Source organism: Pseudoalteromonas sp. SWYJZ19, from assembly GCF_015864375.1.
In the GTDB taxonomy this organism is placed as follows: domain Bacteria; phylum Pseudomonadota; class Gammaproteobacteria; order Enterobacterales; family Alteromonadaceae; genus Pseudoalteromonas; species Pseudoalteromonas arctica.
This window is the reverse complement of record NZ_JADYXI010000007.1, coordinates 57,672-115,342: the sequence shown is the minus strand read 5'-3', so window position 1 is coordinate 115,342 and position 57,671 is coordinate 57,672. Positions and strand designations below refer to the sequence as shown.

The 57,671-nt window shown below is 39.0% G+C and carries 58 protein-coding genes and 1 tRNA gene (2 of these 59 cut by a window edge); 22 read left to right on the top strand and 37 right to left on the bottom strand.

Going from position 1 to position 57,671, the window contains the following annotated elements; genetic code table 11:
* The 4 genes from purD to I6F45_RS09300 form a co-directional block, all read left to right on the top strand.
* Positions 1-351 carry the 3' end of a phosphoribosylamine--glycine ligase gene (gene purD, locus I6F45_RS09315; RefSeq protein WP_197111581.1) on the top strand. 933 nt of this gene lie to the left of the window's left edge, so 351 of the gene's 1,284 nt are visible here — the last part of the coding sequence; the start codon falls outside the window, past its left edge; it ends in the stop codon at positions 349-351.
* A gap of 112 nt (positions 352-463) precedes the next feature.
* Positions 464-3,004 carry an EAL domain-containing protein gene (locus I6F45_RS09310; protein ID WP_197160305.1) on the top strand — a complete coding sequence of 847 codons (2,541 nt, stop codon included), beginning with the start codon at positions 464-466 and terminating at the stop codon, positions 3,002-3,004.
* A 22-nt stretch (positions 3,005-3,026) separates the two neighbouring features.
* Complete coding sequence (locus tag I6F45_RS09305) at positions 3,027-3,836, top strand: DUF2797 domain-containing protein (protein ID WP_197160301.1); 810 nt, start codon at positions 3,027-3,029, stop codon at positions 3,834-3,836.
* A gap of 7 nt (positions 3,837-3,843) precedes the next feature.
* A complete protein-coding gene (locus I6F45_RS09300; protein WP_197160300.1) occupies positions 3,844-4,137 on the top strand; it encodes a DUF4144 family protein in 294 nt (97 codons plus the stop codon).
* Positions 4,138-4,145: 8 nt separating this feature from the next.
* Here I6F45_RS09300 and I6F45_RS09295 read toward each other — a convergent pair whose 3' ends face one another.
* The 6 genes from I6F45_RS09295 to I6F45_RS09270 all read right to left on the bottom strand — a co-directional run bounded on the left by I6F45_RS09295 (position 4,146) and on the right by I6F45_RS09270 (position 9,214).
* A complete protein-coding gene (locus I6F45_RS09295; protein ID WP_197160299.1) occupies positions 4,146-5,063 on the bottom strand; it encodes a histone deacetylase family protein in 918 nt (305 codons plus the stop codon).
* 122 nt (positions 5,064-5,185) lie between these two features.
* Complete coding sequence (locus I6F45_RS09290; RefSeq protein ID WP_197160298.1) at positions 5,186-6,727, bottom strand: serine hydrolase; 1,542 nt, start codon at positions 6,725-6,727, stop codon at positions 5,186-5,188.
* Positions 6,728-6,742: 15 nt separating this feature from the next.
* A complete protein-coding gene (locus I6F45_RS09285; protein ID WP_197160296.1) occupies positions 6,743-7,237 on the bottom strand; it encodes a gamma-glutamylcyclotransferase family protein in 495 nt (164 codons plus the stop codon).
* Positions 7,238-7,269: 32 nt separating this feature from the next.
* Positions 7,270-7,896 (bottom strand): LysE family translocator, encoded by a 627-nt coding sequence (locus I6F45_RS09280; protein ID WP_197160294.1) that lies wholly within the window; start codon positions 7,894-7,896, stop codon positions 7,270-7,272.
* An 11-nt stretch (positions 7,897-7,907) separates the two neighbouring features.
* Positions 7,908-8,681, bottom strand: a complete 774-nt coding sequence (locus I6F45_RS09275) for a hypothetical protein (RefSeq protein ID WP_197160291.1) — start codon at positions 8,679-8,681, stop codon at positions 7,908-7,910.
* 47 nt (positions 8,682-8,728) lie between these two features.
* Entirely contained in the window at positions 8,729-9,214 is a 486-nt protein-coding gene (locus I6F45_RS09270; RefSeq protein ID WP_197160289.1) for a CreA family protein, read from the bottom strand.
* A gap of 209 nt (positions 9,215-9,423) precedes the next feature.
* Between I6F45_RS09270 and I6F45_RS09265 the strand changes: the two genes are divergently transcribed.
* Entirely contained in the window at positions 9,424-9,753 is a 330-nt protein-coding gene (locus tag I6F45_RS09265; protein WP_197160287.1) for a 5-carboxymethyl-2-hydroxymuconate Delta-isomerase, read from the top strand.
* A 319-nt stretch (positions 9,754-10,072) separates the two neighbouring features.
* On the opposite strand, the gene I6F45_RS09260 is transcribed toward I6F45_RS09265, so the two are convergent.
* The 4 genes from I6F45_RS09260 to I6F45_RS09245 all read right to left on the bottom strand — a co-directional run bounded on the left by I6F45_RS09260 (position 10,073) and on the right by I6F45_RS09245 (position 12,074).
* Positions 10,073-10,149: transfer RNA gene (locus tag I6F45_RS09260), tRNA-Ile, on the bottom strand.
* Between the two features lie 246 nt (positions 10,150-10,395).
* Positions 10,396-10,902, bottom strand: coding sequence for a hypothetical protein (locus I6F45_RS09255; protein ID WP_010553379.1), 507 nt, complete (start codon positions 10,900-10,902; stop codon positions 10,396-10,398).
* A gap of 374 nt (positions 10,903-11,276) precedes the next feature.
* A complete protein-coding gene (locus I6F45_RS09250; protein WP_002957822.1) occupies positions 11,277-11,435 on the bottom strand; it encodes a YqaE/Pmp3 family membrane protein in 159 nt (52 codons plus the stop codon).
* Positions 11,436-11,507: 72 nt separating this feature from the next.
* On the bottom strand, positions 11,508-12,074 hold the full coding sequence (locus I6F45_RS09245) for a BON domain-containing protein (RefSeq protein WP_197160286.1): 567 nt from the start codon (positions 12,072-12,074) through the stop codon (positions 11,508-11,510).
* A 328-nt stretch (positions 12,075-12,402) separates the two neighbouring features.
* On the opposite strand from I6F45_RS09245, the gene I6F45_RS09240 reads away from it, so the two are divergent.
* Positions 12,403-13,071, top strand: a complete 669-nt coding sequence (locus I6F45_RS09240; RefSeq protein ID WP_007586484.1) for a LiaF domain-containing protein — start codon at positions 12,403-12,405, stop codon at positions 13,069-13,071.
* A 38-nt stretch (positions 13,072-13,109) separates the two neighbouring features.
* Here I6F45_RS09240 and I6F45_RS09235 read toward each other — a convergent pair whose 3' ends face one another.
* Complete coding sequence (locus I6F45_RS09235) at positions 13,110-13,526, bottom strand: VOC family protein (protein WP_165741552.1); 417 nt, start codon at positions 13,524-13,526, stop codon at positions 13,110-13,112.
* Positions 13,527-13,802: 276 nt separating this feature from the next.
* Between I6F45_RS09235 and suhB the strand changes: the two genes are divergently transcribed.
* On the top strand, positions 13,803-14,606 hold the full coding sequence (gene suhB, locus I6F45_RS09230; protein WP_002957826.1) for an inositol-1-monophosphatase: 804 nt from the start codon (positions 13,803-13,805) through the stop codon (positions 14,604-14,606).
* 53 nt (positions 14,607-14,659) lie between these two features.
* On the opposite strand, the gene I6F45_RS09225 is transcribed toward suhB, so the two are convergent.
* From I6F45_RS09225 to queA, 6 genes are all read right to left on the bottom strand, one after another.
* Entirely contained in the window at positions 14,660-15,469 is an 810-nt protein-coding gene (locus I6F45_RS09225; protein WP_166376400.1) for a substrate-binding periplasmic protein, read from the bottom strand.
* Positions 15,470-15,791: 322 nt separating this feature from the next.
* Entirely contained in the window at positions 15,792-16,739 is a 948-nt protein-coding gene (gene secF / locus I6F45_RS09220; protein ID WP_007586474.1) for a protein translocase subunit SecF, read from the bottom strand.
* 9 nt (positions 16,740-16,748) lie between these two features.
* Positions 16,749-18,608 carry a protein translocase subunit SecD gene (secD, locus tag I6F45_RS09215; RefSeq protein ID WP_010554381.1) on the bottom strand — a complete coding sequence of 620 codons (1,860 nt, stop codon included), beginning with the start codon at positions 18,606-18,608 and terminating at the stop codon, positions 16,749-16,751.
* A gap of 19 nt (positions 18,609-18,627) precedes the next feature.
* Positions 18,628-18,963: a preprotein translocase subunit YajC gene (gene yajC / locus I6F45_RS09210; protein WP_007586472.1), complete on the bottom strand. Its 336-nt coding sequence runs from the start codon at positions 18,961-18,963 to the stop codon at positions 18,628-18,630.
* Between the two features lie 25 nt (positions 18,964-18,988).
* A complete protein-coding gene (tgt, locus tag I6F45_RS09205) occupies positions 18,989-20,116 on the bottom strand; it encodes a tRNA guanosine(34) transglycosylase Tgt (protein ID WP_007586471.1) in 1,128 nt (375 codons plus the stop codon).
* Positions 20,117-20,299: 183 nt separating this feature from the next.
* Complete coding sequence (queA, locus tag I6F45_RS09200) at positions 20,300-21,331, bottom strand: tRNA preQ1(34) S-adenosylmethionine ribosyltransferase-isomerase QueA (protein ID WP_010554380.1); 1,032 nt, start codon at positions 21,329-21,331, stop codon at positions 20,300-20,302.
* Between the two features lie 187 nt (positions 21,332-21,518).
* On the opposite strand from queA, the gene I6F45_RS09195 reads away from it, so the two are divergent.
* Both I6F45_RS09195 and I6F45_RS09190 read left to right on the top strand, forming a co-directional pair.
* On the top strand, positions 21,519-24,050 hold the full coding sequence (locus I6F45_RS09195) for a two-component system response regulator (RefSeq protein WP_165727120.1): 2,532 nt from the start codon (positions 21,519-21,521) through the stop codon (positions 24,048-24,050).
* Positions 24,051-24,230: 180 nt separating this feature from the next.
* Entirely contained in the window at positions 24,231-24,443 is a 213-nt protein-coding gene (locus I6F45_RS09190) for a hypothetical protein (RefSeq protein ID WP_002957835.1), read from the top strand.
* Between the two features lie 24 nt (positions 24,444-24,467).
* Here the strand turns inward: I6F45_RS09190 and I6F45_RS09185 are convergent, their stop codons facing one another.
* From I6F45_RS09185 to I6F45_RS09155, 7 genes are all read right to left on the bottom strand, one after another.
* The gene (locus I6F45_RS09185) at positions 24,468-25,388 is read right to left on the bottom strand and encodes a hydrogen peroxide-inducible genes activator (protein WP_165727119.1); all 921 of its coding nucleotides are present in this window, start codon (positions 25,386-25,388) and stop codon (positions 24,468-24,470) included.
* Positions 25,389-25,470: 82 nt separating this feature from the next.
* Complete coding sequence (locus I6F45_RS09180; protein ID WP_007586466.1) at positions 25,471-26,739, bottom strand: inorganic phosphate transporter; 1,269 nt, start codon at positions 26,737-26,739, stop codon at positions 25,471-25,473.
* A 39-nt stretch (positions 26,740-26,778) separates the two neighbouring features.
* Entirely contained in the window at positions 26,779-27,456 is a 678-nt protein-coding gene (locus tag I6F45_RS09175; protein ID WP_002957838.1) for a TIGR00153 family protein, read from the bottom strand.
* A gap of 150 nt (positions 27,457-27,606) precedes the next feature.
* Positions 27,607-28,308, bottom strand: coding sequence for a phosphate signaling complex protein PhoU (phoU, locus tag I6F45_RS09170; protein ID WP_007586465.1), 702 nt, complete (start codon positions 28,306-28,308; stop codon positions 27,607-27,609).
* A gap of 46 nt (positions 28,309-28,354) precedes the next feature.
* Entirely contained in the window at positions 28,355-29,182 is an 828-nt protein-coding gene (pstB, locus tag I6F45_RS09165; protein WP_007586464.1) for a phosphate ABC transporter ATP-binding protein PstB, read from the bottom strand.
* Between the two features lie 27 nt (positions 29,183-29,209).
* Positions 29,210-30,859 carry a phosphate ABC transporter permease PstA gene (pstA, locus tag I6F45_RS09160; RefSeq protein WP_007586463.1) on the bottom strand — a complete coding sequence of 550 codons (1,650 nt, stop codon included), beginning with the start codon at positions 30,857-30,859 and terminating at the stop codon, positions 29,210-29,212.
* Positions 30,860-30,874: 15 nt separating this feature from the next.
* Entirely contained in the window at positions 30,875-33,109 is a 2,235-nt protein-coding gene (locus I6F45_RS09155; protein WP_165727118.1) for an ABC transporter permease subunit, read from the bottom strand.
* A gap of 380 nt (positions 33,110-33,489) precedes the next feature.
* Here I6F45_RS09155 and I6F45_RS09150 point away from each other — a divergent pair, with 380 nt between their 5' ends.
* Positions 33,490-33,996 (top strand): glycine cleavage system protein R, encoded by a 507-nt coding sequence (locus tag I6F45_RS09150; RefSeq protein ID WP_007586460.1) that lies wholly within the window; start codon positions 33,490-33,492, stop codon positions 33,994-33,996.
* A 176-nt stretch (positions 33,997-34,172) separates the two neighbouring features.
* Here the strand turns inward: I6F45_RS09150 and I6F45_RS09145 are convergent, their stop codons facing one another.
* From I6F45_RS09145 to I6F45_RS09115, 7 genes are all read right to left on the bottom strand, one after another.
* On the bottom strand, positions 34,173-34,628 hold the full coding sequence (locus I6F45_RS09145; RefSeq protein ID WP_007586459.1) for a hypothetical protein: 456 nt from the start codon (positions 34,626-34,628) through the stop codon (positions 34,173-34,175).
* A gap of 200 nt (positions 34,629-34,828) precedes the next feature.
* Positions 34,829-37,948, bottom strand: coding sequence for an efflux RND transporter permease subunit (locus tag I6F45_RS09140; protein ID WP_197140932.1), 3,120 nt, complete (start codon positions 37,946-37,948; stop codon positions 34,829-34,831).
* An 8-nt stretch (positions 37,949-37,956) separates the two neighbouring features.
* Positions 37,957-39,519: an efflux RND transporter periplasmic adaptor subunit gene (locus I6F45_RS09135; protein WP_197160283.1), complete on the bottom strand. Its 1,563-nt coding sequence runs from the start codon at positions 39,517-39,519 to the stop codon at positions 37,957-37,959.
* On the bottom strand, positions 39,509-40,885 hold the full coding sequence (locus tag I6F45_RS09130) for a TolC family protein (RefSeq protein ID WP_197160355.1): 1,377 nt from the start codon (positions 40,883-40,885) through the stop codon (positions 39,509-39,511). The genes I6F45_RS09135 and I6F45_RS09130 overlap by 11 nt, the downstream gene beginning before the upstream one ends.
* Before the next feature lie 258 nt (positions 40,886-41,143).
* Positions 41,144-41,506: a hypothetical protein gene (locus I6F45_RS09125; protein WP_306344997.1), complete on the bottom strand. Its 363-nt coding sequence runs from the start codon at positions 41,504-41,506 to the stop codon at positions 41,144-41,146.
* A gap of 94 nt (positions 41,507-41,600) precedes the next feature.
* Positions 41,601-42,215, bottom strand: a complete 615-nt coding sequence (locus tag I6F45_RS09120; protein WP_165739591.1) for a paraquat-inducible protein A — start codon at positions 42,213-42,215, stop codon at positions 41,601-41,603.
* A 2-nt stretch (positions 42,216-42,217) separates the two neighbouring features.
* A complete protein-coding gene (locus tag I6F45_RS09115; RefSeq protein WP_197160281.1) occupies positions 42,218-43,483 on the bottom strand; it encodes an EAL and HDOD domain-containing protein in 1,266 nt (421 codons plus the stop codon).
* A 150-nt stretch (positions 43,484-43,633) separates the two neighbouring features.
* On the opposite strand from I6F45_RS09115, the gene I6F45_RS09110 reads away from it, so the two are divergent.
* The 3 genes from I6F45_RS09110 (at position 43,634) to I6F45_RS09100 (ending at position 45,968) form a co-directional block, all read left to right on the top strand.
* Positions 43,634-44,383 (top strand): substrate-binding periplasmic protein, encoded by a 750-nt coding sequence (locus I6F45_RS09110; RefSeq protein ID WP_197160279.1) that lies wholly within the window; start codon positions 43,634-43,636, stop codon positions 44,381-44,383.
* 78 nt (positions 44,384-44,461) lie between these two features.
* Positions 44,462-45,028, top strand: coding sequence for a PhnA domain-containing protein (locus I6F45_RS09105; RefSeq protein WP_007586451.1), 567 nt, complete (start codon positions 44,462-44,464; stop codon positions 45,026-45,028).
* 121 nt (positions 45,029-45,149) lie between these two features.
* The gene (locus tag I6F45_RS09100) at positions 45,150-45,968 is read left to right on the top strand and encodes an META domain-containing protein (RefSeq protein WP_101164326.1); all 819 of its coding nucleotides are present in this window, start codon (positions 45,150-45,152) and stop codon (positions 45,966-45,968) included.
* A 107-nt stretch (positions 45,969-46,075) separates the two neighbouring features.
* On the opposite strand, the gene I6F45_RS09095 is transcribed toward I6F45_RS09100, so the two are convergent.
* Complete coding sequence (locus tag I6F45_RS09095; RefSeq protein ID WP_121953748.1) at positions 46,076-46,915, bottom strand: 23S rRNA (adenine(2030)-N(6))-methyltransferase RlmJ; 840 nt, start codon at positions 46,913-46,915, stop codon at positions 46,076-46,078.
* Between the two features lie 238 nt (positions 46,916-47,153).
* Here I6F45_RS09095 and I6F45_RS09090 point away from each other — a divergent pair, with 238 nt between their 5' ends.
* From I6F45_RS09090 to I6F45_RS09055, 8 genes are all read left to right on the top strand, one after another.
* The gene (locus I6F45_RS09090) at positions 47,154-47,384 is read left to right on the top strand and encodes a hypothetical protein (RefSeq protein WP_007586448.1); all 231 of its coding nucleotides are present in this window, start codon (positions 47,154-47,156) and stop codon (positions 47,382-47,384) included.
* A complete protein-coding gene (locus I6F45_RS09085; protein ID WP_007586447.1) occupies positions 47,384-47,689 on the top strand; it encodes a cell division protein ZapA in 306 nt (101 codons plus the stop codon). Before I6F45_RS09090 ends, I6F45_RS09085 begins: the two co-directional genes overlap by 1 nt.
* Positions 47,690-47,752: 63 nt before the next feature.
* Positions 47,753-48,775 carry an MBL fold metallo-hydrolase gene (locus tag I6F45_RS09080; RefSeq protein WP_197160276.1) on the top strand — a complete coding sequence of 341 codons (1,023 nt, stop codon included), beginning with the start codon at positions 47,753-47,755 and terminating at the stop codon, positions 48,773-48,775.
* Positions 48,776-48,830: 55 nt separating this feature from the next.
* Positions 48,831-50,300, top strand: a complete 1,470-nt coding sequence (locus I6F45_RS09075) for a LysM peptidoglycan-binding domain-containing protein (protein ID WP_197160274.1) — start codon at positions 48,831-48,833, stop codon at positions 50,298-50,300.
* Positions 50,301-50,366: 66 nt separating this feature from the next.
* Positions 50,367-50,855, top strand: coding sequence for an FKBP-type peptidyl-prolyl cis-trans isomerase (locus I6F45_RS09070; protein ID WP_007586440.1), 489 nt, complete (start codon positions 50,367-50,369; stop codon positions 50,853-50,855).
* 21 nt (positions 50,856-50,876) lie between these two features.
* Positions 50,877-51,605, top strand: coding sequence for an SDR family NAD(P)-dependent oxidoreductase (locus tag I6F45_RS09065; protein ID WP_197140966.1), 729 nt, complete (start codon positions 50,877-50,879; stop codon positions 51,603-51,605).
* Between the two features lie 10 nt (positions 51,606-51,615).
* Positions 51,616-52,455, top strand: a complete 840-nt coding sequence (locus tag I6F45_RS09060) for an amidohydrolase family protein (RefSeq protein WP_197140968.1) — start codon at positions 51,616-51,618, stop codon at positions 52,453-52,455.
* A 49-nt stretch (positions 52,456-52,504) separates the two neighbouring features.
* Complete coding sequence (locus I6F45_RS09055) at positions 52,505-52,876, top strand: hypothetical protein (RefSeq protein ID WP_197140970.1); 372 nt, start codon at positions 52,505-52,507, stop codon at positions 52,874-52,876.
* 95 nt (positions 52,877-52,971) lie between these two features.
* Here I6F45_RS09055 and I6F45_RS09050 read toward each other — a convergent pair whose 3' ends face one another.
* The 4 genes from I6F45_RS09050 to I6F45_RS09035 all read right to left on the bottom strand — a co-directional run bounded on the left by I6F45_RS09050 (position 52,972) and on the right by I6F45_RS09035 (position 56,153).
* The gene (locus tag I6F45_RS09050) at positions 52,972-54,147 is read right to left on the bottom strand and encodes a mandelate racemase/muconate lactonizing enzyme family protein (RefSeq protein WP_007375956.1); all 1,176 of its coding nucleotides are present in this window, start codon (positions 54,145-54,147) and stop codon (positions 52,972-52,974) included.
* Between the two features lie 26 nt (positions 54,148-54,173).
* Positions 54,174-54,941, bottom strand: a complete 768-nt coding sequence (locus I6F45_RS09045) for a class II aldolase/adducin family protein (RefSeq protein ID WP_197140972.1) — start codon at positions 54,939-54,941, stop codon at positions 54,174-54,176.
* Positions 54,942-55,106: 165 nt separating this feature from the next.
* Positions 55,107-55,430: a c-type cytochrome gene (locus tag I6F45_RS09040; protein ID WP_002957866.1), complete on the bottom strand. Its 324-nt coding sequence runs from the start codon at positions 55,428-55,430 to the stop codon at positions 55,107-55,109.
* Positions 55,431-55,613: 183 nt separating this feature from the next.
* Positions 55,614-56,153, bottom strand: a complete 540-nt coding sequence (locus I6F45_RS09035) for a DUF2058 domain-containing protein (RefSeq protein WP_002957867.1) — start codon at positions 56,151-56,153, stop codon at positions 55,614-55,616.
* Positions 56,154-56,351: 198 nt separating this feature from the next.
* Here I6F45_RS09035 and I6F45_RS09030 point away from each other — a divergent pair, with 198 nt between their 5' ends.
* Positions 56,352-57,500 (top strand): MFS transporter, encoded by a 1,149-nt coding sequence (locus I6F45_RS09030; protein WP_165727106.1) that lies wholly within the window; start codon positions 56,352-56,354, stop codon positions 57,498-57,500.
* On the opposite strand, the gene I6F45_RS09025 is transcribed toward I6F45_RS09030, so the two are convergent.
* Positions 57,467-57,671, bottom strand: partial view of a prolyl-tRNA synthetase associated domain-containing protein gene (locus I6F45_RS09025; RefSeq protein ID WP_165741164.1) — the end only. The gene runs 296 nt beyond the window's last position; the window shows 205 of its 501 coding nt (coding positions 297-501); the start codon falls outside the window, past its right edge — the gene reads right to left on this strand; it ends in the stop codon at positions 57,467-57,469. The genes I6F45_RS09030 and I6F45_RS09025 overlap by 34 nt on opposite strands.

Here is a 57,671-nt window from a genome sequence, read left to right as displayed (position 1 = left end):
GAAGCTGCTAACCGTGTAGAACTTGATAAAACAACGATTAAGTTTGACCCACGCGCAGCCGTTGGTGTTGTACTTGCAGCTAAAGGTTACCCTGGTGATTACCCTAAAGGTGATGCAATTTCGGGGCTAAAAGTTGATTACCCTGCGGGTGAAAAAGTGTTTCATGCGGGTACTAAGCAAAGTGGCAATGACGTTGTAACCGCAGGCGGTCGCGTATTATGCGCAACAGCACTTGGTAACACTGTTACAGAAGCGCAGCAGCGCGCCTATGAGCTTGTTAAACAAATTAGCTGGGATGGTATGGAATATCGTACTGATATAGCTTACCGTGCTATTGCACGCGAGCAATAGCCTGTAATACCTATTCATTGGTATAACCAGTTAATTTAACTACAAAAGCGCAGTTTATCTGCGCTTTTTTAGTGCTACACTAATTAAAAGGTTTTTTAAAAGTAAATTAACGTTGGAACTAAGAACTTTACGTTACCATGCAATTGCTGTTGCCATACTGATATTTATATTTTTTATAATCAGTACATTGGCATCAAACCTTGTCGTGCCTACACGATATACAATTGATAAAACGGCTCCAATGTACCTCGATTACGCCTACTATATTGACGAAACCAAAACTAAAACATTCGATACCATCATTAACCAACCTGAATTACTTACTCATCAACCATTTTCAGATGTTCCATGGAGTTTTAGCCAGCAAAACTATTGGTTGTTTCTTGATTTAGAAAATAAAAGCCTTAACAAGCAAAATGTTGTGGCACATTTTGACAACCCTATGGTCGATCACCTTACGGTTTATCGCCTCGATAAAAACAACAAACTAATTGAAACATATAAACTCGGCGATAAAGAAGAAGCCCTCTCTTTGTTTGAATACAGCGTACCGCATATTCGTTTTTTAGTAGAAAGAAAATCGTCACAGCGCCTAGTAATGAAAATAGACACAGTCGGCATAAGTAAAACACCTGTAAACTTATATCGTGATAAAGAGTTTATTGACTTAGTGCGCTCTCAAACTGGGATCTGGGGTATTTTTGTAGGCGTGCTATTGATGGCTGCGCTTTATAACTTGGTGCTTTATTTTGGCATAAAAGACCGTGTTTATTTAATTTATATTGGCTATATCATTAGTGCGTTAACCTTATTGGGTGCAGTGCTTGGTTTTGGATTTTATTTATGGCCAGTGCAATGGCAGTTATATATTCACGAAAAAGTCATATTTTTTAACTACGCAATATCATTTTTCACTCTCGCCTTTTGTACTATGTTTTTACGCTATCACAAGGACAATTGCTGGCGATACAAAATGAGCGTAAAACTGCTTTTGTTTATGTCAGTAATGGCTATAGCTAGTCTATTTATTCCTGAGTACATTGCAGCCCCGTTGTTTTTTTGTGTAATGGCACTTTTATACGTTGTTTGTATTATTTTAATTTATAACAAGCTACGTAGCGGCTTTAGGTGGGCTAAGTTTTATGTACTTTCGTGGATACCGCTGATATTTGGTGCGGTAATACAGCCTATGGAGCTCACTGGCTTTTTGGCTTATAGCTTTACCTCGCGCCATGCCTTTTTAATGGCTATTTTGTGCGAAGTTATTTTAATGGCAATGGCGTTAGCTGACCGAGTAAGGTATCAGCGCGAACGTGCGCTTTACCATGCCACGCACACACAACAAACAAAGTTACTTAATAGCTCCAAGCTAAAACAAGCATTTATGGCGCTACAAAGCCAAAACCGCTCAACAACTTTATGTTTAATAAAAATACGTCACTTTAATTCGCTCAATACAATTATTACCTCATCTCAGGGCTACACACTTATAAAGCATGTGGCCAAAGAACTTGAATTAGAACTGAGCCATGAACGCGAATTTACAAACCTCGAAACAGATTTAAACACCAGTCCACGCTTAGCCGATTTGAGCAGTGGTGTATTTGCTTGTATTTCTACTAAAAAACAAAACCAAGAAATACTAGAAACACTACTGACTAAAATAATTAGTAGCCTACCAAAACAATATGAAATTAAAGGGCTGAACCTACAGCTTGGCTACAGCATAGGTATTAGTAATGCAGGTAAGAGTAACGATTTCGAATATTGGTTAAAACGTGGTTATTTAGCCCTTAAAAAAGCAAAAGGTAGCGTTAACCAAGTTGGGTCATCGTCAAACGGTAATAACCTGATGATGGACGTTGCTTTAGCCGCTAAGTTGCAACAAGCCATCAAAACAAATCAACTAGCGCTTTACTATCAACCTCAAATAGATTTATTGAGTAACAACGTCAGTGGTGCTGAGGCTTTATTACGTTGGCCAGACCCAACTTACAGTAACTTATCAATAGAGGAATTGATAACACTTGCTGAGCACACTGGCATTATTAACGAGCTAACACTATGGGTAATAGAGCAAGCCTGTAAAGACATAGTGGAGCTTATAAAAAATGGCTATAACGAGCATACAATTAGTGTAAATTTGAGTGCTAAAAATCTAACTATAAATAACTTAGCCGAAAAAGTAGAAAACATTTTAATTAAATACCAAGTGCCAGCTTACTTACTTAAATTTGAGCTAACCGAATCTGCCTTCGTAGACAGCCAAGATGCACTTATAAAATTAGTCGATGAGTTAACAGCATTAGGTATTAAAGTGGTATTGGATGACTTTGGGACCGGCTATGCGTCACTTAGCTACTTAGTTAACTATCACTTTAGTGAGCTTAAAATAGATAAGTCGTTTGTTTTTGATTTACCTAATAACCCAACTCATCAAGTTATTGTACAAACAGCGATTGATATGGCGCATAACCTTAATTTATCAATAACAATTGAAGGAGTAGAAACACAAGAGATTCATCACTTACTCAAAGATATGAACGCTGATAACGCCCAAGGTTATTTATACGCAAAAGCACTGCCTTACACCGACTATTTACTCTTCTTAAAAAGCCAATATAGCTTAAAAATGTTAGACTCCTCTTTTTAACATCTTTAGGGGCCAAGTAAAGATGCAAGGCACACTGCGTAAACTAAAATCGAGCTTAACCGAGCCAGTACAATATCACTTACCTGTAGGTGAACACCTAGTAGACTTAAATGCATTTATAGGTAGAGAACTTACACTTACCTTTAGCGGCACTATTTTATGCTCTAACTGCGGTAAAAAAACTAAAAAAAGCTATTCTCAAGGTCACTGTTTTGTATGTATGCGCAAGCTCGCTAGTTGCGATATGTGTATTATGAAACCAGAAACTTGTCACTACGACCAAGGCACCTGTAGAGAGCCACAGTGGGGCGAAGCAAACTGCATGATCCCACACTATGTATATCTCGCTAATACCTCAGGGTTAAAAGTGGGCATTACTCGCCATACGCAAATACCGACTCGTTGGGTTGATCAGGGTGCTACTCAAGCATTGCCTATTTTTAAAGTACAAACTCGCCTGCAATCAGGTTTAGTGGAAGTTGCATTGGCTGAGTTTATTGCCGACAAAACTAACTGGCGCAATATGCTAAAAGGTCAAAACGAAGCAATTGACTTAAAAGCAGCTGCAGCCGAACTGATCCCACAAATTAGTGAAAAGCTAAACGAGTTAAGTGAGTTATTTGGCGCAACAGCAATAGAACAACTTGATGAAGATGTAGTTGATTTAAACTTTCCGGTAACCGAGTATCCAACAAAAATCAGCTCATTTAACTTTGATAAAGACCCTGTTGTAAGTGGTGTTTTACAAGGTATTAAAGGTCAGTACTTAATCTTTGAAAAAGGCGTTATTAATATTCGTAAATTTACGTCTTACGAAGTAACCGTAGGCTAACTGGGCTATGTTAAACAGCTACCCACAGTTATTGGTTATTTATAATGAGCTTGAAATAGCCCATAACCAACAAGAGCAACAAGAGTGCTTACACAGCGTTATGCAAAGTGAGCTAGGCAATGTGCGAGTACTTAATAAGCAAGGTGACTTCCTTAATTTACAAGGCACTGTTTGCCCTGAATTGAATGGCGAGCAGCTAGCACAGCTTGTTACAGCTTACTTATTAAATGAAGGACAATGTTGCCTTGGTAAAATTAAAACCCTAAGCACAACCCAGGCGTTTGATTTACTAGGGTTATAAAACCCTCTTTAAAGCTCAGTAAGCACTTTTATATGCGCTACAGCACTTCGACCCAACGCTGATAGCGCATAGCCACCTTCTAAATACGAAATAACACCTTTGCAACCGCCCTCTTTAACAACACCACAAAGTTGTTCGGTAAGCCAAATATAATCATCTTCAACAAACTTTAAGCTTGCCATGTCGTCCTCTAGGTGGGCATCAAACCCTGCACTTATAAACAATAACTCAGGCTTAAACGCTTTTAATTTTGGTAACCATTGCTGAGTAAACACCTCTTTTAAATCATCGCCATTGCTGGCAATTGGCAAAGGAGAATTAACTATATGGCTATTATTTTTAACCGCTGTATTTGGGTAAAACGGATACTGAAATAACGAACAAAGCAGTACATTTTCGTCATCAATAAAAATGTCTTGTGTGCCATTCCCATGGTGTACATCAAAGTCAGCAATCGCAATGCGCTTAACCCCTTTGCTTTGAGCGTACTTAACGGCAATAGCTAAGTTATTAAACACACAAAACCCAGATGATGAATCTTTATTAGCGTGATGCCCTGGCGGGCGTACTGAGCAAAAAGCAGCATCGAGTTTGTCGGCAAGTATTTCATCAACCGCTAATAACCCAGCACCTACTGCACGCTCAATCGCTTTAAACGAGTCGGGGCACAACCACGTATCGCCGTCTAAATTAGCGAGTCCTTCGGTTGGTAGCGTGTTTTCTACGTGTTTAATGAGCGCTTCATCATGGGCTAATAAATAGTGTTCACGTTCAGCCTTAGGCGCTTGTAGGTGTGTTAAGCCAACATCTACACCACTTGCAAGTAATCGGTCGGTAATTGCATCTAGGCGCTCTGGGCACTCGGGATGGTCATCTATCATTTTATGTTTACGGCAATGAGGGTGTGAAATAACTGCAGTACGCATAAAATGCTCCTAGCCAAAGTAAATTGAGTGTTTAATATAACAAAGCCACCGACGGGTGGCTTTGCGACTTTGGTTTATATCGATATTTAAAGTATCTATACTTTAAATATCGATAATATTAGCTATTTTGCTTTTAAATGTAGGTTTCTAAAGTCAAAGCTAAAGTCGGTAACTTGCGTTGATACTGCACGCATTTTAGCGCTATTTACACGGTTTTGTGAGCTCATTTCAAAACGAATAAACGCATCTGCTTCAAGTAGCTTTTCATCCCACTTAACTATAAATGTATTACCGGTGTAATGTTCAAGCGTGCCTTTTAAGCGCTTGGTATGCGTAAAATCAATATGCAATTTACTATCAAGCTGCTCTATTATTACATCGCCGTACCAATCATCGTGCAATGTACCGGTGTAATTAATGTTTGGTAATTGTGGTTGGTAGTCAGCCGGTGCTTCTGGTTTTGCATTAGCGTACGCGTGTTGTTTGCCTTCAAAATGACTTTTAGCTAAATCCTCTACCCAGTCTTTATCTTCAAGCTCAAGTGCATCTTCAAGTACCTCATGGGTTACTGCCGAAAGCGCACCAAAAGCTTGTTGATTAGATAAAATAACAATACCGAGCTTTTTCTCTGGCAATAAAGTAACTTGCGATACCATTCCTAAAATACCACCACCGTGACCTAACTTTTTAAAGCCGTGGTAGTCTTCAATACTCCAACCTAATCCATAACCTCTAAACTGCTGATGATACGACTCAAACGCACTTTTAGACGCCATAGACGTAATATGTGGGTGCCACATTTGCGCTTGTTGCTTTTCGCTAAAGAGTTGCTCACCACTTGGCATTTTTCCGCCCGCTAACTGCGTACGAAGCCATTGGCTCATATCACTTACACTTGAAGCAATTGCACCTGCGCCTCTAAAATCTTCTAAGTAATTAACAAAAAATGGATGAAGCTTGCCATCCATAGGGATGTGACCTGTAGCCCAGTTTTTATTACTTTTTGGAATACGTGAAAATCCCGCGCGTGAGTTATCCATGTGCAGCGGCTGTAATATGTTTTTTTCGATATAATCGTTCCAGCTCATACCCGATACGCGCGCAACCACCTCACCAGCGGTAACAAACATCAAGTTGTTATAAGCATACTTACTACGAAAACTGCTCGCTGGTTTTAAATACTGTAATCCCGCTAAAATTTCATCAACTGATTTATCGGTACTTGGCCAAATCATTAAATCGCCTTGCCCAAGCCCAAGCCCACTGCGGTGACTTAATAAATCACGAATACGCATTTCGCGTGTTACGTATGAGTCGTATAATCTAAACTCTGGCAAATGATCAATTACGCGGTCATCCCAGCTTAATTTACCTTCATCAACCAACTTGGCTAGCGCTGCTGTTGTAAACGCCTTGGTGTTTGACGCAATACCAAACAAGGTGTCTTTGTTTACTTTTTTGTTGGTATCGAGATTAGTTACACCAAAACCTTTAGCAAATATCACTTTATCGTTTTCAACAATGGCGACTGCCATACCGGGTACGTCAAAACGTGCCATTGACGCTTTAATAACGTCGTCAATTTTGTTGGTATCGACTTGTGCCCAGCTACTAAACGTAGTGCTAGCTAATAATGCAATTGCGGCAAGTTTGGTTAATTTCATATCAATCCTATTTTATTATTTTTGATGAACTGCAAACTCAATGGCTGCGCGTTCTTGATTGGTATCGCTTTTTTGTGCGCGATTTAATATGGCATCACTGTATTCTTTTGGTACGCCCGCTTCAAGTGATCCGCGATGAACGTGTTTTATGTACCAATCGTATGGGAGTACATCGCTATCGTGGGTATTAGCTATATAACAATGTGCGGTTAGAGTCTCACCGCTTAAAAGCGTTGGGGTTATATCTACGCAATCGTAACCCACGCCCTCAATGCCATCTAAAATAGCTTTTTCATCTTCATTGAGCTCATAAATAACGCCGTAAACCAGCGCGCCTTCTTTATCGCTTGGGCAAATACTGCATTTACCTGAGCCATCTTTAAATAGCATATCAAAAGTAAGCTCATAACCTTTAAGTACCGCCGTTCCTACACGCTTTACATTGGGTAAGCGCGCTAGCAAACGATTAGATGACATATTAGATCCAAACGAAAAATTATATAACGGCATGTTATCTCCTACTTTCTAATTAAAAATATAACTTAAATAACAACGCGAATAGCCAAAGCAATTAAAATTACACCTATACCTCTATCAAACCAGTAACCACTTTTTTGAAAAAAGCCGCGCACACTCGGTTTACAAAGCACTAACGATAACATTGAAAACCACGCCCACGTAGCCAATGCCATATAAACACCATAAGCAACCTGAATACTCGTAGGTGTTGTTGGGCTAATCACGAGTGTAAATAACGACATAAAAAACAGCGTGGCTTTGGGATTAAGCGCATTGGTTAAAAAGCCGCGTCTAAAGGCCAACCAAACAGGCTCTTCGGCTACCGTTTTTGTTTCTATATTGTCTTGATTACTTGTTGGTGGTTTTGCCGCTCTAAGCGCTTGCACACCTAAATAAGCTAAATACGCACCAGCAACATATTTAAGCGCCATAAATAAACTAGGTGACTGCGTTAAAATAAGCGCAACACCTAAAACACAATAGGCAACGTGCAGTAAAATAGCAGCGCCAACACCGGCGCTTGTCCACAGAGCATTGCGTCTACCTTGTTGCACACTTTGCTTAAGTACTACGGCAAAGTCAGGGCCTGGGCTTGCTACTGCAAAAAAATGAGCAATAACAATCAGTAAAAATTCGTCTAAGTATTCCACGCAGATCCTTGCTAGTTTGGCGAATAAGCTAATAACAGCGGGTTAGCCGAGTTATTTACCAATGCTTTAATTTCTTTTTGCGCTTTTTTAAACTGACCGCGCAAATGCGGCTTTAGGTGCTTTTTAGAGTCTTTATCATTTTTAAAGTAACTAATAAGAGCATGCATAAATACCGTATGTGTTTCACTTAACTTAGCTTCGCGATTCGCATATGGGTTATAACAAGAGCCACAACCGCCTTTAAACTGATACACCGTGTTGCTCATCATTACACCAAACCCTAAAAAGCAGGCAAGCGCATCGGCAGCTTGTGGTAAATAATCTTTACCTCCAGGTGGTAATACACCAACATGATGAATAAGTATGGTTGCCAGTGTACCTGCATAACTTGCTACTAAATCTTGTGGTTGATTAATCTGATTTGGATTAAAAGAAATATTAATCGTATGGCTTGGCGGCACAATTAAATGACTACCTTCGCCACGTATTTTTTCACTAAATTCAAAATGCGGAAAAACCTGCGGTTGTAATTGCTGAGGTGCAACTAACTGAATAGGCCATGCGTTCATACCCGCGTAATTAGTAACGCGGGTAAAAACATTACTCGCCATTTCCTCAATGCTCGACACTGAATCAGGAAAAAACGTGGCTGTTGGCAGTATTATTTGGGTGTGCTTAGTAAAAAATTCAGCCTCAAAATTTTCTACAGCCCAAATAAATGTATCAATAAGCCATTGCTGTTCTTGATCTTCCAATAAAGGTGCCGATTTAAATAAAGCTAACATAGTGTGCTCTTTTAGGTTTCAGTTTAAGTGTTACTTTAGGTGCTAGTTTAGTCTTTTTGTGCAAGTGCCCAGTCCCACGCTTGAGTATTGTACAGCGGCACCGTTGATAGCGCGTGATGATGACTACCACTAGATTCTTTAGTTGAATACGATAAATACAATAAGGTACGGTTTTCAGCATCGTAAATACGTCGCACTTTTAGTGACTTAAATAATATACTTTTAGATGATTTAAATATCACTTCACCTGATTTACTGCGGTCTATTTTTTGTAGCTGCTGCGCTGTAATAGGCCCCGTTTGACGACATGCTATAGACATATCAGAGGGATCTGAAAAGTCCAAATTAGCCTCTATATGACTAATATGACAAGTAACGCCTTCGAGGATTGGATCTTGCTGCGAATTAACCACAACATCTTTTGTTGTAAATAACCCAAGGCTTACCGACGCAACATCATCAGAGCAAGCACTTAACGTAACAACTGCACCTGCAAGTAACGCTAAACGTTTAAATTTTTGTGGTAATTTCATACTTATCCTTAATCAATATATAGGTAACTTAGTAGCTAAGTTACTAAGCGAAGGTTCACCTCTTTGTTTTTATACTAACATCAAAAATAAATACGACTAAATTAGTTTAAAGTAAACATTTTAATGCCGTGAGGGGTTAGCGAGTATCGACGTATTTGGTACAATAAGGCTCTCGTCGCAAGTAGTAACTCATAATAGGAAACGCTGTAATGCCGCATATTATTATTGAACACTCAGAAGATCTCCCTGTATTACCACAAGTTCTCGTAGAAAAAATTCACAACACCGCCTTTGAAAGCGATTTGTTTGAGTTAGAAACCATAAAAACGCGCGCAATTGCTTATCAGCAATATCAACTAGGCGCAGGAAAATCAGGGTTTATACATATTGCGGTACATATATTGGCTGGGCGCTCAATTGAGCAAAAGCAAATGCTAAGCGAACTACTACTTTCGTGCTTAAAAACATATTGCCGTGATTCAGATAGCTTAAGTGTAAATATTTACGATATTGAGCATGAGATATACCGTAAAAATTAGTTAACTCTTGTAGTTTTGAGCAATAAAAGTAAACACTAATAACATAAAGCCCCGATTGGGGCTTTTTTGTATTCTTAAATTAGATGCTGCTCACTGTCATTTATAGCGCGGAGCATACATAGCATCTGATCTAACGCTGAAATTTAATAATGTATTTGCACTCTTTCTAATTTAAGAAAGCTTAGCTTAATCTATGGATTAACTTTATTTAGATTACTTTTTATTATTAGGGGTAACTAAAGAATAATAAATAACACGATATTAAGTTCATGTAGCTTTGAATAATTTGATTAGGTATTACTTGGGAAGTTTGTAAAAGTGGTGGCCCCTCCCAGACTCGAACTGGGGACCTAACGATTATGAGTCGTGTGCTCTAACCAACTGAGCTAAGGGGCCAACTTTATATAACTGCTAGGCAGCTAATTTTTGAAGCGTTCAGTCACAGAGCGACTAAAGCGGGTTGCAGTATAAAAACTTTTTAGGTGCTTGTCACTACCAAACACCTTTATTTTAACAATCAGTAAGCTAACTGCTTAAATAGTAATCTTTTATGCGGATATAAACATAAAATGTAAGATATTTCCCATGATATTCACTGCATTAAATTATAAAAACCTTCCTCCTACATGTAGTCTTTTGTATTTAACGCTCTACTTTTTTAAGTAAAGCTAACATATATGTGTAGGCATACAAGGCTGTAAAAAATATGCTTGGGGCTACTGTAAGTGCCAAATTAGGTGTCTGATTAATTACATTCACCATAATCACTAAGCTCGATTGAACAGTAATCGGAATAATAGGCGCAAAAAGTACACCTGCTATTTTTTTGTTACCTAAATACGAGGCGCTAGAGTTAATTGCATTATTGAAGCTTTGTCGTATTGCTACGTTTTGTGGTGTTTTAGAATGAAACATACAAATAATTGGAGTTACGAACGCAAGCGTTACATAACTAGACTTATACTTGTTGACGACCTTTTCTAAAATAAAAGTAAAAAACAGCGTTACAAATCCACTATACAAACCTTGTACTAATGCAGCTTGAAGCGTGACCGATTTAGCAATATCTGCCGAACTGTTCGCCCAGTAGGCCCAGCTAAAATAAAAAACGAATGACACAACGCCTGACAGTATAAGTCGAATATTCAATTAGCTACCTCAATATGCGTAAAAGTTTGGTGTAATGATAACACTAGAAGTGATGGTAATATTGTCACTAAATAATAGAGTAATTAATCGCGTATTGTAGATATATAAACAAACTAATGTTAAAGATTTCCTAACTGGCATCAATACAGAATCAGAACACTGCGGTTAGTTAGAAAGCTTAATTGAAGTAAACAATGGTTTGGCTGAGGGAATTTTGGGAGCGAGTTACAAGAAATAAATCACTTAGTTTGAGTAAATTAAAAATTAGATTTTGATAAAAAATATTTACTTTAAAAACTAATATTGTGAGCCGATCGGTACTGAAGTATTTAGCTAAACCTCAGTAGTCGGCTTACACAATATATAATCTGTCATTATTTTTTCGCAATAATGTAGATTGCATGTATTAACCCTGGGAAATAACCTAGCAGTGTTAATAAAATATTTAACCAAAAGTGCATACCTAAGCCAACTTGCAAAAATACACCTAGCGGCGGTAGTAAAACCGAAAGTATTATACGAATAATATCCATGACTAAACTCCATTTAAATTAAGCATTAAAAAGACTTAAAGCCCAGCATTACTGGGCCTTAACTATACTGTATTATTCAGCGACAATAGTTAAGTTATCAACTACGTCACGAACATCTTCAGCATTTTTGGCAATTTTAACTGCTAACTGTTTTTCAGCTTCAGACCCTACAGTCCCGTTCAAAGTTACTATACCTTTGTCGGTATCAACATCAATGTCTGTACCACCTACTTCTGAGTCAAACAGGAAGCGAGTTGTAATTACAGTGGTGATTTTAGCATCCGTTAGGTCGTTATCATCATCGTCCATCATGTCTTTGCTTTTATCTTTGGTATCCATGCTTTTAACAACAGTAAGGCTGTTTTCAACATCAGATACGCCATCTAGGCTAAGTACAAGTTCTTCTGCTAGCTCTTTATCAAGCTCGCTATTAACTTTACCTGTAAGTACTACCTTGCCATTTTTTACATCAGTGTTAATGTCAAAGTTGTTTAGGTTAGTGTTCATAAGAAGAACTGTTTCTGCCTTACCATCAATCCAAGCATCTTTACTTTCGTTTTCCCAGCTGTTTGCTTGGGCACCCATAGCCGTAGTACCAAGAACTAAAGCTGCGATAATAGATTTGTTAAATGTTTTCATAATCTTTCTCCTTTTGATTAAAGACACTTTAACTTATGCGATCTTTAGGCCAAGTTTATTTATACTTAAATTTCAATAGGTTGAGTTTACTTTGGAGTGAGGCATTATCTATAGTTGTGTAACTATTTACAGGCTACTCGGTAAAAATTTCTCAAATAGTGAAAATAGCTAGATAATTGCATTTTTGGTTAATCTATCGTTAATATAACAAAATAAAAAACATCATTATAAATTAACCTACTGATAATTAGGGTGATTATATTTGGTGCGTGCTTTGCATACAAACATCAAGAGCAGTATCAATAGTAAATACAATAAGGAATGCCCCATGTCTGTAAAAGTTGAAGACCGCCCAATAGAGCAAGTACGCGAACAAGTAATTGACCAATTAATTTATAATTACAGTCATGGGGTTATTTCTGTTGATGCATTTGAGAGACGACTCGATAGCGCGATGGATGCACCTAATAACGACGCTCTTTTAGCCTTAGTAGAAGACTTAACACTTAATACCGATCAGCAATATAAAGCAGAAAAACAATCGCAATTTAAACCACATTATAGTGCACAGCAAAACAGTGATGATGATTTTACATTACGCAGTATTTTAGGCTCTAACGAACGAAGCGGTCAGTGGGTTGTCCCAAAAAATATATATTTAAGTAACTTTATGGGATCGGTGGTACTTGATTTTACTGATGCCATTTTTGCGCATCAAAATGTAACTATTCACGTTAACTGTATTTTTGGTAGCGATGAGATTTACGTACCAGAGCATGTAAATGTAGTGTCTAAAATGTTTTGTATTTTAAGTAGCCTTGAAAATAAATCGGTATCACTTAACAAACGCCAAGGTCCTACTATTCATATTGAAGGAAAGGCAGTTATGGGATCGGTTGAAGTAAAAATAAAGCGCACAATTAAAGAAAAATTTATGAGCTTTGCAAATGAGCTAAAAACCCAGTTTGGCACGGGTAATAATAACCGCTCACTATAATTGAGTAGCAGCACTTTAGCGTGCTGCTTAGTATTTTATTATAAATCGTTATTTCGCTCGCTTGGTATATCACTTAAATACTCTACAAACTCAACTTCAAACCCTGCAGGATCAATAAAGTAGACATTCTTTCTGAAAGGATTCTCGCTACCTTGCTTGCTTACTGTAAAACCCACTTTATTTAAGCGCATTACTACTGCGCTTAAATTATTAGTTACATAAGCAAAGTGTGCAAAACCAATTTGATGGCCCGATAAGTTTCTGTTTTCACCCTCACCATGACTGCTTATCGCAATGTAATGCGTGTCATCTCCAAAGTGTACCCAGCGTCTTGGTTTTCCATGCCAATCGCCTCTGCCCTCACTTCTGACTGACCAATGCGGAAATACAGCTTGGTAAAATTTAAGCATACTATTTATATCACTCGCGACTAAGTTTACGTGCTCTAAATACATAATGTTGTCCTATCAATTAAGTTAGGGGCACGATAAAACCTCAAGCTAACTTTAGGTAAAGCGTTATTTAAAATTAATTCAATTTAATTAACACACAAAGGAACATAGTGACTTATTAATTGCTCATTATTATTTTTTAAAAATATAGACACTTTTCAATCTTGTATAAAAAACAAACATAAGTATTTGGGGTTTATTGTTTACTTTATGTCAAAAGTCGCTAAAATACGCCGGCTAAAATATATAAACGTTCTTTTACAACCCAAAGGTAATACCATGCATCCAATGTTAAACATTGCGGTTCGCGCTGCGCGCAACGCAGGCAAAATTTTACTTCGCGCAAGTGAAGATTTATCAAAAGTTGAAGTGCAACAAAAAGGCGCTAACGACTTAGTAACTAACATTGATAAAGAAGCCGAAGCCGTAATTCGTGACACTATTTTACAGTCTTACCCTACTCACTCTATTGTTGGTGAAGAATTAGGTGAGCATAAAGGCAAGGATGATGATTACCAATGGATTGTAGATCCTATCGATGGAACAACTAACTTCATCAAAGGTATCCCTCATTACGCGGTTTCTATCGCACTTAAAGTTAAAGGTCGTTTAGACCAAGCTGTTATTTATGATCCAATTCGTGGTGAGCTTTTCACTGCATCTCGCGGTCAAGGCACTCAGTTAAACAGCAAACGTCTACGTGTTAGCAAAACTACGGTTCTTGCAGGCACTGTACTTGCTACTGGTTTCCCTTTCAAAAACAAAAACCACATGGATGCATACACTGAAGCGTTTAAAGCATTGTTTGTACACACTGCAGACATTCGCCGTGCAGGTTGTTCTGCTTTAGATATGGCATACGTTGCAGCTGGTCGTGTTGATGGATTTTTTGAAATTGGTTTAAAACCTTGGAACTCTGCTGCAGGCGAACTTATGGTTAAAGAAGCGGGCGGTATGGTTGTAGATTTCGCTGGTGGTAATAACTATAACCACAGCGGCAATATTATCTGTGGTTCACCAAAATTGACTCAAGCAATTATTCGTGAAATTCGTCCAGTATTAACTGAGTCGTTACTTCGCTAATTTGATGCTATTAATAGCATGCTAAAAAGGAGCTCAGGCTCCTTTTTTTGTGCCTAAAAATAAGGGTTATCGAGCTTAATCTCTATCGTTTTGCCTTTTGTATAAGGTAGTGTATTTAAATCCTTTGCGAAGTATTCATTAAATAATGCGTCAAATTCACCGCTTTCCTGCATCACTATTAATCCCTCTTCAACAGCCTTTGCTAATTCAGGTTTACTCTTAGTCACAAAGTAATAAATACCGGTTGGATAACTTATGTATAAATTAGGCACGATTACTAAATTACTTTGTTTGTTTTCAACAAGCTCAGAGTTAACCTCAATAAACGAACGAGGAAAGTAATCTATTCGTCCACGGCTCGTTAAAGTGAACATGGCTTGGTAGTTAGTAAGCGGTCTTACATGTAATCCGTTATAGGACATTATTCTTGTATCTGGCCAGTTGTGCCCTTGTACAGCCGAAAACGTAGCTAGCTGCTCAATATTTTTTACCTTTTTAAAGCGCGCCAAGTTTTGCTTATTAGTTAATAAAGCTCGCTTACCTATATAGCCTTTAAATAGTGGTATTTTTATCGCCAAAGCAAGCGCCTCTCGCTCTGGACTGCTCATACTCCAATACATATCTAATTCGTTATCATCTAGGTTTATTAACTTACGCTTTTGCAGTTCTGATATGGGGGTCATTCGGATAACACCGGAGTAGTTAACACTTTCAAGTGCACGTACTAATAACTCATTGAGGTATTCTTCTCGTGCGTTTTGGGTATCTTGCTTTTGAGCAACATTAATTATTTGCTCTTGCGCCATAAGTGAAAAACTTACAAACAAACTAAATACACTGATAGAAACTTTTATTGGTAACATAATAATTACCTGCTTTGTTTAAATTACCTATTATTGGCTGAAAGGCTAAACACTTCTAAAGCATCCCTTGAGCACATAAATAAATAGATAACTAGAGCGATAACACTTGGCTTATTTTAGCCTCAGTGGCCGGTGACTTAACCTATGGCGATTTATATATTATTGCAAAAAGGTCCTACCGATTCACACTACAAAGTTAGCACTGTTTTCGTAAGCTTGCACTGTTACATCCGCTAATGAAAACTTAGACGCCTGAACAATTAATAAATTGCAGGTATAAAAAAACCGCTCATAGGAGCGGTTTTTATTTAATGAGACTCTACTACGGCATTGCGTCTAGGTCTGCACCTTCTTTTTCAATTACTTCTGGTATTAAGTCTTCTTTGCTTACGCCCATTGCTATAGCAACAGAACTCGCAACATAAATCGAAGAATAAGTACCAATAAACACACCAAACAGCAATGCAGTTGCAAAGCCATGAATGGTTTGTCCGCCCCATGCAAACAAAGCAATCAATACTAAAATAGTCGTGATTGAGGTTACAAGTGTACGGTTAAGTGTTTGCGTAAGTGAAATATCAATAATTTCTACAGTATCGTCAATGCGCACTTTACGGAAGTTTTCACGAATACGGTCAGATACAACAATCGTATCGTTAAGTGAATAACCTATTACCGCAAGAATTGCCGCTAATATAGTTAAATCAAACTCTAAACCTAATATCGAAAATAAACCCACAGTAATAATAACATCGTGTAGTAGTGCACCTACTGCACCCACAGCAAAGCGCCATTCAAAACGAAATGCAACGTAGATTAAGATACAAATAAGTGCAGTTAACATGGCAAGGCCACCCTGCTCTTTTAAGTCTTCACCTACACTTGGGCCCACAAACTCAATACGGCGCATTACTACGCTGTCATCAGCTTTTTTAAGCGCATCGATTACTTGGTTACCAATTACTTCGGCTTTTACATCACTACCGCGCGGTGCTAAACGAACTAAAATCTCTTGGCTAGAACCAAATAATTGTACCGATGCATCAGCAAAACCATTATCAGCTAGCGCAGCACGTACTTTTTTAAGGTCTGCTGGCTGTGAAAAACCAACTTCTACCGCAGTACCGCCGGTAAAATCTAAACCAAAATTTAGACCTTTAACAAAAACTGATGCAAACGACGCTAAAATTAATAACGTCGAAAAACCCATAGCCACTTTACGAAGAGACATGAAACGAAGGGTTCTACTACCCAAACTTAAAATTTGCATGTCAGCTCCTTAAATCGAAAGTTTATCAATACGTTTACCACCAACAAATAAGTTGATTACCGCACGGGTACCAACAATGGCTGTAAACATTGAAGTTAAAATACCAATCGCAAGTGTCACTGCAAAGCCCGCAATCGGACCTGTGCCTACTGCAAACAGTATAATGGCAGCGATTAACGTGGTGATGTTAGCATCAAATATAGTGCTAAATGCGCTATCGTAACCGAAATGAATCGCTTGTTGAGGGCTGCGGCCATCGGCCAGCTCTTCACGAATACGTTCAAAAATAAGTACGTTAGCATCAACTGCCATACCTACGGTTAATACAATACCTGCAATACCAGGTAGCGTAAGTGTCGCGCCTGGAATTAAAGACATAACACCAACAATCAGTACTAAGTTAGCCGCAAGCGCAAGGTTTGCAACCATACCAAAGCCTTTGTAGTACACAAGCATAAACACAAGTACAAACGCAAAACCAAGTGCAACCGCAGTCATACCCGCTTCAATATTTTCTTGACCTAAACTTGGACCTACAGTGCGCTCTTCAACAATTTGAATTGGTGCTACAAGCGCACCTGCACGAAGTAGCAAACTTAAGTTATGTGCTTCAGCTGGGTTATCGATACCTGTAATACGGAACGAGCGATCAAGACGTGCTTGAATTGTTGCTACGTTAATAACTTCTTCAACCTTAATAGGCGGAAGCGCTTTACCGTCTGCATCTTTTTTACCTGATGGCTTGTACTCAATAAATACCGTTGCCATACGTTTGCCAATAGCACGTTTGGTAAAGGCATTCATTTTTGCCCCACCTTTGCTATCAAGCGTAATACTTACTTGCGGGCGTTGGTATTCATCTGCACCAGATTGCGCGCCAGTAATATGGCTGCCTTCGAGGATGATGCGTTTTTTAAGTACAACAGGGTAACCGTCGCGGCTCATGATCATTTCAGTACCCGCAGGGATACGACCTTGAGCAGCAGCGCTAATATCAGCGTTTTCGTCTACTTCACGAAATTCAAGTGTTGCTGTTGCGCCTAAAATTTCTTTAGCGCGTGCTGTGTCTTGAATACCTGGTAGTTGAACAATAATACGCTCAGCGCCTTGGCGTTGTACGTTAGGTTCTGCAACACCAATTTGGTTGATACGGTTACGAATAATCGTTTCATTTTGCTTGATAGCGTAGTCACGAATTTCTTTGAGTTTTTGCTCACTCATTGTCGCAAAAAATGCTTTATCGTTACTGCTGTCATCAATATAGACATTCAGCGGGTAGCGAGTTTCTAAGAAGCTCTCTGCTGCGTCTTTATCTGCTTCGGTACGCATTTCTACACGCATACGATCAGAGCCAGCTACACGGCGAACACTACGGTAGCGTAGTTTTTCTTCGCGTAAATCGCTTCTGAAATCTTGTTCCATTTGCTCAAGCTGGTTATCAACCGCTGTTGCCATGTCGATTTCCATGGTGAAATGTACGCCACCACTTAAATCAAGACCTAGCTTCATAGGGTTACCACCAACCGCTTTTAACCAAGCTGGTTGAGCAGGTGCCATATTAATAGCAGAAATGTAATCGTCGCTCAGCGAATCACGCAGTAAATCATGCGCTTTAAGCTGTTCTTCAACATTTTTTAAACGAACTAAAATTTGCCCATCTTCAAGTATTGTCGATTTAGCGGTTACATTATTTTTTTCAAGGATTGCGTTTACTTTGTCTACAACACTGAGATCGACATCAGCGCCTTTAGCACCTGAAACTTGTATAGCCGGATCGCGACCATACAAGTTTGGAGAGGCATATAAAAGGCCAATGGCTACCACAGCTAAAACAAGTAAATACTTCCAAACTGGAAACTTGTTTAACACGGGGTCGTCCTTATTATTTTTATAGCGACTTCATTGTGCCTTTTGGCAATACTGCAGATACTGCAGATTTTTGTACTGTTACTTCTGCCTGCTCGTTTAAAGAGATAACGATGAAATCTTTCTCTTCAGAAATCTTCACAATTTTACCCACTAAACCGCCTTGGGTAAGTACTTCATCGCCTTTAGCCATCATACTCATTAAGCTTTTGTGCTCTTTAACGCGCTTAGCTTGCGGGCGGTAGATTAAAAAGTAAAAAACCAAACCGAAAATAGCTAACATTATTAGCATTTCCCAACCACCGCTTGCCGCAGGTTGACCAGCTGCTGCGTGTGCATTTGAAATAAATAAACTCATGATACTTCCTCTTTAATTTTAAAGTTTAATTTTTTATATCTACTAGCTCTGGCACGTCTTGGCCTCGGCGAGCATAAAAATCTTGTACAAATTCTTCTAATTTACCTTCGCTAATTGCATTACGTAAACCTTCCATAACACGTTGATAGTAACGTAAGTTATGAATTGTGTTTAGTCGCGCACCTAAAATTTCGTTACATTTATCAAGGTGATGCAAATAAGCTCGTGAATAGTTTCCACACGTATGACAATCACACTCAGGGTCAAGTGGCCCTGTGTCTGTTTTATGTACTGCGTTACGTATTTTTACTACACCCGTGGTAATGAATAAATGGCCGTTACGCGCATTACGTGTTGGCATAACACAGTCAAACATATCAATACCACGGCGAACAGACTCAACTAAATCCTCTGGCTTGCCTACACCCATAAGGTAGCGTGGTTTGTCTTCTGGCATTTTAAACGCACAATGATCAAGAATATTCATCATTTCGTTTTTAGGCTCGCCTACTGATAGACCACCTAATGCATAGCCATCAAAGCCAATTTCTTCTAAGCCTGCTTGCGATTGTGCACGTAATTCTGGGTACATACCACCTTGAATAATACCAAACAAAGCAGATGGATTGTCGCCATGCCCTTCTTTTGAGCGCTTAGCCCAACGAAGAGATAACTCCATAGAATCTTTAGCTTCTTTTTCAGTTGCTGGATATGGCGTACACTCGTCAAAAATCATAACGATGTCTGAGCCTAAGTCGCGCTGTACTTCCATCGACTTTTCAGGCGACATCATAATTTCATCACCATTTACTGGAGATTGGAATAACACGCCTTCTTCAGTGATTTTACGCATTGCGCCTAAGCTAAAGACTTGAAAGCCGCCTGAGTCAGTTAAAATTGGGAAATCCCAATTCATAAAGTCGTGTAAATCACCATGTTGCTTAATGATTTCAGTACCTGGACGAAGCATTAAATGAAAGGTATTACCTAAACATATTTGCGCACCAGTGGCTTTTACTTCATCTGGCGTCATACCTTTTACAGTACCGTAAGTACCAACAGGCATAAATGCAGGTGTTTCTATTACACCGCGGTCAAAAATTAAGCGGCCGCGGCGCGCTTTTCCGTCAGTACAATCTAATTCAAATTTCATATCATCCTCAATGTCAGAAAAACAGTCCAACAAGCTATAATTTAACCGCTCGATTCTACCCTTTTTGCCTCATTAATACTATTAGCTGCGATGAATTCAGTTTTGCTTATTATGCTAAACAAAAACCCCAGCTTCGTTGCTGGGGTTTTTAGTGTTTTTTACTGAGTATTAAATAATAAATGGTTACTTACGTGTTAAAAACATCGCATCACCGTAACTAAAAAATCGGTATTTTTGTTCAATTGCCGTATTGTATGCACCCATAATATTGTCTTGTCCGCTAAAAGCGCTGACTAGCATTATAAGCGTTGATTCTGGTAAGTGAAAATTAGTGACCATGGCATCAACAACATTAAATTGGTAACCCGGAAAAATAAATATATCGGTATCACCAAAATACGTATCTAATTTGCCGCCGTGAACTTTAGCTGCCGACTCTAATGAGCGTACTGATGTTGTGCCAACCGCAATTACGCGCCCGCCACTTGCTTTGGTTTGTGCAACGGCAGCAACTACATCATCGGGTACTTCAATGTACTCGGAATGCATTACATGCTCATCAACACTATCCACTCGTACTGGCTGAAAAGTACCGGCGCCAACGTGCAAAGTAACAAAAGCCATGTTTACACCTTTATCTTTTAGTGCCGTCATTAACTTATCGTCAAAATGTAAGCCCGCTGTTGGCGCAGCAACTGCACCTGGCTTTTCTCCATAAACAGTTTGGTAACGTTCGCGATCAGCTTCGGTATCAGGTCGGTCAATATAAGGAGGCAGTGGCATATGACCAATATCATTAAGTATATCTAGCACGTTTTGGCTATGATCAAACTCAAGCTCAAATAATGTATCGTGGCGTGCAACCATTATTGCCTTGGCTTTGCCCTCTAGAATAACTTCGTTACCAACCTTAAGCGACTTGCTCGCGCGTACGTGCGCAAGTACGCGATGTTCATCTAGCACTCGCTCTACAAGCACCTCAACTTTGCCGCCAGAGGCTTTTTGACCAAACATACGTGCTGGAATTACGCGTGTATTGTTAAAGACTAACAAATCGCCTTCGTTTACTAAATCAAGTATGTCGCTAAACACTTTATGTTCTAGAGTTCCGCTTGGGCCATCTAAAGTAAGTAAACGGCTGCTAGTTCTGTCCGCTTTAGGAAAACGAGCTATTAATTCATCAGGTAAGTCAAAGCTAAAGTCAGCCACGCGCATAATTAGTAATCCACATCATTTAAAATCGCGCCAAGTGTATATGTATCGGATATTAAGCTCAAGAAATCAGCCAAACTTATAATATCTTGTTTGCGTGTTTCTCATTAAATTTTCTTGTTCTTATGGTTAAATGTCACTATTCTTGTTCGGCTGAATTATTATAAGTTACATTAGGGGTGTTCAACACGTGCCAAACCAGCTTAAATTGCTAATATTAAACGCAAGTAGTGCTGAACGTCGCGCGATTAAAGGCACTTTAGATAGCTTAAATGTATTTACCTTTATTGATGCGCAAGATAGCCAACAAGCTTTAAAGCTTTTAAAACAACACCCTGTTGATATTATAATAACGGGCATTAATGTTGGGAAAATTGACGGCTGGCGCTTTTCGAGGATGATCCGCTCAGGATTATTAAAAACACCAAAAAACACCCCAATTTTACTTATTCCGCCAATTTACTGTGAGCGTATTGCCGAAACAACAGCCAGAAGCTACGGAATAGATGCTGTACTGCCGTTTGAACATAAAGACATGCTTCCTCAAGTGCTTGCGAATGTTTTATCTACGCACTTAGAAAAAAGTAGCCGACTAAATTTATTGCTATTAGAGCCGCTTCAAAATACGGCCGACAAAATTAGTGAACAGTTAAAGTTAAACTTTGCTATTACTCACGTTACCTCAGCCAAAGCAGCACTAAACGCTTACAACCAACAGCAGTTTTCAATTGTGCTACTCGATGCCACTACATCAAGTGCAGAGAGCTCAAGTGTACTCGTTGAAGAAATCCTACAGCACAATTCTAAACAAGCTATTGTTACGATTATAGAAAGTGATGATGCTGATTACGCTGAGCAGCTTTTGCTGTCTGGTGTTACCGATTTTATTAGAGCCCCATACGACCCTTCATTTTTAAATAAAGTGTGTGACCACGCCGCACGACGTGAAGATTTTATGGTGAGTTATGCTGAGTTTGCTTACAAAGTAGAGCAGCTAAGCGTGAGCGAAGTGCGTTACAAAGAGTTATTTTCGGCTCATCAACGCATTTTATTACATCTAAATACAGTTGTTTTAGAGCTTGATCAACAAGGTAATATTCGTTTTATTAACCCAGCATGGGAAACTTTAAGTGGCTTTGGTGTTAAATCGTCGCTACAAACCCCATTAAGTACTTATTGTAATAATGAAGATAAGGGAAGACTAAACTATACTATTAACGACATTTTACATGGTGGCGAGCAGCAACAACAAATAGAAGTAAAACTCACCCATAAAAATGGCAACTTAATTTGGGTCGAATGCAGGTTACAGCTAATAAAAAACAGTCGTAATAACGCAACTATCACCGCAACCATCGATAACATACACGAACGAAAGCAAGCAGAACTTCAACTACGTCATTTAGCACACCATGACCCACTAACTGGTTTACATAACCGTTATTACTTTGATCAACAGCTTAATAAAATATGCCAAGATAAATACACGTATGATGGCATAGAGCATGCTGTTATTTATATTGACCTCGATCACTTTAAAATAATAAACGACAGCAAAGGTCACCACCAAGGTGACATAGTATTAAAAGAAGTCGCGCAATTATTTAAAGCAAATATTGGCGAAGACCATTTGGTGTGCCGAATAGGCGGCGATGAGTTTGCAGTCATACTTACCGATATGAATTTACTGGATGCACACCTTATTGCTGAAGGTGTGTGCAGCGCAATAGAAAAACATGCTTTTAAATCAGAAGATCAGATATACACAATTAGCTGCTCTATCGGTTTAACTCAAATTACGATACAAAACAATGATCCTAATGAATGTTTAAAACAAGCCGATATTGCTTTGTATATTGCCAAAAATTTAGGGCGTAACTTAGTACATTGCTACTCAAAAGAGGACGCTCAAAACAATACGCTTCAAACTGGGCTTGAATGGGGTCACGAAATTCGACAAGCACTGCAGCAAGATAATATTGAACTGCATTACCAACCTATTTGGGATTTTAAAGAGTGTAAAGTTGCTTATTTTGAAGCGCTCTTACGCTTAAAACTCAAAGGTAAACTTGTGTACCCAAATCAATTTATTCCCTCTTTAGAGATGCTTAACGACACATTTTTGATGGATCAATGCGTTATACGTAATGCCGTTGCTTGTGTATCTAAGCACCCAGAGTTAAACCAAGTTGCTATTAATTTGTCAGCACAATCATTCTTAGATGAACGCTTATTGCCATTAATTGAATCAAACCTTGAAAAGTATAACGTGCCCCCTTCGCGGATAATTTTTGAAATAACTGAATCAGCAAGTATTAACAACTTAAAAGCTACTCGTAAAATGATTGAGAAGCTTAATAGCTTAGGCTGTCATTTTTCTATTGACGATTTTGGAACTGGCTTTAGTACATTTAACTATTTAAAGCAGCTTCCAGCACAGCATGTAAAAATTGATGGCTCATTTGTAAGCGACATGCTTAATGACCCTATAGACTTAGCGTTAGTAAAAGCAATAAATGATATTAGTCGGTCTCTCGATAAGCGCTCTGTAGCTGAGTACGTTGAAAACGAAGAGATATTTTTTGCACTAAAAGAGATAGGTGTTGATTATGGACAAGGCTACTTTATTGCACGCCCAATACCTGTTGAAAAAGTAAAAGATGAACTTGAAAAAATTTCAAAAAATAAAACGTTTTACCAACAACAAGCTAGCCCAAAATAAACAAAATTAAACAATTTGTTACTACCAATATTACCTTTCTTGCCTATACTTTCAGTATCAAATAAAAATGTCGTGCATTTTAACGCATTTCACTTTAAAAACATGACATTACCTTTTGGCGGCGTAGTACTGATATTTATAGTGGGTTTCAAAGCTATTTAAGCTTTTAAGGAGAAAGGTATGACACAGCTAGTTATGTTATTACTGATTATACATTTTGCAATCGCGTATCAGTGCTATCGTTACGCAAATATTAAAGGCTACCCAGTTAAGGTTTTTACTGTATTAGGTTGCGTGCCTTACTTTAACTTGGTGGTATGGATTTATTTACTATTTTTACCCGAACTTGAGCCTTTTGAAAGCCATCTTCAAAATCAAAAGCAGCCTTTATAGGCTGCTTTCATTCATTTCCTATTCTTATTTAGAAAAATCTAAACTACATTGGCGCTTTAAAAATATCTCAAGCTGTTGACTAAATAATTTAAAGTCGCGGATCCGCCCCGTAGTTTTACGCCACAATATGCCAATATCTCTATATGCATCGCTTTGTGATGGTGTTGCCACCATATTTTTATTATCTAAAATTCCGGCGTTAATCGCCATTTGTGGTAAAAAAGTCACCCCGAGCTGATGCTCAACCATACTCAATAATGTATGCAAGCTTGCTGCTTCAAATGGGTTAATACAACTAGCACGGTTTAAATGACATGCACTGAGCGCATGGCCTGTCATACAGTGCTCACGCTCGAGTAAGAATACGCTAGCCTCTGGTAATAGATTAAAGTCGACTATGCCCTTTGCAGCGCTGTAGTCCTTATGGTGCACTAAACTAAACTGATCTTTTGCCAATACTTGTGTATGAAATTTATCGGTTTCGTATGGCAGTGCAAGTAGCGCTAAATCAATATGCCCATGCTCAAGTTTATCCAGTAGCTTATCACTCGTATCTTCTATTAATACCAACTCTAAATCACAAAAGGTTTCTTTACAAAAGTGATACAGAGGAGCCGCTATAAAGCTAGCAATTGTAGGTATAACACCCACTGTTAATTTACCACTCAGTGGTGTTAAAAAGCTTTTAGTGAGTTCTTTTAAACTAATTGTATCGTTAATTATTTTACGAGAGCGCTCAACAACTTCTTCACCAATACTGGTAAACATAAGGCTGCGATTTTCGCGTTCAATAAGCTGGCAACCCAACGTTTCTTCAAGATTTTGAATAGCACTGCTTAAAGTAGATTGCCCTATAAAACAGGCACTGGCAGCTCTGCCAAAGTGCTGATGTTGATGAACAGCTAATAAATACTGTAGCTGTTTGATACTTGGAAGATTGGTCATTTTTTCTTTCCACAAATAAAAAGACCCCAACACCTAGGGCATTGAGATCTTTTCAAGCTAAAAGTCTTTGAGTACTTTTTTGTTAAACCCCAAATGCGGTTCTTAGTACGTAGAAAATAACAATAGCAAGGGCAGCGCCAACTGGCAATGTAATTACCCAAGAAACTACAATGTTTCTGATAACACCCATGTTAAGTGCACCAATTCCACGTGCCATACCTACACCTAATACCGCACCCACTAAGGTTTGAGTAGTAGAGATTGGCATACCAGTACCTGATGCAATAACAACGGTAGAAGCAGCGGCTAGTTCAGCAGCAAAACCACGGCTAGGCGTTAAATGTGTAATGCCTTCACCAATCGTTTTAATTACTTTTTTGCCCAAAATAGCAAGACCCGCAACAATACCAAAACCACCTAGAGGTAGAATCCACCAAGCAATAGCCGCTTTTTTAGCAATTTCACCATTGTTTTCAACAATGTTTACAACAGCAGCTAGTGGACCGATTGCATTAGCAACATCGTTAGAACCATGTGCAAAGGCCATACAACATGCTGTTAATACCATAAGAACAGCAAACACTTTTTCAACATTGTTGAATTGCATTTGTTTATCTGCTTTTGGATCGATATTTAAACGAGAAATAGCAATTTTACCAATTATAGCAACGACAACTGCTACAGCTATTGCTAAGGCGTACCCTTCGGCTGCACCTAAATCAACACCAACATGCTTTAAGCCTTTTTTAATTGTAACCAAGGCCATTATAAAACCTGCTAAACCCATATAAAGTGGTACATAGCGTTTAGCATTTTTTAGTGGTGCATCTGTATTAAAAATAAGTTTTTGTGCACTCATAAATATTAAGTATGCAATAAAGCCTGATATGGCGGGCGTTATAATCCAACTACCAACAATACCACCTACTTTATCCCATTGAATCGCCTCAGTACCAACAGCAACTAACGCAAAACCAATGATTGCACCAATGATTGAGTGAGTCGTTGATACTGGCCAACCCAAGAACGAGGCCATTAATAACCAAGCACCCGCTGCAAATAAAGACGAAATCATACCCAGAACCATAAGTTCAGGAATGTCTGCAAATGGTGCGGCATCGATAATTCCTTTACGAATTGTTGATGTAACCTCACCACCTGCTAAGTAAGCGCCTGCAAATTCAAAAATCATCGCTATAAAAATAGCTTGTTTGATTGTTAGCGCTTTTGAACCTACAGATGTGCCCATGGCGTTCGCTACGTCGTTCGCGCCAATACCATAAGCCATAAAAAAGCCGACTGCTGCGGCAATTAAAATTAATACCGTGCCGTAAGATGCAATGATATCCATTGTAAAACCTTAATCTTTCGTGTTTGAACTGATTTTAAATTAACGAGCTAACATCAGCTCAAGACGTGATCCTACGCGCTCTGCAATATCTGCAAGCTCGCCAACCCATTCAATGATTTTGTACAAAAACATAACATCAATTGGATTTAACTCACCCTCTACATCACGTAGCTGGCGGCGTACTTTTATCTGCATTTCGTCCGTGTCTTGTTCTATGGCATCCAATTCAACTAACATTTTTTCTACTAAGGTGACTTCTCGACCTTTAAAACCCGTTTCTAGCAATTCTTCTAATTCATTAATTGCTTTAGATGCTTGTTTAGTCGCATCTACACAACGGGTTAAGTAAGCTAAGAAATCAGCTTGCATAACTTTTGGAATGGTCATTTCACGACCAATCACTCGCCCTGCAATATCTTTTGCTTTATTGGCAATTTTATCTTGTTGAGTTACTAGTTCGAGAAGATCTGTACGCTCTACCGGCATGAATAAACCACGCGGTAATTGTAAACGTATATCTCTTTTCATATCATCGGCTTCACGTTCTAAATTGCGAATAGTGATGCGAAGCTCTTCTGCTTGTACCCACTCTTCTTTAAATACGTGATTAAAAAAAGGTATCAAAGCTTTACTTGCTTGATGAACCTTCTTGATGTGTTCTTCCATTGGTTTGATAGGAGATTTTGCAAATACTCCTAAAAACGCGTTTGTAGGCATAACTGACCCTTTAATCAAATTGATATGCTTTGCAGCATGAATTTTACAGTATTAACCAAGATTGTGAACGCTTTTTATTACTTCACTAAAGCTTGCAATACACAAAGCGACACTAAGCCGCTTTAATAGAAAAGCATGATGGGTAAAAAATCATAGTGATTTTTCTATATCTTCTTGAGATGTATGGCGAATATCTTTGCCATTAACAAAATAAATAATGTATTCAGCAATGTTCTGACAGCGATCACCAATACGCTCTAATGAGCGAACAGACCAGACTAAGTCCATGATTTTAGGTATTGAGCGTGGATCTTCCATCATGTAAGTCATTATTTGACGTGTGATGGCTTCATATTCGCGGTCAACTTTTGCATCTTCTTTATGTACTTGAAATGCACGTTGCACATCCATACGCGCAAATGCATCTAGTACGTCGTGTAGCATTTTTAAAACCTGGCGGCCCATATTTTCAATATTTACTAATAAATCTTGCTGATCTTTGGTAAATGAGTCTAGTGCAACTTTAGCAATTCGCTCAGCTTCATCGCCAATACGTTCTAAATCGGCGATTGTTTTAGCAATTGCAATCACTAAACGCAGGTCACTTGCTGCAGGCTGACGACGAGCAATAATACGCGTACACTCTTCATCAATACTTACTTCCATTGCATTCACTTTATAATCGTTCTGACGTACCTTTTGAGCAAGCTCTGCATCGTTACGACTCACCGCATCAAGCGCACTATTTAACTGCTGCTCAACTAAGCCACCCATACTTAATACATGATTACGTACATTTTCTAGTTCTTGGTTAAAACGCCCAGAAATATGTTTATTAATATTATGTTCCATAGTTACCTTCTCTCTTAATCTTGCACAACACGCTACAACGGGCTAATTAACCGTAACGACCGGTAATATAATCTTCGGTCTTTTTCTTTGTTGGTGTAGTAAATAAGGTATTTGTGTCTGAGTACTCAATCAATTCGCCCATATACATAAAGGCTGTTTGATCAGATACACGTGCTGCTTGTTGCATGTTATGTGTAACAATAACAACGGTAAATTGGTTTTTTAAATCGTTTATTAGCTCTTCTATTACCAAAGTAGAAATAGGGTCAAGTGCTGATGTAGGTTCATCTAATAAAAGAACTTCTGGCTCAATTGCAATTGAGCGAGCAATAACTAAACGCTGTTGCTGACCACCCGATAAGCCAAACGCGCTATCGTGTAATCTATCTTTTACTTCATCCCATAAAGCAGCACCACGAAGTGATTGCTCTACCACTTCATCTAACTTACGCTTCTCTTTAATGCCTTGTAAGCGTAGGCCATAAACCACATTTTCATAAATTGATTTAGGAAATGGGTTAGGACGCTGAAACACCATACCTACATTACGACGAAGTGCTGCTACATCTACGCTCTTATCGTAAATATTTTGACCGTGAAGTAATATTTCACCTTCAATACGACAAATATCAACCAAATCGTTCATGCGGTTAATACAACGTAATAGAGTTGATTTACCACAGCCCGATGGTCCAATAAACGCAGTTACTTGGCCTTTTGGAATGTTCATATTTACTTTATTAAGCGCTTGCTTATCACCGTAGTAAAGATCGAGATCTTTAATCTCTAGCGCTTTTTGGTCATCCGTTAAATTTTCTAGGTCTAACTTCTGGCCTATATTAGCTTGGTTTACTTTTGGAGCGACTGTAATCATTTTTGTTACCTATAAAATCTTTACTAATTAGTGTTCAAGCGATCTGTACTTTTCACGTAAATGGTTACGTATACCAATGGCCGTTATGTTTAGGGTAATAATCACCGACACCAATAAAAAGGCCGTTGCGTATACCAGCGGACGTGCCGCTTCAACATTAGGGCTTTGGAAGCCAACATCGTATATATGAAAGCCTAAGTGCATGAACTTTCTATCTAAGTGAAAATATGGGAAGTTGCCATCAAGTGGTAATGTAGGAGCCATTTTTACAACGCCTACTAGCATTAACGGTGCAACTTCACCTGCAGCACGCGCAACTGCCAGTATTAAACCTGTCATAATTGCAGGGCTTGCCATTGGAATAATTATGCGCCATAACGTTTCAACTTTTGTTGCGCCAAGCGCTAGTGAACCATCACGTACGGTACTTGGAATACGAGATAAACCTTCTTCAGTCGATACAATAACAACTGGCAGCGTTAGTATAGCGAGCGTTAATGCCGACCACATTACACCTGGCGTACCAAATACTGGCGTTGGCGACGATTCTGGATAAAATAATTGGTCTAAGCTACCACCTAACATGTATACAAAAAAGCCGAGGCCAAATACACCGTATACAATTGAAGGAACACCGGCCAAGTTAATCACTGCGATACGAATCATTTTAGTGATTGCATTTTTTGCGGCGTACTCGTGTAAGTAAATTGCAGCAACAACGCCAAACGGCGTCACAATTACAGCCATCAGCATAACCATAAATACAGTACCAAATATAGCAGGGAAAACACCGCCTTCTGTATTTGCTTCACGTGGATCATCGGATACAAACTTACCTAGTTGCACAAAGTAGTGGCCTAGCTTTGCAAAAAAGCCCATATCGTTTGGAAACCAAACATCAAGTACTTGATACATAGGAATTGTAACAACTTCACCGCGCATATCTTTTACAGTTACGTGGTCACGTTTAGCTTGTTTGCGTAGTGCAAATAAATCTTTTTCAAGTACACCATACTCTGCACGTAATTCAGCACGTGCTTGAGCAAGCTCAGCAACACGCTCATCAGTGAGAGCGTTATCAAGTAAGTAGCCTTTTTCTTTTAAACGTAAGCGTTCAAGTGCGTAGTTAATATGCCCAATGTCACCATTTTGCAAATCAAGTGCTTCGTCATTTAAATCAACCGCACGCTCTACAAGCTCATGTAGCGCTTCTATTTTATCGCCATTAACCGGTTGACCGTCTTTAATAACGTTTTGCACATAACCATAAAAGTTACCGTTTTTACTACGCTCAAATACTGCAAGCGCCGCTGGTGCTGTTTTATTTGTTATGTCGGTTTCTAATATCCAACGAAAATCTAAATCTACATATTCGCGGTTACCTGTTTTAATAAGTAAGCGCTCTATTTCTTCTTTTTCAAACCCGCTAACATCAATACCTGTCGCGGCTAAACGCGTTTTTGGTACTAATTCACGATCGTAAACTTCGCCAATAACGGTTTGCTTTGCAATCGACCCTTCAAGTTCAAACTGTACAACTTCTGAAGGCCAGAAAAAGCTTAACCCTTTCCAGGCTATCATTGCCAATAAGCCTAAAACTGAAATCAAACTGATGCTCACTGCACCACCGGTCATCCAAATCCAAGGAGAACCAGACTTAAACCACTGCTTTACCATGTCATGTCTCTCCGCTTACATTGAGCTGTATTTTTCACGCAGTTGCTGGCGAACAAACTCAGCGACTGTGTTAAAAATGAATGTGAATATGAATAATACAAAGGCTGCTAAGAATAATATTCTATAGTGCGAACTACCTACTTCTGACTCTGGCATTTCAACTGCAATATTTGCTGCAAGCGTACGCATACCTTGGAAAATGCTCCAATCCATAATCGGTGTATTACCGGTTGCCATAAGTACAATCATGGTTTCACCAACTGCTCGGCCAAGTCCCATCATTACCGCAGAGAAAATACCTGGACTTGCTGTTAGTAATACAACACGTATTAGTGTTTGCCACTGCGTCGCACCTAATGCTAATGAGCCATTTGATAAATGCTTTGGAACACTAAATACCGCGTCTTCTGCAATTGAGAATATAGTAGGAATAACCGCAAAACCCATCGCAATACCTACAACAAGCGAGTTACGTTGATCGAATGTCATACCTAGCTCATTTGTTAAGTACTGACGTACATTGCCGTCAAACATCCAAAGTTCAACAAATTCGCTCATAGCAAACGAAAACCAACCAATAAGTAAAACGACCGGAATAAGGATGATTGAATGCGAACCATCAGGAATTCTATGGCGTATTTTTGTTGGTAATTTAGTCCAGGCTAAACCTGTCGCTAACATACCTAAAGGTAATAATATGAGTAACCCAACAATGGCAGGTAAGTGCTCTTCTATTAATGGGGCTAACCAAAGACCCGCTAAAAAACCTAAAATAACGGTTGGTAATGCTTCCATTATTTCAACGGTAGGCTTAACCACTTTACGTAATTTGCTCGACATAAAGTATGCCGTGTAAATAGCCGCCGAAAGCGCGATTGGTACAGCAAACAACATCGCATAAAGTGCTGCTTTTAATGTACCGAACGAAATTGGCACAAGTGAAAACTTAGATTCAAAGTCGTCACTGGCTGATGTTGACTGCCAAATATAACCTGGCTCTGGGTAACCTTCGTACCACACTTCTTGCCAAAGTGCTGACCACGTAACTTCTGGGTGCTCGTTATGAATGTCTAATACTGTTAGCTTATTATCCGCTAAAATTAACGCAGCATTTGAACGTGGTGCAATTGCAAAGTTTTCTATTGCGCCTTCACTTACTTTCCCCTGCCAAAGTTTTGCTTCGCTGGTTGTGTAGTACACGCCTAGCTCACCATTATTGCCGGTAGTAAAAAAAGTACGACGGTAAAACTCAGTAAATACATTTAATTTACTTTGCTTAGTTGTTTCAAATGAGCGAATTTTTTGATATTCACGGCCTGTGTCAGTGTTTACTTCAAACCACTGCGAAACCTCACCGTTATCATTAGCAAGCATGAGTGAGTTTGCGCCCGCTAGCAGTTGTGCAGATACAATATTTGCATTTTCTTCGTTAGCCGAAAGCAACTGAATTTGCTCTACATCACTTGGGTCACGCGTATCGTATACATACACTTGATTAGCAGAACGTACAAAAGTACGTGTTGTATCTGGCGACATTAATAATTCGTCTACACGTCCATTAACATCAAGTTCTGTACGCTCAACAACCCACTCTACTTCACCGGTAAACATATTCTCTTCAGCAATAAAGCTGCTAAATAATACACGCTTATCTTCTGTAAGAGCTACAACCGCTGTTTTGTCTTCATAGTGACTAAATGCAAAGCGTTTAATAGCTGCACCTTGTTCATCTACTTCTAAAGCCATTTCCCCTAGAGGAAAACCTAAGCGAGGTGTTAATTTACGCTCGTTATTTGGAAAGGTAACTAAAAATTTAGGTGCAACAACCATTACGGTGCCATCTTCTAAACCAAACGCATAATGCCCTTGAAAAGGCGCGCTTGTTGCAAAGCTTGTTGCATCACTTGGTAGCTCGGCGTTTAATGTTTTAAGCTTTTTACCAAAGCTGCCATCTTGCACACTGTAAAAATCAACCTGACCTTGCTGACTGAGTAAATAAGCAACTTCAGTTTGCTCTTCTACACCTAAGCCTGCTATTTGCTGTGAATTAGCAACATGAAAGCTATCGCGTTTTTCTACTTTTGCTGATTCAAAAATTGGCTGTACTACATAAAGAAGGTAAAAGAATATTAATAGCAGTGCTACCAATACCATTATCCCACCTGCGGTTATGCCAAACTTGGCAAACCGATCTTTAAATAGACGGCTTCGATCCGTATTAAAAGTCGGCTTATTCGGATTTGAAGTCATCAAAACACCCTTAAATCTTAACGTTGCATAAATTATATTTCATCAAGATGACAGTAATGTTACAGCAGTAATAATAAGCACTCTAAAACAGCTTTAAATAAAACTAACGAGGGAAAAGTCTAAATTAGCTTCAAATAGGTGATTTATAAGTGAACTAAATTATAAAATAATTGGACAAAGTATTTATCGAGGTCAATACTAAAAGAGTACTTAGTAAATAATAATGACTATTAATACTGCGTATAGTCAACACAACTATATTCATTTTTTTAATTTATAATCAAAGATTTATAAAAAGTGCAACAACACACAATTTAAATTAGACAACATACTTAATGCCTATGCATTTACTTTCTTTGGGCTTAAAAAGAGAATTATTTATGAAGCAGTTGGTTATAACTATTTTAGGGAAAGATCGCCCTGGTTTAGTAGAGAGCATCTCATCAGTCGTATTACAAAATCATGGCAACTGGCTTAGTAGTAACTTAAGCCATTTATTAGGTCATTTTGCAGGTATTATTCAACTTGAAGTTGCTGAGGAGCATTTTCAATCATTACAAAGTGCTTTAAATAAGTTACCTAAATTAGACGTTCGTATTGAAACCGGAAACACAGAGATTGAACCATCAACACTAGAGCAAATTAATCTAGTTATAACAGGTAACGACCGTCCTGGTATTGTTCAAGAACTGGCAAGTGTAATACGTCATAAAGGCGCTAATATTACTCACTTAAATTCAAGACAACAAAGCGCACCTAATTGGGGAGTGCCTATTTTTAGCGCTGTTGCTACCGTTACTCTGCCAAATGGTATGGATAAAGACGAAGTTATTGAAGCATTGGAATCAATTACAAGTGATTTGATTGTAGATACGGAAGAAGTTTAACCTCCATTTATGCGTGCCATACAACTGACACGCATACCATTTTAGTCCATCAAAATGCTCTGCAGATTATTTAACGCAGACATAAAATAAGCCGATGCAAGCATCAGCTATTTTAAATAATCACCTTAAAGCTAATAAGAGCGAGATAAACTCAGTAATCCCGCTCTTTTATAAAGCTACATATCCATATGACGATTAGTACTTTGCATCATTTGCTTTATACCTTGCTTTTCAAGCTCTAGTATTTGTTGAAGCTTTTCTTGCCCACTTTCGGTTTCGGCGCGTTCAAGTAAGTATTCATATAACTCAATCACTTTTTGATGTTGCTGTGCTAAATACCCTTGAATGACTTCTTCATCGAATTGCTGATCTTTACTAATGTCTTCAAAAGTAATTAGCTCAGGATTTTTAGCAAAGTATTCATAACTGTACGTATCGAGCGTATTTATTTCGGTTATCGCTTTAAACCCGACTAAATCTTCGGCGAGTTTTTTTTCGTAATTTAGGTAGTAGTCCACCAGCATTGCATTATGTTCATCGAGTAAATCCTTTACGCTATAAAAATTAGCCGCCATTTGCGTATGAAACAAAACGGTCCAATCGTATACCTCTTTAATTGTTTTAACTTGCATGTGCATTCCTTACTTAGTTGACTGTATAGGTAATACACTGCGTAAAGCGTGCCAATTAAAAAGCTATTTAAAAACAGTTAGTTAATTTAAATATTAGTAATAACTAGCTATTTAATAGAACAACTTACAAATTATAGGTAATTTTTATAGAGCAATGCATGGGTAGTAACAGCATTGCTCTATAGTCTTGTTGTTTTATATTATTTAAGTCCTTGTTTGCGCCATAGTAGGTAAACCGCAGGAATAACAAGTAAGGTGAGTACAATTGCACTGCCCATACCGCCAACCATAGGCGCTGCTATTCGGCTCATTACTTCGCTTCCGGTGCCCGTGCCATAAAGTACAGGTAATAAACCGATAATAATTGTCGCGACAGTCATCATAACCGGGCGTACTCGAAGCCCTGCTCCTTCAATGATAGCTTGCTGTAATTGCACTAAGCTAAGCGGTTTTCCGGCTTGCTCTGCTTCGAGGCACTTTTCTTGATAGGCTTGGTTTAAATACACCAACATAATGACCCCTATTTCTACCGCAACACCGGCTAAGGCAATAAAGCCTACACCTACTGCAACTGAAAAGTTAAAGCCCTCTAAATACATTAGCCATACGCCACCAATCATTGCCAGTGGCAACGTAGCCATAATAATAGTGACCTCAGCAAAGCTTCTAAAATTAAGGTAAAGCAATACAATAATAATCGCTAATGTAAGTGGTAATACATAAGTCAGTTTTTCTTTAGCGCGCTGCATGTATTCATACTGCCCAGCCCACGTAATTGAGTAGCCAGCAGGTAGTATTAGGTCTTTATCGAGCACTTGCTGAGCGTGCTCAACGTAAGTACCAATATCAACGCCATCTATATCAATAAAACTCCAACCGTTTAAACGTGCATTTTCGCTTTTTATACCAGGCGGTCCATCTTCAATAAATACATCGGCTACATCACCAAGTGCTATACGCTGCCCTGTAGGAGTTACAATAGGTAACAGCATTAACTCTTCTGGCGAGTCTCTGTATGCTTGCGGATAACGTAAATTAACAGGATAACGCTCTTGCCCTTCTACCGTTTGTGTTACGTTTGTACCACCTATTGCAGTAGATACAACTTGCTGTACGTCGCTAATGTTTAAGCTATAACGCGCGGCTTTTTCACGATTTATATCTACTTTTATATAACGTCCACCGGCTACTCGCTCTGAGTAAACCGATGCGGTGCCTTGCACATCTTTTAATAGCACTTCTATTTGCTGACCAATTTTTTGAATTTCACTCAACTTTGGTCCCGCAACTTTAATGCCCACGGGAGTTTTAATACCGGTTGCGAGCATATCAATGCGTGTTTTAATTGGCATTACCCACGCATTAGTTAGCCCTGGAAACTTAACCAAACCGTCGAGTTCTTTTTTAAGTTTTTCAAGAGTCATACCCTCGCGCCATTCGTCTTTTGGTTTTAACTGAATAAACGTCTCTATCATTGTAAGCGGCGCAGGATCTGTTGCAGTTTCTGCTCGCCCAACTTTACCAAATACTGTTTTAACCTCGGGTACTGTGGCAATTAACTTGTCGGTTTGCTGTAGTATTTCGCGCGCTTTACCTACCGATAAACCAGGATACGTTGTGGGCATATACATTAAATCGCCCTCATCGAGTGGCGGAATAAATTCACTGCCTATTTTATTTACCGGGTAAAAGCCAATAACAGAAACAACCACCGCGAGTACCAATGTCATTTTTGGAAATTTAAGCACCCAGTTAAGTAGTGGACGATACGCTGCGACGAGTAATCGGTTAACTGGATTTTTTTGCTCCGAAATGACTTTACCTCTAATAAAGTAACCCATTAATACCGGCACTAAGGTAATCGCAAGCCCAGCAGACGCTGCCATAGCATAGGTTTTAGTGTAAGCGAGTGGCGCAAACATACGTCCTTCTTGCGCTTCTAAAATAAATACCGGCATAAAGCTGACGGTAATAATTAATAAACTAAAAAATAATGCAGGACCCACTTCACTCGCCGATTTAGCCACAACTTCCCAGCGGTTTTCGTTGGTAAGGGGCGTTTTTTCCATATGTTTATGCATATTTTCAATCATGACGATAGCACCGTCAGTCATTGCCCCTATGGCTATTGCAATTCCTCCTAAAGACATAATATTGGCGTTAATCCCCTGCCAATACATAATTATAAATGCCGTTAAAATCCCAAGCGGTAACGTAATAATCGCCACCAGCGATGAGCGTACATGAAACAAAAACACCACACACACTAAGGCAACTACAATAAGCTCTTCAATTAGCTTACTTGTTAAATTATCTACCGCGTTATTTATTAAGTTGGAGCGATCGTACACAGGGACTATTTCAACACCCTCTGGCAATCCCTTTTTAAGCGATTCTAATTTTGCTTTTACGAGCTCAATGGTTTTTTGTGCATTTTCGCCATAGCGCATAATAACAATGCCGCCGGTTACCTCACCTTCGCCATTTAGCTCTGCTACACCACGGCGCATTTGCGGTCCGACTCGAATATCAGCTACATCACGCAATTGCAGCGCAGTACCATTAGCGTTTACGCCAAGCGGAATGGCTTCCAAGTCGGTAACACTCTTAATGTAGCCGGTGCTTGTTACCATGTATTCTGCTTCAGCCATTTCAACTACTGAGGCGCCCATCTCTTGGTTGCCTTGTTGAATAGCCGTTTGAATGAGACTAAGCGGAATACCATATGCGCGTAATTTATCAGGCTCTACATTGACTTGATATTGCTTAACCATGCCACCAACAGCAGCCACTTCAGAGACTCCAGGCACAGTTTGTAGCTCAAACTTTAAAAACCAATCTTGTAAGCTTCGTAGCTGACTAATATCGTGTTTATTTGTTTTATCAATTAGTGCGTATAAGTAAATCCAACCTACGCCTGTTGCATCAGGGCCAAGCTCTGGCGTAGCGCTATCGGGTAATCTACTCGCTACTTGGCTTAGGTATTCTTGTACTCGGCTACGCGCCCAATACAAATCGGTTTTTTCGTCAAAAATAACGTAAACGTACGAGTCTCCAAAAAACGAAAAACCCCTTACAGTTTGCGCACCCGGCACAGAAAGCATTGCTGTGGTGAGCGGAAATGTAACTTGGTCTTGCACTACTTGCGGCGCTTGCCCCGGATAAGTGGTTTTTATAATGACCTGAACATCAGATAAGTCAGGCAAGGCATCCACGGGAGTATTTTTTACCGCAAACAATCCTCCACCCAGTAAAATTAATGTAAGCAACAACACAAAAAAGCGATTGCTAACAGACCAGCGAATAATGGCAGTTATCATAATGGCTCCTAGTGAGAACTGTGTTGCATAGGTTGCATAGTAGAATAATCAATCGGCTCTGCGTTTTGCGCTTTAGTAATTACAAATTCATCGTTAATAATGCTAAAAGTAAAATTAATATACTGGGCATTTTCAAACTTAGTAATATCAATATCTGGCGCTAATACAAAGTCCATTGTGGCGGGTTCTCGATTCCATTTTTCAATGGCTTCTCGGCTAATATTAATAATGCGATTTTGTATATCTATGGCATTAATAGTGCCGTTAACCGTGGCATTTTGTGGCTGCATATCCATGTTCATATTTGAGTCTGAACCAGGATCCGAACTCATACCTGAGCTAATACTAGAACTAGGCATTTCCATTCGTTTAAAGTCGGAGCTTTTACTCGATTCAGAGTCTATTAAAAATTGCGCTGAAGTAACTACCGTGTCACCTGTCATTACACCTGACAAAATGACCGCTTCATTACTATTAATTTGCCCAACTTCAACTTCTACCGATTTAAAACGCCCCTCACCTAATGCAATAACCACACGGTTTTGATGCTGCGTGCGGATTACCGCTTCTTTAGGGACTGTAAATTGCGCCTTACTCGCTTTAGCGTGAATGCTCACTTGTGCAAACATATTTGGTTTTAACCGATGATCTACATTTTCAAACCTAAGCCTTACACGCAGAGTCCGGTTTTTAGCATCAAGCGCGGGGTAAATATAATCAACCTTACCTTCCCACTTTTGACCTTTTAAGTAATCAAGCGTCATTGTAACGGGCAACCCAACACTCACTTGTTCTGATTGGCGCTCGAACACTTCCGCCTCTACCCAAATTTCATCAAGCTGGGCAATACTCATCATTGATGTGCCTGGTTTAACGTAAAAGCCCTCTCGTACTGTTAGCTCATCTACCACACCACTTTGCTTTGCGTAAAAAGTAATATTTTGCATTATCTTTTTATTTTTTTGTAAGCGCTCGATAAATCCATCAGACACATTTAACGACTCTAAACGCGCCTTTGCAGCGCGAATTAACACGGTATTATTACGATTAACTGCCAATAAAAGCTCTTCCTGTGCGTTCACCAATTGTGGTGAATACAATGTATATAAAGGCTCACCGGCTTTAACTTCTGCGCCTTGTGCTTTAACATATAAACTTTCAATCCAGCCTTCTACACGCGGATGAATGTGAATAAGTTGGTCTTGGTTATATTGCACATAACCCACAGTATTTATATCGCTGTGAAGTGTTTTAAGCTGCACTTTGGCAGTTCTTACACCAAAGTTATTAACTACTGCAGGCGAAATAGTTACAGCACCTGGTCCATCCTGAGCGTTGCTAGCGTTTTCATACACAGGTACTAAATCCATTCCCATTGGCGAAAGCCCTGGCGCGTCACGCCTGTAATTACTATCCATAGGGGCTACCCAATATAAGGGCTGTTTGTCAGCGCTTTGTTGTTCATTCATTGCCGAGTTGCTAGGTAAAAACTGCATTACTAAGCCGCCTATTAACCCAAAGGCGCCTGCGCCAACTAAGGCGGCAACAAGTAACTTTAAATTAGTATTCATTGTGTAATTCTCCAGTTTGCTCGCTCATTACTTGGGGGTCTAAGCTACTTGCATAATAATTAAGGCGGGCGGTAATAATATGTTGATCTACTTGAATATTCAGTGCATCAATTTTGGCGTTAAGTTCACTAATGCGCGCGCGCATCACGTCAGAAAAATCTCCGTCGTCGCGTGTATAAGCATTTAGTGTTGCCTGAGATTGCTCTGACATTTGCGGTAATAACGTATTTTGATAAAGCGCATCGCGTTTTTGCAAACGAGCGAGTTGGCTAAACTCCTTAAAGTACATGCCTTTGAGTTTTTGAAGCGCCACCAGCTTTTGTGTTTTAGTAGCTTCTGCACTAGCAATAGCCGATTTAACCTGTTGATCTTGTCTGTTATCAGTAAACAATGGCAAATCAATACTAAACCCCACAGAGAGTAAATCAGCTCGCGACTCACCCATCGGGGTATCATCTCGGTAACCATAACCCACATTAACGCCCATTTGAGGTTTGTAGCTTTGCTTAGCGAGCGCAACTTCGGTTTGCTTTGCCGTTACGGTTTTATCTATCGCAATAATTGCGGGATGCACCATAAGCAACTGTATTAGCTCATCAAATTCAAGGCTCGCAAAATCAACCAGCCCTGTGGTTTTAGTAAACTCAGTATTTAAAGGCTGCATAAGCATATTCATAGGTAACCACTGTGCTAAACGGTTTTTAGCACTTTCAAATTGCTGCTCAAGCATAACCAGCTTATCTTCAAGACGGGTGAGTTCTAATTGCGCACGAATAATATCTTGCTGACGTGTTTTACCTAAGGTACTTGCGTAGCTTGCTTCGGTAATGTCAATAAGTTGAGTAAATAGCCCTTTATCTAGCTCAATTAAAGCAATACTTCGCTGAGCACGATACGCGTTTAACCACGACTCAATCACAATTGCTTTTACTTGTGCTAAGCGATCGGCGCGCTGCCAAGGGTATTGTTGAGCAGACTGTGCTAATGCTTTTTGTCTAAGCGCTAAACTATTCCCTCGGCTAAACTTTTGGCTCAAATCAACTTTAAGCTGCGTCATCCCTTCTTGATCAAACGCATAACCGTTAGTAGGTAAGTTGAGTAAGCCAACCGTTAAAACAGGATCGGGTAAGGTGCCTGCAGCAATGCTTTGCGCTATTGCTGCATCTTCTTGGTAGCCACTCGCTTTTAGCCATGGCTCATGCGTTAGCGCATAATTAAGCGCTTGCGTTAAGCTAAGCGTTTGCTCATTACTAGTTTGCTTTAGTATTTCGGTATTTAGGTTATTTTGATTGTTTTGCGCATTCACAGCGGTGCTAAATAACACAACACTACATAATACGACTTTAATACTTACAGCGTGGTTCATCATCTGCTCCATCTAAAAATAAAAGAAAATCTTAAATTAGGAAGCAAAAAAGGTGTTTAGGAGTTTTACAAAAACCTTTTATATCAATTGCATTGAATTAATGATCTATTATTGCGGTAGGGAAATAGCTCTATAACAAGGAAAAAATTACGCAGTATAGTTGCTTTATATAAGTAATTTTTAACGCAGTTAGAGAGTAATTTAACTCGCTAGAATGAGCATGTTTTCAATAAAATTGATATTACACCTATCCTGCTATTAAGCAGACATAGGAGGGCGATAGAGTGAACGAGGTATACTAATTTGTGTAGTAAATACACGTACATTTACTTTTTCAGATTCAAGTAAAGTAACGCTAAATAAAGTATCAACATTAAGCATTGAGTTAGCAGCGCAGCCACTCATAGGGCATTTACAGTCATTTTGTGGCGTACTTTCGTCGTCGCAACAATCCATCTGCATCATATTTTCAGACATGCTAGCGACAGCTGTTGCATCACTACTTTGTGTCATTGGCATTTGGGCATGCATTGCTGTTTTAGTTGGCATATGTGGCATTTCGCATACCATAGCTACAGACGCAACTGCCTGACCCACAAAAGTGAGCAGTAAAGTTATCATGAGTAAACTAGAGTAAAAACGTTGCAACATTATGCCTTTTAATAAACTTTAAAATGATTGTAAGGTAACCTAACGGCAACCACAAATACTTTAATTATGTAGACTGCGGTTTATCAGGTGTTTTAATTAAGTTACTCGCGATAATTGCAAATATACAATATGCGCTAAAATACCAAAACCCTTCACCAAATTGTGCATTCATAACAAGTAGCTCACCACTTTTACCATGGGCGTTACCTGCTAAGTAAGTCACTATTAATGCAATAACAAATACATCAACCATGCTCCACTTACTTAATGCACAAATAACCAGACCGAGCTTTTGCTTAAACCCATTCGAAGGTAGGCAACAATAAAGCAATTGTAATAGCAGCTTCAAGCTTGGAATAACAATAGAAAACAACCCCACTAAAGCGGCTACAAATAAATTATTATTGCTAGCAAGCTCTTTAACTGTGCCTAAAATACTTTGTGTTTTGTTATAGGCGCTAATCTCACCTTCTAACTTATCAAGCCCTAGCATGTTCGAGAACATCATTAGCATACTGCGAGTTCGACCATCGCCCTCTTCAGCCAGCATTTCAATACCCGCTTGCGCTAGTTTTGATTTATCTATGTTGCCCTCTATTGTTAATACTGGTTTTGTAATACCAGGAAACAATAAACAAAGAGCAACCACTACACTTATAACCGACAACCAATTACGCATATTTATTCTGCTATTGCCTCAATAATGTCGTCACTGTATAAAACAGCATCCAGTAAAAAATTAAATATATCGCCAATGTGTAGCTCTGAGTTTATGTTGGCCAAATGGACCATAGCTTCATCTACATTATCTAATTCAAATTCTTTTATAAGCGATAAACAGTTTCCTAAAATGCCGCTCTCTAATAGTAACGCATCAGATATAGCTGCATCTAAGGTAAACTCTTTAACTATGTCTTTTAAATCAGCATCTAAAATAGCATCAAGCACCGAGAACAAACCCACTAGATACCCTTGCTCGGTCAGCTCTTTATTATTTTGCTCTAAAATAAGCGACATAAATTGTGCCCGTGTTAAAGCAAGCTTAGTTAATTCGCTTGGTTTTTCGACCCCCAACTCACTAATTGCTAATACACGAACAAATTGCCTTATTGTATCTTCACCTAAATAAATAACCGCTTGTGAAATAGAAGTAATAACTAAATTTGCTTTTCCTGAACGCGCGTTAGCCAGCTTTAAAACCCTGGCTGTTATGGCTACATCTCTGGCCACTCGTTGATGAACTTCTTTAAAGCAAAGTTTTTGTTTTGCTGTAAAACGCAATAGATCAAAAACAGTTAACTTTGAAGGCTCTACACCTTTATACGTAATCATTTCTGGGCGAGAGAAAAAGAACCCCTGAAATAAATCACAGCCTGCCAATTTTAATATATTAAATTGTTCATGCGTCTCTATTCGTTCAACAATTATTTTTGCATGTGGATTTGCGCGTTTTATTTTTTTAATGCGCATATTGGTTTTAATAACCGGATCATCTATCTCAATTTTTATGTAATCAACATGTGCTAATAGTGGCTCCCATTTTGGATCGCCATCGTAATCATCAAGTGCAAAAACATACCCTTCTTTTTTAAGTTCTTGCACACGCTCAGCAACCGCAGGAATATTACCCGTGCGCTCTACTATTTCAATAACACTATTTTCTGGCAATAAAAGTTTGGGAAAGTTATCGAGAATAGTTTCTGATGACAAGTTTATAAAAGCTAAATGATGCGCGGTAAGTCTATCTAAACCTACCAACATTAATGCATTAAAAAACAGGCGGCTTGTCGCATGCACATCAGAAGTGCCCACAGGAAACGCATTGTTGGCTGAGTCTCGATAAAGCAGTTCGTACGAGAAAACATTCTGGTCTATATCAAAAATAGGTTGCCGCGCGACAAACTGAGTTATTTTTTGTACCTCTTCAGGTATGTTATTTAATTTCACTTGGCTCTAAACCTATAAATAAGAGATGGCAAAACAGCCAATAATATGTGTACTTTAATGCAACTCGCATAAGATAAACATAGTCGTCATTGCAAAAATGTTAAAATTACACAACACTAATATAAAAATATTAATATAAAAGGTGGAGATTTGGCTAACTTTATTCGGTTATTAGTACTAAGCCCTCTGCTATTTGTATTTTTTAGCTATGCCAGCATTAACCCTACTCCCCTCAAATACAATGTTAGCGCGTCAGGTAGTCATTATCCATATTATACAAATGATCCAGAAAAGCCTGGTGTATTACCCGAAATTATTGAAAAAGCACTCGATGATGCAAATATTGCAGCTTCTCATATCGACCTACCCACAAAGCGTATTACCAAATATTTACAAGATGAAATAATCGATTTTGATGTTATTTCATTAGAATGGCTTCCAAAGGATGAGAGAAATGACTCTCGTTATGTTTTTTCAGAGCCCCTTATTTATGCCACAGAAATGATTGTTACCTTGCCTCAAAATGCCCGGAACTGGCAAAGCGCTGATAGCTTAAAGGGCAAAAATATAGGAACGGTACTAGGTTACTATTACTTTAATGACAATACCTTTGAGCGTGTTGACTTTCCATCCGAGAAAGAACTTATGACCGCTCTATCAAGAAACCGTGTAGAAGCAGCACTAATAGGTAAGTTAACTGCGCTCTATTGGGCAGAGCAGTTAGAAATAAACATTGCCTTTGGCGCACAGCATTCCCATGGTTTTTTAAGAATTCGTTTATTGAGCAAACATAAAGGGTTATTGCCCCAAATAAACCTAGCAATTAAAAACCTTCACGCTCAAGGATATATAAAAAGTATTGAAGATAAGTATATGAGTAATATACCCACACAAAATTAAGGGACTAATGGCGCAGAGCTCGTGTTTTGGAGTATAATAGCAGCAAATGTTAACTCGACCAGAATCAGAAAGAGCCCCATGAGTATTGAAAAAGCCTTAATCGAACGTAGTAATAATCAATGTGAATTGTGTGCAGCCACCGAGAACTTATCTGTTTATGAAGTACCACCGGTAACTGAAACCCACTCAGATAAATGTATTTACACATGTCAAACATGTAAAGATCAAATCGAGAATAACAGCGAAATAACGCCTACACATTGGCACTGTTTAAACGATAGCATGTGGAGCCAAACTCCTGCAGTACAAGTTGTAGCTTACAGAATGCTTTCGCGTTTAGCGCCTGATAATGGCTGGGCACAAGATGCGCTAGACATGATTTACCTTGAAGAAGACACGCTAACCTGGGCTAAAAAAGCACTTGCCGAAGATGACGATTTAAAGCATGTAGATAGCAACGGTGTAGTACTTCAAGCAGGCGATACTGTTACCCTAATTAAAGACTTAGACGTTAAAGGCAGTAGCCTTACCGCTAAACGTGGAACAGCTGTTCGTAATATTGGCCTAACCAGCAACCCTGAACATATTGAAGGGCGAGTTGACGGCCAGCGCATTGTTATTTTAACTAAGTTTGTTAAAAAATAATCGTTTGTTTTTAATTATTAAAGGCGCTAATGCGCCTTTTTTTATGTTTAAAATAAGTTAAGGAATGATTAAGTAACTAGGTAATACACTAAGGACATGATATTGAGTAAGGATAACCAACATGGAAAAGCATCAAGCAGTATCTTCGCGTAAAAAGGCAGTTGCAGGGATTGGCTTATTGGCGCTTAGCGCTTTTGCAGTAACTGGCTGCGGTGAGCAAACTAAATCGACTGAAAACACAGAAATTGCAGAAGCAATAACCAGCCTAACTATCCAAGCTAGCTACAAAGATCGCAGTATGCTTCGCCCTGGCTCGCAATTAATAGTTACGCTTTCCAATGTATCTAAAATGGATGTAAAAGCCGATATAATCACACAAGAAGTGATTGATGTAACCCAAGCCCCGCCATTTACCGTTGAGCTAATTTATGATGCCAGCAAAATTAGCGATAAACATCGCTATAGCCTAAGCGCCAGAATTATAAATAAAGACAAAGTGCTTTACACAAGTACAACAAATCATGACCCGTTTGCAGAATCACAGTTAACTACCCCCTATAAAATTGAGCTTTCAAAAGTGTCGACTCAAAAACCCGATGTAACACTCACAAATACTTACTGGAAAGCAATAACAATAAATGCTCAAACTGTGAATGTTACAACTAAAGAACCATTCATTCAGTTCAATAAAGACCACCGCGTTAATGGCTTTTTAGGCTGTAATAATTTTAGCGGAAGCTATAGCACCGAGCAGCAAACAATTACACTTAGTCAGCTAGCAAGTACAAAAAAGATGTGCTCGGATAATATGAGCCAAGAAGCAGCTATGTCTGACGTACTTAGCAAAACTTCAAAGTGGGAAATAACAGGTGAATCACTAAAACTTAAAAACAGTCGCGGTAATACACTTGCTACTTTTAGTGCGGTTTATTTTAATTAATATTTAGCTCCCTTATATAAATATTACCTAACACATTCGTATTGATTTTAAATAAAATGCCCAGCAAAGCTGGGCATTTTATTATTCGTTATAAGCGCTATTTAAAGTTACTCATCAACGAGTTGTTCACTTCGGTAAAAACCACTTGGCTCACTTAACAAACCAACAAGCTCAGGCATTATTGCATCCATTGTTTGCTTTAGCTTCCATGGAGGATTAATTACAATCATGCCCGATGCTGTCATACCGTGTACATCAGTATCGGCTTCAGTGCCTAATTCAAATAACTGAATGTTGCGCATTCCTGAATCAATTAAGCCCTGCTCCATATTATCAATACGCTCTCTGTCTACTACCGGATACCAAATCATGTAAGTACCTGTAGCAAAACGCTGATGAGCTTTAACTAAGGTTTTTACAACCGTTTCGTAGTCATCTTTAATTTCGTATGGAGGATCAATTAATACACACGCTCTGCGAGATGCTGGTGGTAACAAACCAACTAAACCTGCAAAACCATCCTCTCCACGTACACGAATAGATCGCTTACCTTGCATGTTTTCTTCAAGTAATAATAAATCGCGCGGGTGCAGTTCAAAAAACCAACCCTTATCTTGGCGGCGTAAGTAGTGCTCTGCAATTTTTGGTGAACCTGGATAAAACGCAAGTTCGTCAGTGTCGTTAAATGACTTAATTAATTCAATGTATTCATTAAGCTCAGCATGCTCACTTTTATGATGCCAAAGTTTTTCAATACCATCTTGATACTCTTGCGTTTTTTGCGCATCGGCAGCTGCAAGTTCAAAAAAGCCAGCACCTGAATGTGTGTCTATATAATCAAGCGGTTTATCTTTAATTGTTTGATAATTTAGCACTTGTGCCAGTACTAAGTGTTTAAGTACATCGGCAGGATTACCCGCATGAAATGAGTGTCTGTAACTAAGCATTATTTATTTTCGCCATACGCAATTTAATATCGTAAGTGAACCATAAGCACTAGGCTTTGGCAACTTACACCAAGATAAGAGAGTGTTTAAGTGAACCATTTCTGAATGAAAAAGCCCATATGCTGAATTATCCCTTAACGCAAAAGAAAAATCAGCTAAAACCACCGTAAATGCTGGCAAATCAACACACTTTGCTTTACATTTGCATGACATTAATTACAGTTATATGAGCGCCTTTATGAATAACACTACTCTTCAACAACTCGAACAACTGATCGATTCTTTAATCGAACGTAATAACCAATTACAAACAGATGTTGTTACTTTAAAAGAACAGAACACTAAACTAAGCGATGACAACGAATTGCTACAACTTGAAGCTTTAGAAAATGAAGAAAAGCAAAAAGATGCCAGCACTACTTTATCTGGTCTTCTTGATAAGTTACAAAGCGCACAACAGGCTAGCTAATGTCTGAGCTGCAAAACCAGCGGGTCACTGTTGAGTTGCTAGGTAAAGAGCAGCAATTTGCTTGCCCTGAAGGGCAGGAAGATGCATTAATAGCAGCAGCTAAAAATCTAAATGACTTAGTTGAGCAAATGAAGCAACGCTCAACCGTTAGAAACGATCAAAAAGCCCTACTAATGGCAGCATTAAACTTAAGCCACGAATTGCTAGAAGCAAAAACACAGGCTACAGTTGAGCAACAGCATCAAGACCAAATGATTGATAAACTCAGTCAGCATTTGGCAAATGACCCCAAACACCAAAAATAAAAAGCGCATACTGCGCTTTTTGTTTATTATTAAAGTAATTAAACATCAGCGTAGAGATAATAAATGAAGTTAAAACTTTCAAACATAGCCTCTTCATGTAAGCACTTACTATTAGCATGCACTTTATTATCAATAGTACCTAGCACCTATGCTGCCGTCACTTGGAATACAATAAACCCTCATATTCAGTTTTTAAAGCAACAAGACAAGCTTCGCTTTTACGACTCTAACCAAGTATTAATTGAAGGCGAAAAATGTGCCCTACTTGTTGATACGAGCGCCAATTTTGCCGCAGTTGAACAACTTGCTGAAGATTTAAAGAAACGCCTTAAAACACCTTTATGCTATTTAGTGGCTACCCACTACCATGACGATCACTTGCTGGGCATGGCGGTTATGCAAAATTTTTACCCTGATGCTAAGCTCATTGTTCATCAGCAGGTAAATAAAAATTTTAACCTTTATCAAACAGCATATACCGACAAACTAGACACGTATGAAAAGAGCATTGAGCTGAGCTACCAACGATTAGCGAATGTGCCCAAAGAAGAGCAAGCTAAATGGCGAAATAAGTTAGAGCTTGCAAAAAAACGACTTTTTCGCTGGCAGGAGTATCAGCTTAGCAAACCAGAAATAGTAATTGATAGTCGTAAAGTTATCGACCTTGGTGATTTTGAGGTAACGCTTGAGCCGCAACAAGCCCATACTAACGGCGATTTAACTATTACTACTAATGATGGCAGTGTGCTGATTGGTGGCGATATCGTTGACTGGCTTCCTTACCCTGGACACGGTGAACTTAAAAGTTGGCAAACGTTGCTTAAGCAATATATTAACGACGAAAAGCTCACTATTATTTTACCTGGGCACGGCGGCACATTAACAAAAGAGCAGCTGAAACAGCCTCTATCATTTTTAACAGCCATAATAGAGCACGTTAAAAACAATAAAGATCAAAGTATTGAGCAGTTAATGCTATCGTTTCCTGAATCAGTTATTGAGCCTTATAAACAAGAAGCGCTTAATATAAAATCGAGTAACTTCTTTTTACAAGCTGGCCTAAATCGCGCAAAAAGCGCAGAATAACTCAACACAACGGATTGTGTTAAAATAATAAAAGGAATTTACAAAAGTGATCACTATGCGCAGTTTGGTTTTATGTTGTTTGGGTATTTTGTTATTTGGTTGTCAATCAACGGAGCAAGAACCACAAGAAGCTCCACAAATATTTACTCATTTTGAGCCTGACTATACTTATGATATTGACGAGGAAGTAGCTCAAACGCCCCAAGTTAGTGAGCACGTTACGCCACTTCAATTCAAAAAAACAATCGTAAAAAAGCGCCCACCAAAAACCACCGATCTGTGGGTGCATATAGCCAACAATCTACACTTTACGGTTTATCAAAATCGCGCGTTAAAAAAGCGTATCAGCTGGTACGCAAAGCAACCTAACTACTTACAAACTGTGAGTAAACGCGCAGCGCCTTACCTGTATCATATCGTAAAAAAAATTGAGCAAAAGCAACTACCTATGGAGCTCGCTTTACTACCATTTGTAGAAAGCGATTTTAGACCAACGATAGCCTCATCACAGCAAGCTGTTGGTGTTTGGCAGTTAGTTGGCGCAACAGCGCATCACTTTGGAGTTAAGTCAGACCAATGGTATGACGGCCGTCAAGACGTACTTGCTTCAACCGATGCCGCACTTGATTACTTAAGCTACTTACATAAACGCTTTGATGGTAATTGGCTACATGCTTTGGCTGCTTATAACAGCGGTGAGGGCCGCGTTAAACGCGCAATCGAAAAAAACAAAAAACGCGGTAAAAGCACCGATTACTGGTCACTCAGTCTGCCAAAAGAAACCGCCGACTACGTACCCAAGTTACTCGCTTTAAGCTATTTAGTTAAGCATCCACAAAAGGACATTAAACGCCCAAAGCTTGCATATAAGCCATTTACAACACAGATGAATATAGGCCAGCAGTTCGACTTTTCAGTCATAGCTAAGCTCTCTGGTATAGGTTCAAAGCAGTTACACGCGATTAATCAGGGATATTTAAAAAATCAAAGCTCACCTAACGGGCCGCATACTTTACTGCTTCCTATAGGACAGGAGGCTTTATTAAAAAGTCAGTTTTTTAAATCAAACTTTGCTGGAGAGTACATCGTTAAACAAAACGACACGCTTTACGGTATTGCTGGACGTTTTAGTATGTCGGTAAAAGCTTTAAAACAACTTAATAACAAAAATAATAATTTAATAGGCGTTGGAGAAAAGTTATTAGTTGGACAACCTAAAACCCTGCCAAGCACATTAACTGTTGATTACAAAATCAGCCCTTATTTAGAACACCAAGAGATTGCGATTCCCACCATTGAAATAGATTACGAAGTTAAGTCGGGCGATAGCCTTTGGAGTATAAGTCAGCTTTACGATGTACCTCATAGCGACTTGGCAAAATGGAACAAACTCTCTGCATCAAGTATTTTAAAGCCTGGCACTCAATTAGTACTGTTTATACCACAAGCTGAAAAGCAAAAAGCAGCCCCAACAAAAAAAGATTTTCTGCTAAATTTACAAAAAACACTAAATCAGCCACGTTAAGTTTATAAACAAGTATATTTCGCGTAAAATTGCGCCCTAACATAGTTATTATTTGAAGAGACAAGCATGCAAATTAGCAAAAATTCAGCAGTTGAATTTCATTACACCCTTAGCGAAGCGGGCGAGCAAATTGAAAGTAGCACAAACGAAGCGCCACTTACTTACATTCATGGCAGCGAAGGCATGCTTCCTGGTTTAGAAAAAGCACTTGAAGGCAAAGAAGCTGGCGAAAAATTTAGTGTAACTCTAGAGCCAAGTGAATCATACGGCGAGCGTGTTGATGACTTAATTCAGCGTATCCCGCTTAAGCATCTACAAGGTGATGTTAAAGTATGGAAACCTGGTATGACAGCAATGGTTAGCTCTAACCAAGGTCGTCATCAGGTTACTATTGTTAAGGTTGGTCGTTTTAACGCTGATTGTGATTTAAACCACCCATTTGCTGGTAAAACGCTAACGTTTGACGTTGAAGTTATATCAGTACGCGAAGCGACAAGTGAAGAAGTTTCTCACGGACACGTGCACGCTGAAGGCGGCTGTGGTCACTCTCACTAGTTAGCAATAAAGGAAGTAAGTATGTCTAAAGTTGCAGTAGTTACAGGTGGTACAAAAGGTATTGGCTTAGCCGTAGTAAAGCGTTTGCTAAATAATGGCTATGAAGTACATAACCTTGATATAGAGCTGAGCGAAATCGGTATATTTCATCAGTGTGATGTAAGTGATGTATCGGCGGTAAAAAGCTGTATCAACGCTATCTGTGAACAAAGCAAACGTATTGATGTACTTGTTTCTAATGCTGGAAAACACTTAAGCGCAAATATAGAAAGCACCGACGAGCAAACTCTCGATGCACTTTTTGCGCTTAATGTTAAAGGCGCTTATGCCGCAATACAAAGCGTATTGCCAAGCATGAAAGCGCAAAATGGCGGTGCTATTATATTAGTCGCTTCCGATCAGGCAATTATAGGTAAGCAAAACTCTTTTGCGTATAACCTAACAAAACATGCCCTTGCCTCAATGGCTAAAACAACAGCGCTTGATTACGCGGGTTTTAATATTAGAGCAAATGCGGTATGCCCTGGCACAATAGAAACCCCGCTATTTCATAACGCGATAGATGCGTACTGCGCAAAAAGTGGCGCAAACAAAGCTGAAATAGTTGTCGAGGAAGCAAGTCTGCAACCGCTTAACCGATTAGGTCAAGCCGATGAGGTTGCTGCCCTTGTAAGCTTTTTAGCAAGTGATGATGCCAGCTTTATTACTGGCAGCCTACAAAGTATTGATGGTGGCTACACTGCCCAATGAGTAATGTGCAATGAGCCTAAAAATTATTGACCCACACGTACACTTTTTTAATTTAGTAGAAGGTCAATACTCATGGCTACAAGGTGCTAACCCACCAGCGTGGCCTAACCTAGAAAAAATTAAACAACCAGTAAGTGCACAGCAACTTGTTAAAAGTACTGACTTTGAGCTAGTAGGGCTTGTTCATATAGAAGCCGGATTCGATAACACCTCCCCTATTAACGAGCTAAACTGGCTAGACTCGCATTTAAAAGGTATTCCATTTAAAGCCATTAGCTACAACCAAATTGACTCATCGGCTGATGAGTTTATAAACTCGTTAGAAGCTTTAGCCCATCTGAGTTTGTGTGGCATTAGAGATATAACCGAAGGTACTGACGCAAAGCGTTTATTAGATGCTAATAGCTTTAAAAACCTAACAACGTTATCAGATACCCGACTGCATTTTGAAGCTCAGTTTGATATTGAAAATAGCGAAATAACCAAACAAATAGCTTACTACGCTAAGCAGCTACCGCAACTTCAAATTATAATTAATCATGCAGGGTTGCCGAGTAATTTAAATGATTGGCGACAAGGTGTTGAGTTACTTGCTCAGCATGACAACATAGCAATTAAATTTTCTGGTTTTGAATTACTACAGCTCACCAGCGAGCAACAAGCAGCGTGTTTTAATTTTCTTTTTAATCACTTTGGACAGCAGCGCATTATGTTTGCTAGTAACTTCCCTGTGTGCCAAATAAATACAAGCTATAACACTCTATGGCACTGCCATAAGGCGTTATGCTCAAACGATAAGACATGGCATGACCTTAGCTATACAAACGCTAAGCACTACTACCAAGTGTAAGTAAAACTAGTTATATTAAACTCTCTTTTTATGATAATACGGCCAATTTATGAAAATGTACTTTTTACTAATCGTTGTATTTTCAGCGCTTCTTCTCAATGGCTGCATATCTCAAAATCCAGACCCGACACCTAAGCTGCAACATGCTCTACTGGCAAAGCCAAATAAAACAACGGTTAGCAAAGCAATTAAAACACTTGTACATATGCAAGAGACTCAATTAGCTGATGATGTATTTACTACCAGCAGCACAGTAACCCTTAGCAATGTAGATGGTAATAATATTATCGACACGCAAAGTCGCAATACACCCGATCAGTTTGAATTGATGATTAAAGGCAAGCAATGCTATATACGCCATCTCGATAGCAAAGCAACTATTGAACTTAAAGACGTGGAATGTAAAATCAACGAGTTATAACAAGCTTTACCTCCCGCCGAAAAAGTAAAAGCCGGTAAGTGACTATTCACTTACCGGCTTTTTAATGCATAACCTAAAGTTAGGTTAAAAGGCTATTATTTTATTTCTACGCGTTGAGAACGCATAACAATCTCATCGTTTAATTCAATACCTAACCCAGGCTCTTCTGACACTTCAAAGAAACCATTTTTAGGTTGTGGGTCTTGTAAACATAACTCGCGGTTCCACTTTTTAATCGCATAAGTGTGGTGCTCATGAATCAAAAAGTTAGGGATAGCCGTTTCTAAGTGCAGTGATGCTGCCGTTGCAACAGGCCCGCCACATACGTGAGCTTGAATACGCACATCAAAAATATCAGCGTAATCACACACTTTTTTGGTTTCGGTAAAACCACCACATAAACCAATATCAGGTTGTAGAACATCAATACTTTGATCTTCTAAGTACGGGCGCACACCCCAGCGATTATACAAACGTTCACCACCAGCAATTGGCACATTAACTTTATCTGCTACTTTTGCATGTAATGAATGGTTTAAATAGTTAACTGGCTCTTCAAAGTACATACAGTCAAATTCTTCTGCAATTTCACCCAACTGAATGGCGGTTGTAACACCCGGTAAACTGTGGCATTCGAAAATAATGTCTACTTCGTCGCCTACTGCTTCGCGAATAGCTTGCATACGCGCACGGTATAGCTTCATTTCAGTACGTGAGATTATTTTTGTACGGTCGTAATAAGTATTGCCGTCTTTATCGTACTGAATTGGATCTACTTTTACTGCATCGTAACCTTCGGCCATCGCCTTTAAAGCCGCTTCTGCATATTCTTGCGGCTGTACGAGCGCTTTAAATTCGCTATCCCAGTCGAACTGTAATTGCGAAGCGTAAGTGCGTAGTTTGTCGTTAACTTTACCGCCTAACAATTGATATACAGGTAAACCAAGCGCTTTACCTTTTATATCCCAAAGTGCGGTATCAATTGCGCTCATTGCAGCATATACAACAGGTCCGCCGCCTAAACCCCAAAAGCTTTCACGTAACATACGAGACCATAGTTTTTCTGTTTGAAACGGGTCGTGGCCGATTAAAAAGGCGTCGGCCATTTCTTTAATCATAGCCGCTGCAGCACTGTGACCTAAATCGTATGCAAGGCCCGCTTCGCCAACACCACTAATACCTTCGTCAGTATGAATACGTACAAACACAGGTGTCCAAGAAGGTCTATCAGGACAGTGAATATCAAATACTTCAACGCGATTTACTTTCATTAAAATTCCTTATTAACCGCTATGGGTTATTTTGCAAAACTAGGGTCAAGTCGATACGCTTTACGTAACATCGCAGGCCACGCAAGTTGCCCGCCAGTGCTGCCGCTGTGTACTACGTTTGCTTGATTATAAATATTGTCGATTATAGGTTGCGGTACTTCAATCACCTCTTGCAAGCTTGATTGTAGCGCTAATTGAATTTCACACGCTCGCTGTAAATCATAAAAGCGCATAAACGCATCGCCTACCGTTGGGCCTACCGTTAAGCCACCGTGGTTTACCAATAACATATGGTTAGTACTGCCCAAATCATCTTGCAGCACTTTTCGCTCGTCGTCGTTTACTGCAAGCCCTTCGTAGCCATGATAAGAAAGTGATGGCAGTGAAAACATTGAATATTGGCTAAGCGGTAATAAACCATTTTTTTGTGTAGCGACTGCGATTGTTTCTTTGGTATGAAGGTGAATAACACAATGAGCGTCTTCGCGTACCTCATGAATCGCACTGTGAATAGTAAAACCAGCAGGATTAATACTAAATGGCGTATCGTCAATAATGTTACCGTCTAAGTCGACCTTTACTAAATTAGACGCAGTTACTTCATCAAAGGTTAAACCAAAGGCATTCACTAAGTAATGATCGGTGCCAGGCAAACGTGCTGATAAATGCGTATAGATCAAATCCCCCCAACGAAAGTGCTCTACCAGTCTGTAACACGCAGCTAAATCAATACGCAGTTGCCACTCTTGTGCCGATACTTTATTTTTTAAATCGAGTTGGGGTAAATCAAACATAATAAGCCTTTTAAAAACGTACATTATTAACCTGTACGAACAGATGTTTAGAAGTCTAAAGCAGTCTCTATTTTATAGCAAACACCAAACAAAACAGCCACACTATTGTGTGGCTGTTTGTAAAACTAAAATACCAATTGTATTAAAATGGTATAACTGCGTAAATTATTTTACGTTAGCTAGGTAATCTGCAATTGCTTCAAACTCTTCATCAGTTACCGTTGCAACCATTGCTTTCATAGCCATGGTCATACCGTTATTACGTGCACCTGACTTAATATCTTTCATTTGCGCTACTAAATAATCTTTGTTTTGACCGTTTAGTTTAGGGTACATACCCATAATTGGTGCTTTACCTTCAGCGCCATGACAAGTTTGACAATTTTTAGCGGTATAGAGTGCAGCGCCATCGGCAGCAGCTGCATTAAACGAGAAGCTTGCGGCTAAAGTAATGCCCGCGCCTAATAGTAGTGTTTTCATCTTGCTCATTGTATTTACTCTTCTTTTTTGACGGTTAGAAAAACTGTTCTATTGATTGTAGTAAACAATCAAATAAAAAGCATACGTACGAAACGACGCTAGACGATCAACTTAACCAAAAACCGCTAACTCGTTTCTGTCTCACTTTTATATACTTTAGCAAATAAAAATGAGCTTACCCTTAATGGACTATTACCACACTATATCATCTGGTACTTCAAAGTCTGCGTACGGGTCATCTTCATCTTTTGGTTTGTTTTCTGGCTCTACATGAAAAACAATATACTTTTCGTCAACTTCAGCCACTTTGCGTGCTGGTTCGTCGTCTAATACGTAAAATTGCCCTTCTAGTACACAAATAGCTAAACGACCGCCCGATAACGCTTTTTGCGTTTTCTCGTTTACGTCGATATTTTTTACTTTATTTTGATAAGTAAAATTAAATGTGCGCTCACCACGAATAGCGTCTTGGTTGTGGTGCTCTAAAATTTGTTTAACACGCGCTTCTTGCTCGCGCTGCTTTAAGCTTACTTGGCGTGTTTGGTTAAGCTCTTCAGCTTTTTTTTGCTGCTCTAGCTTGGTTTGTTGAATATGCTTTTGCAGATCACTTGGGTTGCTAGTAGCCCCTTTCTTTTGCTTTTTTTGTTGCTTACGCTTTTCTGATTTAGCAACTTTAGCATTATGCGATGTTGTTAATCCTGCTTGAAGCAATTGGTCTTGTAATGAACCCATGGCTTTGTTCCACTAAAAACTAATATTATCGCTATTTTAATCACCAACGAGTTCAAATAACAGCGCTATCGACATTAATCTAGCAAACTAGTTAAAACAAACCATGATATAGCGCAATGACTATGGTTTTAATTATGAATTAAAAACAATTTTTAATACAATGCCACGCAACCAATCAGCAAATGCACAAGCCATATAATGCGTTTACCTCATCTACTCGTTTGCTCGGTATTTATATTTTTTGTGCTTTATGCACCGCAACCCCTACTTAGCCTTTTTGCGAGCGAATTTAATGTAGCACCTGCGGTAGCTGGCAGCTTAATGACTGCAACTATGCTGCCCTTAGCCATTGCCCCGCTCGTTTATGGTTTATTTTTAGCAAAAATAAATCCATTACTTATATTACGTATTGCAATGGTGCTTTTAGGCCTTAGCTGCTTACTTTTTATTTATGTACCTAGCTTTGAGCTTTTATTATTAGTCAGATTTTTACAAGGTCTAACGCTCCCCGCAGCTTTAACAGCAATGACTAGCTATATAGGTATGAGTTATAGCGCTGATACACTTCAAAAAAACATGACCCTATATATTGGTAGCAGTATAGTTGGTGGTTACTTTGGTCGTGTGCTCGCAGCTTTGTTTAGCGACTTATGGAATTGGCAGAGCTTTTATTACGTAATTGCTTTTATGCTTATTTTTTTAGCTTTAACAATCAAACATTCTCAATTTTCGAACCCAGCAACAAAGTCTCAGCTTTCACCACTGGACTACATTAAACAGCTTAAAGAAGGGGCTATCCTTAAAGTGTACGGTGCCGTTTTTTGTATGTTTTTTTGCTTTGCTGCACTACTTAATTACTTACCGTTTATATTACAAAACACGTTTTTAATTACCAATACTCGTGACATAGGTTTAGTTTACAGTGGTTATTTAGTTGGTGCCCTCGCCTCGATTGCTGCACCTTGGTTACTTAAAAAAGTCCCTTCGCCTTGGCATTTATTAACTGCGGTATTTAGTTTTTATAGTGTGAGTATTATTTTATTAATGAGCCACCAGCTTAGCTTATTTTTAATCGCATTTACTTTGTTTTGTGGCGCTATGTTTGTGATTCACTCAACTGCCGCACCGCTCGTTAATAAAATAAGTAAAGCCCCGCCAAGCGTAACCAATGGCGGATATGTATCGTTTTATTACAGTGGTGGGGCATTGGGGTCGTTATTACCCGGTGTGGTATACCAACATCATGGGCAAACAGCGTTTATGTTTACGCTGCTCGCGGTTTGCTTATGCGGTTTATCGTTAATTATGTGGGCTTATTTTGAGGGTAAAAATACAACGCGCGGTTGATGCTTTGTGTGATTAAAAAATGTTTCTAAATCAGCTTTACTAAGCAACCATGTTTGGGTGTTTTCAAACGGATGACAATGAAACAAATTACCACCCCAAATATCTTGATCGACCCATAAGCTCACTTCGTTTTGCTTATCATTTAAAAGAGCCAACATAGATACACACCCA

Excerpts from the sequence above, each read along its gene's own strand:
- I6F45_RS09305 (WP_197160301.1), top strand. The coding sequence starts at position 3,027 with ATGCAAGGCACACTGCGTAAACTAAAATCGAGCTTAACCGAGCCAGTA.
- I6F45_RS09300 (WP_197160300.1), top strand. The coding sequence starts at position 3,844 with ATGTTAAACAGCTACCCACAGTTATTGGTTATTTATAATGAGCTTGAA.
- I6F45_RS09295 (WP_197160299.1), bottom strand. The coding sequence starts at position 5,063 with ATGCGTACTGCAGTTATTTCACACCCTCATTGCCGTAAACATAAAATG.
- I6F45_RS09290 (WP_197160298.1), bottom strand. The coding sequence starts at position 6,727 with ATGAAATTAACCAAACTTGCCGCAATTGCATTATTAGCTAGCACTACG.
- I6F45_RS09285 (WP_197160296.1), bottom strand. The coding sequence starts at position 7,237 with ATGCCGTTATATAATTTTTCGTTTGGATCTAATATGTCATCTAATCGT.
- I6F45_RS09275 (WP_197160291.1), bottom strand. The coding sequence starts at position 8,681 with ATGTTAGCTTTATTTAAATCGGCACCTTTATTGGAAGATCAAGAACAG.
- I6F45_RS09270 (WP_197160289.1), bottom strand. The coding sequence starts at position 9,214 with ATGAAATTACCACAAAAATTTAAACGTTTAGCGTTACTTGCAGGTGCA.
- I6F45_RS09265 (WP_197160287.1), top strand. The coding sequence starts at position 9,424 with ATGCCGCATATTATTATTGAACACTCAGAAGATCTCCCTGTATTACCA.
- I6F45_RS09250 (WP_002957822.1), bottom strand. The coding sequence starts at position 11,435 with ATGGATATTATTCGTATAATACTTTCGGTTTTACTACCGCCGCTAGGT.
- I6F45_RS09245 (WP_197160286.1), bottom strand. The coding sequence starts at position 12,074 with ATGAAAACATTTAACAAATCTATTATCGCAGCTTTAGTTCTTGGTACT.
- I6F45_RS09240 (WP_007586484.1), top strand. The coding sequence starts at position 12,403 with ATGTCTGTAAAAGTTGAAGACCGCCCAATAGAGCAAGTACGCGAACAA.
- I6F45_RS09235 (WP_165741552.1), bottom strand. The coding sequence starts at position 13,526 with ATGTATTTAGAGCACGTAAACTTAGTCGCGAGTGATATAAATAGTATG.
- suhB (WP_002957826.1), top strand. The coding sequence starts at position 13,803 with ATGCATCCAATGTTAAACATTGCGGTTCGCGCTGCGCGCAACGCAGGC.
- I6F45_RS09225 (WP_166376400.1), bottom strand. The coding sequence starts at position 15,469 with ATGTTACCAATAAAAGTTTCTATCAGTGTATTTAGTTTGTTTGTAAGT.
- secF (WP_007586474.1), bottom strand. The coding sequence starts at position 16,739 with ATGCAAATTTTAAGTTTGGGTAGTAGAACCCTTCGTTTCATGTCTCTT.
- yajC (WP_007586472.1), bottom strand. The coding sequence starts at position 18,963 with ATGAGTTTATTTATTTCAAATGCACACGCAGCAGCTGGTCAACCTGCG.
- tgt (WP_007586471.1), bottom strand. The coding sequence starts at position 20,116 with ATGAAATTTGAATTAGATTGTACTGACGGAAAAGCGCGCCGCGGCCGC.
- queA (WP_010554380.1), bottom strand. The coding sequence starts at position 21,331 with ATGCGCGTGGCTGACTTTAGCTTTGACTTACCTGATGAATTAATAGCT.
- I6F45_RS09190 (WP_002957835.1), top strand. The coding sequence starts at position 24,231 with ATGACACAGCTAGTTATGTTATTACTGATTATACATTTTGCAATCGCG.
- I6F45_RS09185 (WP_165727119.1), bottom strand. The coding sequence starts at position 25,388 with ATGACCAATCTTCCAAGTATCAAACAGCTACAGTATTTATTAGCTGTT.
- I6F45_RS09180 (WP_007586466.1), bottom strand. The coding sequence starts at position 26,739 with ATGGATATCATTGCATCTTACGGCACGGTATTAATTTTAATTGCCGCA.
- I6F45_RS09175 (WP_002957838.1), bottom strand. The coding sequence starts at position 27,456 with ATGCCTACAAACGCGTTTTTAGGAGTATTTGCAAAATCTCCTATCAAA.
- phoU (WP_007586465.1), bottom strand. The coding sequence starts at position 28,308 with ATGGAACATAATATTAATAAACATATTTCTGGGCGTTTTAACCAAGAA.
- pstB (WP_007586464.1), bottom strand. The coding sequence starts at position 29,182 with ATGATTACAGTCGCTCCAAAAGTAAACCAAGCTAATATAGGCCAGAAG.
- pstA (WP_007586463.1), bottom strand. The coding sequence starts at position 30,859 with ATGGTAAAGCAGTGGTTTAAGTCTGGTTCTCCTTGGATTTGGATGACC.
- I6F45_RS09155 (WP_165727118.1), bottom strand. The coding sequence starts at position 33,109 with ATGACTTCAAATCCGAATAAGCCGACTTTTAATACGGATCGAAGCCGT.
- I6F45_RS09150 (WP_007586460.1), top strand. The coding sequence starts at position 33,490 with ATGAAGCAGTTGGTTATAACTATTTTAGGGAAAGATCGCCCTGGTTTA.
- I6F45_RS09145 (WP_007586459.1), bottom strand. The coding sequence starts at position 34,628 with ATGCAAGTTAAAACAATTAAAGAGGTATACGATTGGACCGTTTTGTTT.
- I6F45_RS09140 (WP_197140932.1), bottom strand. The coding sequence starts at position 37,948 with ATGATAACTGCCATTATTCGCTGGTCTGTTAGCAATCGCTTTTTTGTG.
- I6F45_RS09135 (WP_197160283.1), bottom strand. The coding sequence starts at position 39,519 with ATGAATACTAATTTAAAGTTACTTGTTGCCGCCTTAGTTGGCGCAGGC.
- I6F45_RS09130 (WP_197160355.1), bottom strand. The coding sequence starts at position 40,885 with ATGAACCACGCTGTAAGTATTAAAGTCGTATTATGTAGTGTTGTGTTA.
- I6F45_RS09125 (WP_306344997.1), bottom strand. The coding sequence starts at position 41,506 with ATGATAACTTTACTGCTCACTTTTGTGGGTCAGGCAGTTGCGTCTGTA.
- I6F45_RS09120 (WP_165739591.1), bottom strand. The coding sequence starts at position 42,215 with ATGCGTAATTGGTTGTCGGTTATAAGTGTAGTGGTTGCTCTTTGTTTA.
- I6F45_RS09105 (WP_007586451.1), top strand. The coding sequence starts at position 44,462 with ATGAGTATTGAAAAAGCCTTAATCGAACGTAGTAATAATCAATGTGAA.
- I6F45_RS09100 (WP_101164326.1), top strand. The coding sequence starts at position 45,150 with ATGGAAAAGCATCAAGCAGTATCTTCGCGTAAAAAGGCAGTTGCAGGG.
- I6F45_RS09095 (WP_121953748.1), bottom strand. The coding sequence starts at position 46,915 with ATGCTTAGTTACAGACACTCATTTCATGCGGGTAATCCTGCCGATGTA.
- I6F45_RS09090 (WP_007586448.1), top strand. The coding sequence starts at position 47,154 with ATGAATAACACTACTCTTCAACAACTCGAACAACTGATCGATTCTTTA.
- I6F45_RS09085 (WP_007586447.1), top strand. The coding sequence starts at position 47,384 with ATGTCTGAGCTGCAAAACCAGCGGGTCACTGTTGAGTTGCTAGGTAAA.
- I6F45_RS09080 (WP_197160276.1), top strand. The coding sequence starts at position 47,753 with ATGAAGTTAAAACTTTCAAACATAGCCTCTTCATGTAAGCACTTACTA.
- I6F45_RS09075 (WP_197160274.1), top strand. The coding sequence starts at position 48,831 with ATGCGCAGTTTGGTTTTATGTTGTTTGGGTATTTTGTTATTTGGTTGT.
- I6F45_RS09070 (WP_007586440.1), top strand. The coding sequence starts at position 50,367 with ATGCAAATTAGCAAAAATTCAGCAGTTGAATTTCATTACACCCTTAGC.
- I6F45_RS09065 (WP_197140966.1), top strand. The coding sequence starts at position 50,877 with ATGTCTAAAGTTGCAGTAGTTACAGGTGGTACAAAAGGTATTGGCTTA.
- I6F45_RS09060 (WP_197140968.1), top strand. The coding sequence starts at position 51,616 with ATGAGCCTAAAAATTATTGACCCACACGTACACTTTTTTAATTTAGTA.
- I6F45_RS09055 (WP_197140970.1), top strand. The coding sequence starts at position 52,505 with ATGAAAATGTACTTTTTACTAATCGTTGTATTTTCAGCGCTTCTTCTC.
- I6F45_RS09050 (WP_007375956.1), bottom strand. The coding sequence starts at position 54,147 with ATGAAAGTAAATCGCGTTGAAGTATTTGATATTCACTGTCCTGATAGA.
- I6F45_RS09045 (WP_197140972.1), bottom strand. The coding sequence starts at position 54,941 with ATGTTTGATTTACCCCAACTCGATTTAAAAAATAAAGTATCGGCACAA.
- I6F45_RS09040 (WP_002957866.1), bottom strand. The coding sequence starts at position 55,430 with ATGAGCAAGATGAAAACACTACTATTAGGCGCGGGCATTACTTTAGCC.
- I6F45_RS09035 (WP_002957867.1), bottom strand. The coding sequence starts at position 56,153 with ATGGGTTCATTACAAGACCAATTGCTTCAAGCAGGATTAACAACATCG.
- I6F45_RS09030 (WP_165727106.1), top strand. The coding sequence starts at position 56,352 with ATGCGTTTACCTCATCTACTCGTTTGCTCGGTATTTATATTTTTTGTG.